The 55,990-nt window shown below is 58.0% G+C and carries 59 protein-coding genes (2 of these 59 only partly in view); 33 read left to right on the top strand and 26 right to left on the bottom strand.

Annotated elements, in window-relative coordinates; genetic code table 11:
• The 7 genes from ampG to NKJ21_RS19920 all read left to right on the top strand — a co-directional run.
• A protein-coding gene (gene ampG / locus NKJ21_RS19950; RefSeq protein WP_012542689.1) for a muropeptide MFS transporter AmpG crosses the window boundary here: on the top strand, positions 1-1,060 show its 3' portion. 416 nt of this gene lie to the left of the window's left edge; 1,060 of the gene's 1,476 nt are visible here — the last part of the coding sequence; its start codon lies off the left edge, out of view; the stop codon is at positions 1,058-1,060.
• Positions 1,061-1,539: 479 nt separating this feature from the next.
• On the top strand, positions 1,540-2,484 hold the full coding sequence (cyoA, locus tag NKJ21_RS19945) for a cytochrome o ubiquinol oxidase subunit II (RefSeq protein WP_008805398.1): 945 nt from the start codon (positions 1,540-1,542) through the stop codon (positions 2,482-2,484).
• Between the two features lie 19 nt (positions 2,485-2,503).
• On the top strand, positions 2,504-4,495 hold the full coding sequence (gene cyoB, locus NKJ21_RS19940) for a cytochrome o ubiquinol oxidase subunit I (protein ID WP_012542690.1): 1,992 nt from the start codon (positions 2,504-2,506) through the stop codon (positions 4,493-4,495).
• The gene (locus NKJ21_RS19935; RefSeq protein WP_002891635.1) at positions 4,485-5,096 is read left to right on the top strand and encodes a cytochrome o ubiquinol oxidase subunit III; all 612 of its coding nucleotides are present in this window, start codon (positions 4,485-4,487) and stop codon (positions 5,094-5,096) included. Before cyoB ends, NKJ21_RS19935 begins: the two co-directional genes overlap by 11 nt.
• A complete protein-coding gene (locus NKJ21_RS19930; protein WP_002891634.1) occupies positions 5,096-5,425 on the top strand; it encodes a cytochrome o ubiquinol oxidase subunit IV in 330 nt (109 codons plus the stop codon). Before NKJ21_RS19935 ends, NKJ21_RS19930 begins: the two co-directional genes overlap by 1 nt.
• Positions 5,426-5,436: 11 nt before the next feature.
• Positions 5,437-6,324, top strand: coding sequence for a heme o synthase (cyoE, locus tag NKJ21_RS19925; protein WP_002891629.1), 888 nt, complete (start codon positions 5,437-5,439; stop codon positions 6,322-6,324).
• Positions 6,325-6,574: 250 nt separating this feature from the next.
• Entirely contained in the window at positions 6,575-6,907 is a 333-nt protein-coding gene (locus NKJ21_RS19920) for a hypothetical protein (RefSeq protein WP_023322144.1), read from the top strand.
• Positions 6,908-6,943: 36 nt separating this feature from the next.
• On the opposite strand, the gene NKJ21_RS19915 is transcribed toward NKJ21_RS19920, so the two are convergent.
• Complete coding sequence (locus NKJ21_RS19915) at positions 6,944-7,702, bottom strand: IclR family transcriptional regulator C-terminal domain-containing protein (protein WP_004177256.1); 759 nt, start codon at positions 7,700-7,702, stop codon at positions 6,944-6,946.
• A 152-nt stretch (positions 7,703-7,854) separates the two neighbouring features.
• Here NKJ21_RS19915 and NKJ21_RS19910 point away from each other — a divergent pair, with 152 nt between their 5' ends.
• The 8 genes from NKJ21_RS19910 (at position 7,855) to NKJ21_RS19875 (ending at position 17,670) form a co-directional block, all read left to right on the top strand.
• Positions 7,855-8,676 carry a shikimate dehydrogenase gene (locus tag NKJ21_RS19910; protein WP_080928724.1) on the top strand — a complete coding sequence of 274 codons (822 nt, stop codon included), beginning with the start codon at positions 7,855-7,857 and terminating at the stop codon, positions 8,674-8,676.
• Positions 8,673-10,349 (top strand): FAD-dependent oxidoreductase, encoded by a 1,677-nt coding sequence (locus NKJ21_RS19905; protein WP_023322143.1) that lies wholly within the window; start codon positions 8,673-8,675, stop codon positions 10,347-10,349. The genes NKJ21_RS19910 and NKJ21_RS19905 overlap by 4 nt, the downstream gene beginning before the upstream one ends.
• Positions 10,350-10,362: 13 nt before the next feature.
• A complete protein-coding gene (locus tag NKJ21_RS19900) occupies positions 10,363-10,683 on the top strand; it encodes an NIPSNAP family protein (RefSeq protein WP_004204812.1) in 321 nt (106 codons plus the stop codon).
• 10 nt (positions 10,684-10,693) lie between these two features.
• Entirely contained in the window at positions 10,694-12,385 is a 1,692-nt protein-coding gene (locus NKJ21_RS19895) for an FAD-dependent oxidoreductase (RefSeq protein ID WP_239270551.1), read from the top strand.
• Between the two features lie 59 nt (positions 12,386-12,444).
• Positions 12,445-13,263 carry a sugar phosphate isomerase/epimerase gene (locus NKJ21_RS19890; RefSeq protein ID WP_254733168.1) on the top strand — a complete coding sequence of 273 codons (819 nt, stop codon included), beginning with the start codon at positions 12,445-12,447 and terminating at the stop codon, positions 13,261-13,263.
• A 10-nt stretch (positions 13,264-13,273) separates the two neighbouring features.
• Complete coding sequence (locus NKJ21_RS19885) at positions 13,274-14,638, top strand: aromatic acid/H+ symport family MFS transporter (protein WP_012968830.1); 1,365 nt, start codon at positions 13,274-13,276, stop codon at positions 14,636-14,638.
• A 329-nt stretch (positions 14,639-14,967) separates the two neighbouring features.
• Positions 14,968-16,146, top strand: a complete 1,179-nt coding sequence (locus NKJ21_RS19880; protein ID WP_008805388.1) for a Gfo/Idh/MocA family protein — start codon at positions 14,968-14,970, stop codon at positions 16,144-16,146.
• A 159-nt stretch (positions 16,147-16,305) separates the two neighbouring features.
• Positions 16,306-17,670, top strand: coding sequence for an MFS transporter (locus NKJ21_RS19875; RefSeq protein WP_012542696.1), 1,365 nt, complete (start codon positions 16,306-16,308; stop codon positions 17,668-17,670).
• A 42-nt stretch (positions 17,671-17,712) separates the two neighbouring features.
• On the opposite strand, the gene NKJ21_RS19870 is transcribed toward NKJ21_RS19875, so the two are convergent.
• A complete protein-coding gene (locus NKJ21_RS19870) occupies positions 17,713-18,204 on the bottom strand; it encodes a YajQ family cyclic di-GMP-binding protein (protein WP_002891465.1) in 492 nt (163 codons plus the stop codon).
• 217 nt (positions 18,205-18,421) lie between these two features.
• On the opposite strand from NKJ21_RS19870, the gene panE reads away from it, so the two are divergent.
• From panE to NKJ21_RS19855, 3 genes are read left to right on the top strand one after another with little or no spacing between them, the layout of a single operon-like run.
• On the top strand, positions 18,422-19,333 hold the full coding sequence (gene panE / locus NKJ21_RS19865) for a 2-dehydropantoate 2-reductase (RefSeq protein WP_008805385.1): 912 nt from the start codon (positions 18,422-18,424) through the stop codon (positions 19,331-19,333).
• On the top strand, positions 19,296-19,889 hold the full coding sequence (yajL, locus tag NKJ21_RS19860) for a protein deglycase YajL (protein WP_008805384.1): 594 nt from the start codon (positions 19,296-19,298) through the stop codon (positions 19,887-19,889). The genes panE and yajL overlap by 38 nt, the downstream gene beginning before the upstream one ends.
• Before the next feature lie 50 nt (positions 19,890-19,939).
• Entirely contained in the window at positions 19,940-20,416 is a 477-nt protein-coding gene (locus NKJ21_RS19855) for an SRPBCC family protein (protein WP_008805383.1), read from the top strand.
• Positions 20,417-20,485: 69 nt separating this feature from the next.
• On the opposite strand, the gene thiI is transcribed toward NKJ21_RS19855, so the two are convergent.
• Complete coding sequence (gene thiI, locus NKJ21_RS19850) at positions 20,486-21,934, bottom strand: tRNA uracil 4-sulfurtransferase ThiI (RefSeq protein ID WP_008805382.1); 1,449 nt, start codon at positions 21,932-21,934, stop codon at positions 20,486-20,488.
• Positions 21,935-22,115: 181 nt separating this feature from the next.
• Here thiI and xseB point away from each other — a divergent pair, with 181 nt between their 5' ends.
• The 4 genes from xseB to NKJ21_RS19830 are packed head-to-tail and all read left to right on the top strand — an operon-like array spanning position 22,116 to position 26,175.
• On the top strand, positions 22,116-22,358 hold the full coding sequence (gene xseB / locus NKJ21_RS19845) for an exodeoxyribonuclease VII small subunit (RefSeq protein ID WP_002891398.1): 243 nt from the start codon (positions 22,116-22,118) through the stop codon (positions 22,356-22,358).
• A 1-nt stretch (position 22,359) separates the two neighbouring features.
• Positions 22,360-23,259, top strand: coding sequence for a (2E,6E)-farnesyl diphosphate synthase (gene ispA / locus NKJ21_RS19840; protein ID WP_008805381.1), 900 nt, complete (start codon positions 22,360-22,362; stop codon positions 23,257-23,259).
• An 18-nt stretch (positions 23,260-23,277) separates the two neighbouring features.
• Positions 23,278-25,140, top strand: a complete 1,863-nt coding sequence (dxs, locus tag NKJ21_RS19835) for a 1-deoxy-D-xylulose-5-phosphate synthase (protein ID WP_016160374.1) — start codon at positions 23,278-23,280, stop codon at positions 25,138-25,140.
• A 60-nt stretch (positions 25,141-25,200) separates the two neighbouring features.
• A complete protein-coding gene (locus NKJ21_RS19830; protein ID WP_008805379.1) occupies positions 25,201-26,175 on the top strand; it encodes an aldo/keto reductase in 975 nt (324 codons plus the stop codon).
• Between the two features lie 45 nt (positions 26,176-26,220).
• Here the strand turns inward: NKJ21_RS19830 and pgpA are convergent, their stop codons facing one another.
• From pgpA to nrdR, 6 genes are all read right to left on the bottom strand, one after another.
• On the bottom strand, positions 26,221-26,724 hold the full coding sequence (pgpA, locus tag NKJ21_RS19825) for a phosphatidylglycerophosphatase A (RefSeq protein WP_008805378.1): 504 nt from the start codon (positions 26,722-26,724) through the stop codon (positions 26,221-26,223).
• Positions 26,717-27,688, bottom strand: a complete 972-nt coding sequence (thiL, locus tag NKJ21_RS19820; protein ID WP_012542699.1) for a thiamine-phosphate kinase — start codon at positions 27,686-27,688, stop codon at positions 26,717-26,719. Before thiL ends, pgpA begins: the two co-directional genes overlap by 8 nt.
• Positions 27,689-27,761: 73 nt before the next feature.
• Positions 27,762-28,181, bottom strand: a complete 420-nt coding sequence (nusB, locus tag NKJ21_RS19815) for a transcription antitermination factor NusB (RefSeq protein WP_008805376.1) — start codon at positions 28,179-28,181, stop codon at positions 27,762-27,764.
• Positions 28,182-28,200: 19 nt separating this feature from the next.
• Complete coding sequence (ribE, locus tag NKJ21_RS19810) at positions 28,201-28,671, bottom strand: 6,7-dimethyl-8-ribityllumazine synthase (protein WP_001021161.1); 471 nt, start codon at positions 28,669-28,671, stop codon at positions 28,201-28,203.
• 87 nt (positions 28,672-28,758) lie between these two features.
• On the bottom strand, positions 28,759-29,862 hold the full coding sequence (gene ribD, locus NKJ21_RS19805) for a bifunctional diaminohydroxyphosphoribosylaminopyrimidine deaminase/5-amino-6-(5-phosphoribosylamino)uracil reductase RibD (RefSeq protein ID WP_016160372.1): 1,104 nt from the start codon (positions 29,860-29,862) through the stop codon (positions 28,759-28,761).
• 3 nt (positions 29,863-29,865) lie between these two features.
• Complete coding sequence (gene nrdR / locus NKJ21_RS19800; RefSeq protein WP_002890417.1) at positions 29,866-30,315, bottom strand: transcriptional regulator NrdR; 450 nt, start codon at positions 30,313-30,315, stop codon at positions 29,866-29,868.
• Between the two features lie 147 nt (positions 30,316-30,462).
• On the opposite strand from nrdR, the gene NKJ21_RS19795 reads away from it, so the two are divergent.
• Entirely contained in the window at positions 30,463-31,002 is a 540-nt protein-coding gene (locus NKJ21_RS19795) for a DUF3251 domain-containing protein (RefSeq protein ID WP_008805374.1), read from the top strand.
• A gap of 300 nt (positions 31,003-31,302) precedes the next feature.
• The gene (locus tag NKJ21_RS19790) at positions 31,303-32,187 is read left to right on the top strand and encodes a nucleoside-specific channel-forming protein Tsx (RefSeq protein WP_004204836.1); all 885 of its coding nucleotides are present in this window, start codon (positions 31,303-31,305) and stop codon (positions 32,185-32,187) included.
• 42 nt (positions 32,188-32,229) lie between these two features.
• Here the strand turns inward: NKJ21_RS19790 and NKJ21_RS19785 are convergent, their stop codons facing one another.
• The 8 genes from NKJ21_RS19785 to NKJ21_RS19750 form a co-directional block, all read right to left on the bottom strand.
• Positions 32,230-32,925, bottom strand: coding sequence for a YafY family protein (locus tag NKJ21_RS19785; protein ID WP_008805373.1), 696 nt, complete (start codon positions 32,923-32,925; stop codon positions 32,230-32,232).
• A gap of 24 nt (positions 32,926-32,949) precedes the next feature.
• The gene (locus NKJ21_RS19780; RefSeq protein ID WP_008805372.1) at positions 32,950-33,315 is read right to left on the bottom strand and encodes a VOC family protein; all 366 of its coding nucleotides are present in this window, start codon (positions 33,313-33,315) and stop codon (positions 32,950-32,952) included.
• Between the two features lie 137 nt (positions 33,316-33,452).
• Complete coding sequence (secF, locus tag NKJ21_RS19775) at positions 33,453-34,424, bottom strand: protein translocase subunit SecF (protein ID WP_008805371.1); 972 nt, start codon at positions 34,422-34,424, stop codon at positions 33,453-33,455.
• A 10-nt stretch (positions 34,425-34,434) separates the two neighbouring features.
• Positions 34,435-36,282, bottom strand: a complete 1,848-nt coding sequence (gene secD, locus NKJ21_RS19770; RefSeq protein WP_008805370.1) for a protein translocase subunit SecD — start codon at positions 36,280-36,282, stop codon at positions 34,435-34,437.
• Between the two features lie 26 nt (positions 36,283-36,308).
• Positions 36,309-36,641: a preprotein translocase subunit YajC gene (gene yajC, locus NKJ21_RS19765; RefSeq protein ID WP_002890398.1), complete on the bottom strand. Its 333-nt coding sequence runs from the start codon at positions 36,639-36,641 to the stop codon at positions 36,309-36,311.
• 22 nt (positions 36,642-36,663) lie between these two features.
• Positions 36,664-37,791, bottom strand: coding sequence for a tRNA guanosine(34) transglycosylase Tgt (gene tgt, locus NKJ21_RS19760; protein WP_002890395.1), 1,128 nt, complete (start codon positions 37,789-37,791; stop codon positions 36,664-36,666).
• A gap of 109 nt (positions 37,792-37,900) precedes the next feature.
• The gene (gene queA, locus NKJ21_RS19755; protein ID WP_002890390.1) at positions 37,901-38,965 is read right to left on the bottom strand and encodes a tRNA preQ1(34) S-adenosylmethionine ribosyltransferase-isomerase QueA; all 1,065 of its coding nucleotides are present in this window, start codon (positions 38,963-38,965) and stop codon (positions 37,901-37,903) included.
• 64 nt (positions 38,966-39,029) lie between these two features.
• Entirely contained in the window at positions 39,030-39,146 is a 117-nt protein-coding gene (locus NKJ21_RS19750; protein ID WP_004218831.1) for a hypothetical protein, read from the bottom strand.
• Positions 39,147-39,220: 74 nt separating this feature from the next.
• Between NKJ21_RS19750 and acpH the strand changes: the two genes are divergently transcribed.
• Complete coding sequence (gene acpH, locus NKJ21_RS19745; RefSeq protein WP_008805369.1) at positions 39,221-39,802, top strand: ACP phosphodiesterase; 582 nt, start codon at positions 39,221-39,223, stop codon at positions 39,800-39,802.
• Between the two features lie 127 nt (positions 39,803-39,929).
• A complete protein-coding gene (locus NKJ21_RS19740) occupies positions 39,930-40,532 on the top strand; it encodes a peroxiredoxin (protein WP_004178733.1) in 603 nt (200 codons plus the stop codon).
• A 144-nt stretch (positions 40,533-40,676) separates the two neighbouring features.
• Here NKJ21_RS19740 and NKJ21_RS19735 read toward each other — a convergent pair whose 3' ends face one another.
• Positions 40,677-40,823: a hypothetical protein gene (locus NKJ21_RS19735; RefSeq protein ID WP_012542702.1), complete on the bottom strand. Its 147-nt coding sequence runs from the start codon at positions 40,821-40,823 to the stop codon at positions 40,677-40,679.
• 55 nt (positions 40,824-40,878) lie between these two features.
• Here NKJ21_RS19735 and NKJ21_RS19730 point away from each other — a divergent pair, with 55 nt between their 5' ends.
• From NKJ21_RS19730 to fba, 5 genes are all read left to right on the top strand, one after another.
• Positions 40,879-41,322: a PTS sugar transporter subunit IIA gene (locus tag NKJ21_RS19730; RefSeq protein ID WP_012542703.1), complete on the top strand. Its 444-nt coding sequence runs from the start codon at positions 40,879-40,881 to the stop codon at positions 41,320-41,322.
• Positions 41,323-41,327: 5 nt separating this feature from the next.
• Positions 41,328-41,615, top strand: coding sequence for a PTS sugar transporter subunit IIB (locus tag NKJ21_RS19725; RefSeq protein ID WP_012968839.1), 288 nt, complete (start codon positions 41,328-41,330; stop codon positions 41,613-41,615).
• A 20-nt stretch (positions 41,616-41,635) separates the two neighbouring features.
• A complete protein-coding gene (locus NKJ21_RS19720) occupies positions 41,636-43,027 on the top strand; it encodes a PTS ascorbate transporter subunit IIC (RefSeq protein ID WP_012542705.1) in 1,392 nt (463 codons plus the stop codon).
• 65 nt (positions 43,028-43,092) lie between these two features.
• Positions 43,093-44,055, top strand: coding sequence for a carbohydrate kinase family protein (locus NKJ21_RS19715; protein WP_008805365.1), 963 nt, complete (start codon positions 43,093-43,095; stop codon positions 44,053-44,055).
• Between the two features lie 35 nt (positions 44,056-44,090).
• Positions 44,091-44,945: a class II fructose-1,6-bisphosphate aldolase gene (fba, locus tag NKJ21_RS19710; protein ID WP_162493339.1), complete on the top strand. Its 855-nt coding sequence runs from the start codon at positions 44,091-44,093 to the stop codon at positions 44,943-44,945.
• 59 nt (positions 44,946-45,004) lie between these two features.
• Here the strand turns inward: fba and NKJ21_RS19705 are convergent, their stop codons facing one another.
• From NKJ21_RS19705 to NKJ21_RS19695, 3 genes are all read right to left on the bottom strand, one after another.
• A complete protein-coding gene (locus NKJ21_RS19705) occupies positions 45,005-46,873 on the bottom strand; it encodes an amidohydrolase (protein WP_012968842.1) in 1,869 nt (622 codons plus the stop codon).
• Positions 46,874-46,897: 24 nt separating this feature from the next.
• Positions 46,898-47,443: an antibiotic biosynthesis monooxygenase gene (locus tag NKJ21_RS19700; RefSeq protein WP_008805362.1), complete on the bottom strand. Its 546-nt coding sequence runs from the start codon at positions 47,441-47,443 to the stop codon at positions 46,898-46,900.
• Between the two features lie 185 nt (positions 47,444-47,628).
• Positions 47,629-48,270, bottom strand: coding sequence for a hydrolase (locus NKJ21_RS19695; RefSeq protein WP_002890357.1), 642 nt, complete (start codon positions 48,268-48,270; stop codon positions 47,629-47,631).
• A gap of 268 nt (positions 48,271-48,538) precedes the next feature.
• Here NKJ21_RS19695 and NKJ21_RS19690 point away from each other — a divergent pair, with 268 nt between their 5' ends.
• A complete protein-coding gene (locus tag NKJ21_RS19690) occupies positions 48,539-49,441 on the top strand; it encodes a LysR substrate-binding domain-containing protein (protein WP_012968843.1) in 903 nt (300 codons plus the stop codon).
• On the opposite strand, the gene malZ is transcribed toward NKJ21_RS19690, so the two are convergent.
• The 3 genes from malZ to brnQ form a co-directional block, all read right to left on the bottom strand.
• Positions 49,438-51,255: a maltodextrin glucosidase gene (gene malZ / locus NKJ21_RS19685; protein ID WP_046620440.1), complete on the bottom strand. Its 1,818-nt coding sequence runs from the start codon at positions 51,253-51,255 to the stop codon at positions 49,438-49,440. The genes NKJ21_RS19690 and malZ overlap by 4 nt on opposite strands.
• A 150-nt stretch (positions 51,256-51,405) precedes the next feature.
• Positions 51,406-52,779, bottom strand: a complete 1,374-nt coding sequence (gene proY, locus NKJ21_RS19680; protein ID WP_008805358.1) for a proline-specific permease ProY — start codon at positions 52,777-52,779, stop codon at positions 51,406-51,408.
• Positions 52,780-52,865: 86 nt separating this feature from the next.
• Positions 52,866-54,185, bottom strand: a complete 1,320-nt coding sequence (gene brnQ, locus NKJ21_RS19675) for a branched-chain amino acid transporter carrier protein BrnQ (RefSeq protein WP_008805357.1) — start codon at positions 54,183-54,185, stop codon at positions 52,866-52,868.
• On the opposite strand from brnQ, the gene NKJ21_RS19670 reads away from it, so the two are divergent.
• A complete protein-coding gene (locus NKJ21_RS19670) occupies positions 54,177-54,518 on the top strand; it encodes a hypothetical protein (protein WP_239270549.1) in 342 nt (113 codons plus the stop codon). The two genes, brnQ and NKJ21_RS19670, sit on opposite strands and share 9 nt — an antisense overlap.
• 80 nt (positions 54,519-54,598) lie before the next feature.
• Here the strand turns inward: NKJ21_RS19670 and phoR are convergent, their stop codons facing one another.
• The gene (gene phoR, locus NKJ21_RS19665; RefSeq protein ID WP_012968845.1) at positions 54,599-55,894 is read right to left on the bottom strand and encodes a phosphate regulon sensor histidine kinase PhoR; all 1,296 of its coding nucleotides are present in this window, start codon (positions 55,892-55,894) and stop codon (positions 54,599-54,601) included.
• Positions 55,895-55,915: 21 nt separating this feature from the next.
• Positions 55,916-55,990, bottom strand: partial view of a phosphate response regulator transcription factor PhoB gene (phoB, locus tag NKJ21_RS19660; RefSeq protein WP_002890343.1) — the 3' portion only. 615 nt of this gene lie beyond the right edge of the window; 75 of the gene's 690 nt are visible here — the last part of the coding sequence; its start codon lies beyond the right edge, outside the window — the gene reads right to left on this strand; it ends in the stop codon at positions 55,916-55,918.

The raw sequence follows: 55,990 nt of genomic DNA, 5'->3' as shown, positions 1-55,990 counted from the left end.
AGAGCGCGGCGCTGGCGCCGCGATCAGCGTGCTGGGTTATCGCCTCGGGATGCTGGTATCCGGGGGGCTGGCACTGTGGCTTGCCGACCGCTATCTCGGCTGGCAGGGGATGTACTGGCTGATGGCGGCGCTGCTGGTGCCCTGCATCATCGCCACACTGCTGGCGCCCGAGCCGAGCGACGTTATCCCGGTTCCCAGATCGCTGGAGCAGGCGGTCGCCGAACCGCTGCGCGATTTTTTCGGTCGCAATAACGCCTGGCTGATTCTGCTGCTCATCGTCCTTTATAAGCTGGGCGATGCGTTTGCCATGAGCCTGACCACCACCTTCCTCATCCGCGGCGTCGGTTTTGACGCCGGCGAAGTGGGGATGGTGAACAAAACCTTAGGCCTGTTTGCCACCATTCTCGGCGCCCTGTACGGCGGGGTCCTGATGCAGCGGCTGACGCTGTTTCGGGCGCTGCTGATCTTCGGTGTGCTGCAGGGGGTCTCCAACGCTGGCTACTGGCTGCTGTCGATTACCGATAAGCACCTCTATTCCATGGCAACCGCCGTGTTCTTTGAAAACCTGTGCGGGGGAATGGGGACGGCGGCGTTTGTCGCGCTGCTGATGACGCTGTGCAATAAATCCTTTTCCGCTACCCAATTCGCGCTGCTCTCTGCGCTGTCCGCGGTCGGCCGCGTGTACGTTGGGCCGATCGCCGGCTGGTTTGTCGAGGCCCACGGCTGGTCGACGTTCTATCTCTTCTCGGTCGTTGCGGCGGTGCCGGGGATCGCGCTGCTGCTATTGTGCCGGCAAACGCTTGAGCATACCCAACGCACAGCAAGCTTTATGCCGCGAAGCGAATACCCGCAAGCCTATGCGCTGGCGTTAAGGATCCTGGCGCTGGGCTGCCTGCTGCTGGCGGTATGGCTGGTACTGCTGATCATGAACGCCCTGGATTACACCGCCTTCTCTTTCCTGTCCGGTCTGCTGGAGGTTGCGGCGCTGACTGCGGTGGGCGGTATTTTGTTCGGCGGTCTGCTCGACTACCTGGCGCTGCGTAAAACTCGCCTGATTTAAGGAAGCTGCATCATTATTAGCCGTTGTAATTACGAAACGTAATTATAACGGCTTATTAACGCTTTTATATTGCCCGCCGCGCTATTTGTTGTTTTGTGCGTTTTTGATTTCTGGAAATTATTGACAGTTTTCATTCGATTCTTTAAATAATTTAACCGATTCAGCTACGGCGTTTTTATTTTAGGTTTTCACAATGTCTTTTATTTGATAATTAAATGTTAAACAATTGTTCTAATTTTTGGGTGGTTATGCCCATTCGCCGCTAAGCACTCCTTTTCTTATCCCTTTCGTTATCAATCCCACGAAAATCAGGCTTTGCAAGCGATTACGTAACACTACGTAACATATGTGACAAACCAAGCAGAAGCCGCTAACACAGAACTGACAGAGATCCAATCATGTTTACAGTAATGCAACCTTACCGTAAAATGCCCGTACACTTTAAACGCCACCAGATCCCGTGGAATTGAGGTCGTTCAATGAGACTCAGGAAATACAATAAAAGTTTGGGATGGATGTCATTAATCGCAAGTACTGTATTACTCAGTGGTTGTGATTCTGCACTCCTTGACCCAAAAGGACAGATTGGACTGGAGCAACGCTCTTTGATTCTGACGGCCTTCGGCCTGATGATGATTGTCGTTATTCCCGCCGTCTTGATGGCAGTAGGATTTGCCTGGAAGTATCGCGCGAGCAATAAAGATGCGAAGTATAGCCCGAACTGGTCACACTCCAACAAAGTGGAAGCTGTGGTCTGGACGGTACCTATTCTGATCATCCTGTTCCTGGCCGTTCTGACCTGGAAAACCACTCACGCACTGGAGCCAAGCAAACCGCTTGCCCACGACGAGAAACCAATCACCATCGAAGTCGTTTCGATGGACTGGAAATGGTTCTTTATCTATCCGGAACAGGGTATTGCTACCGTTAACGAAATCGCCTTCCCGGCGAACGTACCGGTACACTTCAAAGTGACCTCTAACTCGGTGATGAACTCGTTCTTCATTCCGCGCTTAGGTAGCCAGATTTACGCAATGGCCGGGATGCAGACTCAACTGCACCTCATTGCTGACGAAGCTGGTACTTATGACGGTATCTCCGCTAGCTACAGTGGCCCGGGCTTCTCAGGTATGAAGTTCAAAGCGATTGCTACTCCGGATCGTGCAACCTTCGATCAGTGGGTTGAAAAAGCCAAACAGTCGCCGAACTCCATGGACTCCATGGCCGCGTTCGATAAAGTGGCTGTGCCTAGCGAATACAACAAAGTGGAATACTTCTCTAACGTGAAGCCGGATCTGTTCAAAGATGTTGTGAACAAATTCATGTCTCACGAGAGCATGAACATGTCCAAACCTGAAGGCGAGCACGCTGCTCACGACGGGATGGAAGGCATGGACATGAGCCACGCGGAAACCGCTCACTAAGGGGCCGAGGAAGAAAACGATGTTCGGAAAACTTACACTGGATGCAGTGCCCTACCACGAACCCATTATCGTGGTTACGGTGGCTGCGATTATCATTGGGGGACTGGCGCTTCTGGCTGCCATCACTTACTTCGGTAAGTGGTCCTACCTGTGGAACGAGTGGCTGACTTCTGTCGACCACAAACGTCTCGGTATCATGTACGTTATCGTGGCAATCGTCATGCTGCTGCGTGGCTTTGCTGATGCCGTTATGATGCGTAGCCAGCAGGTGCTGGCCTCGGCCGGGGAAGCAGGCTTCCTGCCGCCTCATCACTACGATCAGATCTTTACCGCCCACGGCGTTATCATGATCTTCTTCGTGGCGATGCCGTTCGTTATCGGTCTGATGAACCTGGTGGTTCCGCTTCAGCTCGGCGCGCGCGACGTGGCCTTCCCGTTCCTCAACAACCTGAGCTTCTGGTTCACCGTTGTGGGCGTGATTCTGGTTAACCTGTCTCTGGGCGTCGGTGAGTTCGCGCAGACCGGTTGGCTGGCCTATCCGCCGCTGTCGGGAATTGAATACAGTCCTGGCGTAGGGGTCGATTACTGGATTTGGGCGCTGCAGCTCTCCGGTATCGGTACTACCCTGACCGGTATTAACTTCTTCGTGACCATTATCAAGATGCGCGCCCCGGGCATGACCATGTTCAAGATGCCGGTATTCTCCTGGGCATCTCTGTGCGCTAACATCCTGATTATCGCCTCTTTCCCAATTCTGACCGTCACCATCGCGCTGCTGACCCTGGATCGTTACCTGGGCACCCATTTCTTTACCAACGATATGGGTGGCAACATGATGATGTACATCAACCTGATTTGGGCCTGGGGTCACCCGGAAGTGTACATCCTGGTTCTGCCGGTGTTCGGGGTCTTCTCCGAAATCGCCGCGACCTTCTCGCGTAAGCGTCTGTTCGGTTACACCTCTCTGGTGTGGGCAACCGTCTGTATTACCGTTCTGTCGTTCATCGTTTGGCTGCACCACTTCTTCACCATGGGTGCTGGCGCGAACGTAAACGCCTTCTTCGGTATTACTACCATGATTATCGCGATCCCGACCGGGGTTAAGATCTTCAACTGGCTGTTCACCATGTATCAGGGTCGCATCGTCTTCAACTCAGCGATGATGTGGACTATCGGCTTTATCGTGACCTTCTCCGTCGGTGGGATGACTGGCGTGCTGCTGGCGGTACCGGGCGCGGACTTCGTTCTGCATAACAGCCTGTTCCTGATCGCGCACTTCCATAACGTTATCATCGGCGGCGTAGTATTCGGTTGCTTCGCAGGTCTGACCTACTGGTGGCCGAAAGCCTTTGGCTTCACCCTGAACGAAACCTGGGGCAAACGCGCTTTCTGGTTCTGGATCATCGGCTTCTTCGTGGCGTTTATGCCGCTGTACGTGCTGGGCTTCATGGGTATGACCCGTCGTCTGAGCCAGCAGATCGATCCGCAGTTCCACCCGATGCTGGTTGTTGCAGCTTGCGGTGCAGCGCTGATCGCCTGCGGTATCCTGTGCCAGCTGATTCAGTTCTACGTGTCTATTCGCGACCGCGATCAGAACCGTGACCTGACCGGTGACCCATGGGGTGGTCGTACGCTGGAGTGGGCAACCTCTTCTCCACCGCCGTTCTATAACTTCGCTATCGTTCCTCAGGTTCACGAGCGTGATGCCTTCTGGGAAATGAAAGAGAAAGGTGAAGCGTACAAACAGCCTGCTCACTATGAAGAAATTCATATGCCGAAAAACAGCGGCGCCGGCATCGTCATTGCCGCCTTCGCTACGGTATTTGGTTTCGCCATGATCTGGCATATCTGGTGGATGGCGATTGCCAGCTTCATCGGCATTGTAGCGACCTGGATTATTAAGAGCTTTGACGAGGACGTGGATTACTACGTACCGGTTGCAGAAGTCGAAAAACTGGAAAAACAGCATTTCGATGAGATTAACAAAGCAGGGCTGAAAAATGGCAACTGATACTCTTGCGCATACTGCCCACGCGCATGAACACGGGCACCATGATACAGGACCGATGAAGGTATTCGGTTTCTGGATCTACCTGATGAGCGACTGCATCATCTTCGCTACGCTGTTTGCTACCTATGCCGTTCTGGTGAACGGCACAGCCGGCGGACCGACGGGCAAAGATATTTTCGAACTGCCGTTCGTTCTGGTTGAAACCGCACTGCTGCTGTTCAGCTCCATCACCTACGGCATGGCGGCTATCGCCATGTACAAAAACAACAAGAGCCAGGTGGTTTCCTGGCTGGCGTTGACCTGGTTGTTTGGCGCTGGCTTTATCGGGATGGAAATCTATGAATTCCATCACCTGATCATGGAAGGCTTCGGTCCGGATCGTAGCGGTTTCCTGTCGGCGTTCTTCGCGCTGGTCGGCACCCACGGTCTGCACGTGACCTCTGGCCTTATCTGGATGGCGGTGCTGATGTTCCAGGTTTCACGTCGTGGCCTGACCAGCACTAACCGCACGCGTATCCTGTGCCTGAGCCTGTTCTGGCACTTCCTGGACGTCGTGTGGATCTGCGTGTTCTCGGTTGTCTATCTGATGGGGGCGATGTAATGAGTCATTCTACCGATCATAGCGGCGCTTCTCACGGCAGCGTGAAGAGCTACATGACAGGATTTATCCTGTCCATCATCCTGACGGTCATTCCGTTCGCCATGGTGATGAGTGGCTCCGCCTCGCATGCGGTTATCCTTGGCACCATTCTGGTGACCGCTGTGGTGCAGATCGTGGTACACCTCGTGTACTTCCTGCATATGAACAGCAAGTCCGATGAAGGCTGGAACCTGACCGCATTTATCTTCACCGTAATCATCATTGCGATCGTGGTTGTCGGCTCCATCTGGATTATGTGGAACCTGAACTACAACATGATGATGCACTAAGAGCGGCGAGTATGTTTAAGCAATACCTGCAAGTAACGAAACCAGGCATTATTTTTGGCAACCTGATCTCCGTGATCGGCGGTTTCCTGTTGGCCTCCAAAGGCCACATCGACTATCCGCTGTTCGTCTGGACGCTCCTTGGAGTATCCCTGGTGGTCGCCTCGGGTTGTGTATTCAACAACTACATCGACCGGGACATCGATCGTAAGATGGAACGGACGAAAAACCGGGTGCTGGTCAAAGGGCTGATCTCGCCAGAAGCTTCGCTGGTGTACGCCACCTTGCTGGGTATTGCTGGCTTCATGCTGCTGTGGTTCGGCGCAAATCCGCTGGCCTGCTGGCTGGGGGTGATGGGGTTCGTGGTTTATGTCGGCGTCTACAGCCTGTACATGAAACGCCACTCCGTCTATGGCACGCTGATTGGCTCACTCTCCGGCGCCGCGCCGCCGGTGATTGGCTACTGCGCGGTCACCGGTGATTTCGACAGCGGTGCGGCGATCCTGCTGGCTATCTTTAGCCTGTGGCAGATGCCTCACTCCTACGCCATCGCGATTTTCCGCTTTAAGGATTATCAGGCGGCGAACATTCCGGTGCTGCCGGTGGTGAAAGGCATTTCGGTCGCCAAAAACCATATTACGCTGTACATCGTTGCCTTTGCCGTGGCGACCCTGATGCTCTCGCTGGGCGGCTACGCCGGGTATAAATACCTGGTCGTGGCGGCAGCGGTCAGCGTCTGGTGGCTGGGCATGGCGCTGCGTGGCTATAAAGTGGCCGATGACAAAGTCTGGGCGCGTAAGCTGTTCGTCTTTTCCATCGTCGCCATCACCGCGCTGTCCGTGATGATGTCCGTTGACTTTATGGTGCCGGATTCACATAGTCTGCTGGCTTACGTGAGATAATCTCCCACTCCAGTGCGATATAAAGCTCCGTTTTTACGGGGCTTTTTCTTTTCTGCTTCCTCACCGCTTTCTTTCTCATTTCATACTCCCCTCCCCTCTTCCGGCCGTTTACGCTGCTCCCCCGCCAAAAAATGAGGAAAAAATGAGCTAATACACAGCGGACCAGACTCGCGCTGTGCACGACAGCAGTGCTACCTTTCGCACCGGGTTTACCCACCCATTTGGAAAATCATTACTACAAGGAATTGCAATGAAAGAGTTAACACTGAACGAAATGGAGTACATCTCCGGTGGCTTTAATCTGTTCGGCGCAGCCAGCGGCTTCGCCAGCTTTGTTGCCAACTCGGGCGTCGGCTTCACCTCTTTTGTTCTCACCTCCGGCAGCGCGTTTGCCTCCTTCGTCGGCGACAGCGCGATGGCGTTTGGTTCCTTCCTGACCGGGCAGTCAAACTGGGAAACCTTTGTGACCGCCGGCAAAGAAAACTGGGGAAGCTTTGTTAACACTGCCGGCAACAGCTGGAACACCTTCGTGGATAACGCTGCCAGCGACTGGAACAGCTTCCTGAACAACGCGTCGGCGTAAGCAACATCTTTGAGGGCAGCGCATCGGCTGCCCTGTTTAGCTCACCAGCATCGCCTGCGCGCTGTAGAGCAGATCGAGATGGTCGTGACATAACGCTTCCAGCGATGTGCGCGATTGATGGCTGGTCAGACTCAGCGCGCCCCACCAGGTTCCTTCCCTGTCAGTTAACGGCACCGCCAGCACCAGCATGCCAATCTCAAACTCCTGTTCAATGGTGGCATAACCCTGGCGCCGCACCTGGGCGATTTTCTCCATCAGCAACGCGACGTCGGTCACCGTATAGGGCGTGCGTTGTTCCCGGGTAATACGCTGCAGAACCGCCTCGCACTCAGCTTCCGGCAGCGAAGCCAGCCATAACCGTCCCCCGGCGGTACAGAAGATGGGCACCCGCTCCCCAAGCCGAACCGACGTGGAGTTAAACGGGGTATGCCGGCTGCGGGCGATATAGACCAGCTCATCTTCATCCACCACCCCTACCGAGGCGTGCTCCTCGGTCCGGCTGGCGATGTATTCGACAATTGGCCGCACCATGCGGGGAAACTGCGCCGAATCGACGTAGGCCTGACCAAGCCGCAGCGTCTTCGGGGTAAGCCAGTAATAACGCCCATCGGTTTGCAGATAGCGCTCATGCAGCAACGTCAGCAGAAAACGCCGCGCGGCGCTTTGCGTCAGGCCGCTCATTTTCGCCGCCTGGGCGACGGTGAGTTTTGGGCAGGTTTTGGAAAAAAGCTGGATTAACGCCAGCCCTTTTTGTAAACCGACGATCAGATCGCGTGGATGAATGGTGTTTTGCATATTCGCTCACATTTTTGCAACATCATTATCGATTTCCTGCGATTATCGCAGCGATCGTGCGATTAACAACCGACATGTCCGAATTCTGCGTTGTCGCTCCCAGCTTCCACTGAAATACTTTCACAACATTCATTTAACAAATGAGGTTTGAAATGGTCAGTGGAACTACCCAGGTTGTCGCCGTGATTGGTCATCCGATCGCCCAGGTCAAATCACCGGATAACTTCAACCGCTACTTTGCTGAACAGCACATGGACAGCGTCATGATCCCGGTGGATATCGCCCCGGACGCGGTAGTCGACTACCTCAACGCTCTGCGTGGCTGGCAGAACATGACCGGCGTGCTAGTGACGGTGCCGCATAAGCAGCGCGCCGCCGCGCTGGTCGACGAGCTCACCCCCCGCGCCCGCCGACTCAACGCCATCAATGTGATCCGCAAATTGGCGGATGGCCGTTTGCAGGGCGATATGCTGGACGGCGTCGGCTTTCAGCTCGCCGCCGAGGCGCAGGGTTTTCAGCCGGCAGGTAAGCAGGCGCTGCTCTCCGGCTGCGGCGGCGTCGGCAGCGCCATCGCCTGGGGACTGTGCGAGGCGGGGATCCGTCAGATGGCCCTGCACGATCAAAACCCGACCACCCGGCAACGCCTGCATGACCTTCTGGCTGAGGCCTTCCCGGCGGTACAACTGAGCGCGCTGCCGGACACCCTTCACGGCGTCGATCTATTGGTTAATGGCTCGCCGGCCGGCATGGCCGGATTTGATGAGCTGCCCCTGCCGCAGGCGCTGCTGGATACGCTCGACAGCGCCACCCACGTGGCTGATGTTGTCACCGCCCCGGTGATGACGCCGTTGCTCACTTTCGCCGCCGCCCGCGGCTGCCGGGTGCAGACCGGGCCGGAAATGGCGCTGGCGCAGATGACGCTGATGGGCCAGTTTATCGGCGCCATCCCGCCGGCGCAGGGAGCGGCAGCATGAAGAGCTGGGATGTGATCGTCATCGGCAGCGGCGCCGCTGGCTTTGCCGCCGCGGTCACCGCCAGCTGCAAAGGGCTGTCGGTGCTGATGCTGGAGAAAGCCGGCCAGTTCGGCGGCACCTCGGCTATCTCCGGTGGCGCCGTGTGGCTGCACGATACCGATCAGGCGCGTGCGGCGGGTAAAAGCGGCAGCGCTGAGGCGATGAAAACCTACCTGCGGACCATTATCGGCGAGAGCCAGTACCGTGAAGATCTCGCCGAAGCGTTTGTTAGCGCCGGGCGTGAGGCGCTGGCCTTTCTCGAGCGCGAGGGGGCGGTGAAATATAGCCTGCGCCCGCTCTCCCCTGATTACTATCCGGATGAACCCGGCGCGGTCGACGTCGGTCGTGCGCTGGAGGTGGTGGAGTATGACGGTCGTGAACTGGGGGACGCGTTTCGCGACCTGCGTTCACCGCCGCCGGGGATGTTGCTGTTTGGTGGGATGATGGTCAACCGCGTCGACATTCAACATTTTCTCGACATGCGGCGCTCGCTACGCTCCCTGGCCCATTGCACCCGGCTGCTGCTGCGCTACGCCCGCGACCGGGTGAAGTACCCTCGCGGCACCCGCCTGGCGATGGGCAATGCGCTGATTGCCCGCATGGCGACAACGGCGCTGCGTAAAGGCATGAACCTGCGGCTGAATGTCAATGTTCTGGCGCTGTGCGAAGCGCAAGGCGCGGTCCACGGGGTGGAGATTGAGTATCAGGGGCAAAGAGAGACGCTGCACGCCCGCCGCGGGGTGGTGCTGGCCGCAGGCGGCTTTGCCGCGGGCGCGCTGGCGGCGCGCTATCGGCCACACACCCGCGAACACTTCACCATGTCGCCGCCGGCCAACGATGGCGCCGCGCTGCATCTCGCGGCGGCGCTTAACGCTCGCGAGGGAGCCGATCAGGCCTCCAACTTTTTCTGGGCGCCAGTATCGGTGCTGACCCGGGCCGACGGCAGCGAGGAGCGCTTCCCCCATCTGGTAACCGACCGGGCCAAACCGGGCGTGATTGCCGTCAATCAGCGGGCGGTACGCTTCGTCAACGAGTCTAACTCCTATCACCATTTCGCCAGCGCGATGCAGCGCGCTACGGAAAATGCCCCCTGCTTTTTACTCTGCGACGCCCAGGCGATGAAGCGTTACGGCCTCGGGCTGGCACGCCCGGCGCCGGTCAATAATGACGCCCTGATCGCCGCCGGCTATCTGTACAAAGCCGACACCCTGGAGACGCTGGCGCAACAGCTTGGTCTGGATGCCCAAACGCTGAGCGAGACGGTTGCCCGCTACAACCGCGACGCCGCGCAGGGCGTGGATCGGGAATTTGCTAAAGGCGGCAACAGCTATAACCGGGCGATGGGCGATCCGGGTCATCAGCCTGACGCCTGTAACGCCCCCCTGCTCAGCGCGCCGTTCTATGCCATCAAACTCTATACCGGCGATCTGGGAACGTCGCGGGGCCTGGTCACCACCGCCGATGCACAGGTCGTCAACGTGGAAGGAAAACCCATCGCGGGGCTGTACGCGGTGGGAAATGACATGGATTCGCTGATGGCCGGCACCTACCCGGGTCCCGGCATCACCCTCGGCCCGGGGCTGACGTTTGGCTACCTCGCCGCCTGCCATCTGGCACAACACTCCCCCCACTAATCAGGAAAACATCATGATCTACGAAAAACGCACGTACACCATCAATCCGTTGAAAATGGCCGACTGGCTGGCGCTGTACCAAAGCGATGCCCTGGCGGTGCAGACCGACCATCTCGGCAAACTGATCGGTTTCTTTTTTACCGAGATCGGCGTGGTCAATCAGGTGGTGCACATCTGGGCTTATGAAAGCCTGGACGATCGCCTGGTGCGCCGCGCGCGAATGGCGCAGGACGAACGCTGGCAGACCTTTTCGCGGAAAAATCGCGAACTGGCCGCCGTTGAACGCCTGGAGTCGGTGCTGATGCGCCCCACCGCTTTTTCACCATTGCAGTAAGGAGTCCATCATGAGCAGGCCTGTGAAGGTGGATGTGCTGGTGGTCGGCTCCGGCGCGGCGGGACTCTCTGCCGCGGTCACCGCGGCCATGCACGGCGCCAGCGTCATGGTGGCGGAGAAAGCGTCGGTGCTCGGCGGGACCAGCGCCTGGTCCGGCGGCTGGCTGTGGATCCCCCGCAACCCGCTGGCGCGGGCGGAGGGCATCGACGAAGCGGCTGACGCCCCGCTGACCTATCTGCAGCATGAGATGGGGGGCGAAGCCGCCGACGTTCGCCTGCAGACCTTCCTGCGCCACGGGCCGGAGATGGTGGATTTTTTTCATCACAGGACGGCAGTGCAGTTTCTCTCAGGCAGTGCCATGCCGGACTTTCACGCGTCGCCGGGTGCGGCGAGCGGTGGGCGGTCGGTCACCGCTCAGCCCTACGATGGCCGTCAGCTCGGCGACTGGCTCCACCGACTGCGTCCGCCGCTGGAGACCATCAGCCTTGCCGGGATGGGCATCGCCGGCGGCGCGGATATGGCGCATTTTTTCAATGCCACCCGCTCGCCGCGCTCCGCGCTGTATGCCGTCCGCCGCCTGCTGCGCCACGGCTGGCAGCGGCTGCGCGCCGGACGAGGGCAGCATCTGGTCAATGGCAATGCGCTGGTCGCCCGTCTGCTGCGATCCGCCCTCGACGCCGGAGTGCACTTTCAGCTCAATGCCCCGGTGGTCCGGCTGCTGCAGGGTCCGCAGGGTGTGTCCGGCGCGGTGCTGCGCAGCGACAGCGGGGAAATTCACGTCGAAGCAGGGGCCGTGGTGCTGGCCTGCGGCGGTTTTCCCCACGATCGGCAGCGGCTGGCGCAGGTGGTGCCCCACGCGGCGGAGGGTTACGGCCATTTTTCCGCCGCACCGCCGGACAATCAGGGCGAGGGGATCAGGCTTGGCGAATCCGTCGGCGGCCAGTTCGACACCCGCCTGCGCCACCCGCTGGCCTGGGCGCCGGTGTCCCGCGTCACCCTGGCCAGCGGTCAGCAGCTGATGTTTCCCCACCTGGTGGAACGCGCCAAGCCCGGGGTGATCGCTGTCCTGCCCAACGGCAAACGCTTTGTTAACGAGGCAGACTCTTATCATGACTTTATCGCCGCCCTGCTGGCGGCCACACCCGCGGGCGACACGCCGCAGGCCTGGCTGCTGGCCGATCGTCGCGCGCTGCGTCGCTACGGTCTGGGTCATGCCAGACCGTTCCCGTTCACCCCCACCGCCTGGCTGCGTACCGGTTACCTGCTGCGGGGAAACACGCTGGGAGAGCTGGCGAAGCAGTGCGCCATCGACGCCAATGCGCTGGCGGAAACCGTTGAACGCTTTAACCACTTCGCCAGCACTGGCGAAGACGTCGATTTTCACCGCGGGGCATCAGCCTATAACCGCGCCCAGGGTGACCATCAGGTGACGCTCGGACCGCTGCGCGAAGGGCCGTTCTACGCGGTGCGCATTCTGCCCGGCTCGCTGGGCACCTTCAGCGGACTGCAAACCGACGAACACGCCCAGGTGCTGGATGGACAGCAGCAGCCGATACCGGGCCTGTTCGCCATCGGCAACGACATGTCGAGCGTGATGCGCGGCTATTACCCCAGCGGAGGGATAACCCTCGGACCCGCCATGACCTTCGGCTATCTGGTGGGTAAAAATCTGGCAGAAAACACAATAAAAACAAAGCAATAAACGACCAGGGACGGCAATACCCATAACTATCCTCACCTGCAACTGTACCGGAGCCCTTTATGAACATGCGTACCCTATCGCTCGCCGCGCTGACCCTGCTCGATGTCCCTCCTCCCGAACAGGTGCGGATAGCGGCCAGAACCGGTTTTACCCACGTTGGTCTGCGGCTGCTCCCCGCCACACCGGCCGACCCGGACTACGACATGCTGGGCGATACCCCCGCCGTCCGCGCGACGCTGTCTGCGCTGATGGAAACCGGCATCCGCGTCTCAGACGTGGAGATCGTCCGCCTGACCCCCGGGTTTACCCTCGACGATCGGCTGCAGCGGTTTATGGAGACTGCGGCGCGTCTTGGCGCCGGACAGGTGTTAGTCGCCGGCAATGATGACAACCTTCAGCGCAGCGCCGACAACCTGGCTATCCTCGCCACGGCCGGTCGCCCCTATGGGCTGACCATGAACCTTGAGCCGATGCCCTGGACCCAACTGCGCACTATCGCCGATGCGCAGGCGATGATCGCCGCCAGCGGGCTGGAGGATATCGGCATCCTGGTGGACGCCCTTCATTTCTGGCGCGCGGGAGAATCGCTCGCCGCCCTCTCCAGCCTGCCCGCGCATCATCTCAACTATATGCAGCTCTGCGATGGCGCGGCGCAGAGGCCGGAGAGCGAACAGGAACTCATCCGCCAGGCCCGCTCGGCGCGCAACGTGCCAGGGGAAGGCGGTCTGGATCTGCACGGTCTAATGTCGGCCCTGCCGGCAACGCTGCCGGTCTCCCTCGAAGTGCCGCTCGACGGCGAGCAGGGCGCCTTGCCGCCGCTCCAGCGGGCGCAATTACTGTTCAATGCCGCGCAGCCCTACCTGCGCTCCTGCGCATAAGGAATACGCTATGACACAGACTCAACGCCTGGATGTCAGAGAGTTAATAAACCGTAACCCGCTGAGCCGCTTTCAAAAGCAGATCATTTTTCTCGGTTTTTGCGTTATCGCTCTCGATGGTTTTGATATCGCGATCATGGGGTTTATCGCCCCGACGCTAAAGCTGGAATGGGGGGTAAGCAACCACCAGCTAGGCCTGGTGATCAGCGCCGCGCTGATCGGCCTCGCGCTGGGCGCGATTTTCTCTGGCCCGCTCGCCGACTGGCTGGGGCGCAAGAAAATCATTATCAATAGCGTCTTTTTCTTCGGCTTCTGGACCATCGCCACCGCCTTCTCGCACAACATTGAACAGATGATGTTTTTCCGCTTTATGACCGGCCTGGGGTTGGGCGCCGCGATGCCGAACATCGGGACGCTGGTGTCGGAGTACGCCCCGGAACGCCAGCGTTCATTTATTATTACCGTCATCTTTTGCGGCTTCACCTTCGGCGCGGCGGCAGGAGGATTCTCAGCATCGTGGCTGATCCCGCAGTTTGGCTGGCACTCGCTGATGGCGCTCGGCGGCATTCTGCCGCTGCTGTTTGCCCCGCTGCTTATCTGGCTGCTGCCGGAGTCGGTTCGTTTTCTGGTGATCAAACAAGCGCCCGCCGCACGCATTCGCGCCATTCTTAACCGTCTCTATCCCGGACAAATCAGCGACAACGTGACGTTTACCCTGCCGGCGCAGCCGGCGGCCGGCAACGCGATGCGCATTGTGCTCTCCCGCCAGTACGGCTTCGGCTCACTGATGCTATGGCTGGTCTACTTTATGGGGCTGTTCCTGGTCTATATCCTCGGTAGCTGGCTGCCAACGCTGGTTAAAGCGGTGGGAATGACCGTTAGCCAGGCGGCCATCATGACAGCGATCTACCAGGCGGGCGGCACCCTCGGCTCGCTGTTTGCCGGCTGGCTGATGGACAGGATCAACCCTCATCGCGCGCTGGGGATGATCTACGCCGTTGGCGGCCTGTTCACCATGGCGATGGGCTACGCCGCGGGCAGCTTTGCCTTGCTCTGTATGCTGGCGTTTATCAGCGGCGCCTGTCTGAACGGTGCTAATACCGGTATGAACGCCCTCTCCGCCCGCTACTATCCTACGCAGGCGCGGGCGACGGGATCCAGCTGGATGCATGGCGTCGGGCGCATCGGCGCCATTCTCAGCGCCTTTGCCGGTGCCGAGATGATGGCGCTCAACCTGCCCTTTGAAAGCGTCTTTTTGATCCTCGGTATCCCGGCAGCCCTCACCGTCGCAGGTCTGGCGGCGAAAGGCATCTTTGCGGCCGGTAATCCTCCCGCCGCTTCACCTTCCCCCGCGTCTGTGCGCGGAGCGTCATAGCGGCATCGGCTCCCCGGTGCAATCTGCGGATTGCACCGGCTCAGCGGCTAAAAAGAAAATTTATTTCATATTTGGTCGGAACGAAAAACACCCGCAAGAATCTGCTCTGCTCCGGGAGGCGATAAGCCCTCGCTCATCTTTTCAACGCAGCCCAAAAGAAACTTTCGCTAATTCGATCCCCCTCGCATATATGGAAAATAAATTCCACAACACAATTGAAACAGAACAAACATTTCCTTAAGTTAAGGTCAGTCTATCCGGATGCGCGTTGCCGCAGGCGTCGGCATTGAGCGCCTCAGAGTGCGAATGATTTCAAAAAGGAGAGCACCATGTTAAACGGCCTGAAACCCTTATCCCGCTCCCTGCGTTGGGGCATGGTCGGCGGCGGGGGAACCAGTCAGATCGGCTACAGCCACCGCTGTGCGGCGCTGCGTGACAATGTTTATACCCTGCTGGCCGGCGCGCTTGACGTCGATGCCGAGCGCGGGCGCGCGTTCGGCGAGCAACTGGGCATCGCGCCGGAGCGCTGCTACGCCGACTACCAGACCCTGTTTCGTGAAGAGGCGCAGCGCCCTGACGGCATCGAGGTCGTCTCGGTCACCACCCCGAACAATACCCATTTCGCCATCACCAAAGCGGCGCTGGAAGCGGGCCTCCACGTCATCTGTGAAAAGCCCCTCTGCTTTAGCGCCGAAGAAGCACGCGAGCTGGTGGACCTGAGCAAAAAACAGAACAAAATCGTCGGCGTCACCTACGGCTATGCCGGCTATCAGATGATCCAGCAGGCGCGGCAGATGATTGCCGATGGACTGCTCGGCGAGATCCGCATCGTCAATATGCAGTTCGCCCACGGCTTTCATAACCAGGCCGTCGAGCTGCAGGCTGAATCCACCCGCTGGCGCGTGACGCCGAAGTTTGCCGGGCCCAGCTATGTGTTGGGCGATCTGGCCACCCATCCGCTGTTTGTCGCCGAAACCATGGCGCCGCAGCTCAATATCAAACGGCTGATGTGCTCCCGCCAGAGCTTTGTCCCCTCCCGCGCGCCGCTGGAAGATAACGCCTTTGTCCTGATGGAATATGACAACGGCGCGGTTGGCTCGATGTGGACCAGCGCGGTCAACAGCGGCGCCATGCACTCGCAAAAAGTGCGTATCGTCGGTGAAAAAGCGAGTATCGAATGGTGGGATGAGCATCCTAACCAGCTCAGCTATGAGGTGCAGGGCGAGCCGGCGCGGATTCTTGAGCGCGGGATGCCCTACCTGTCGCCGAACGCGCTGGCGGATGACCGCATCGGCGGCGGCCATCCGGAAGGGCTATTCGAAGCCTGGGCCAACCTCTATCGCCGCTATGCGCAGGCGATTGACGCCACGGACCGTGACGATCGCGCTTTCCTGCAAGACTTCTGGTATCCGGACGTTGAAGCCGGGCTGCACGGCGTCTATTGGGTCGAACAGTGCGTCAAATCGGCTGACGCTGGCAGCCAGTGGGTTGACTTTACTTTACCTTAATTTTTCCCCTCGCCAGTGGAGTCCCCCTCCACTGGTTTATTGATTTTTACCAACTTGTCTCATCGCGCAACAGCCCCGTAATATCTGTTAAACAAACATTTATTTACGCTTCTTACCCCCCGCCGCTACACTAGGCGCAGTTTTTATATTGAGGTGGTAATGAACGATAACAAAATGACGCCAGGGGAACTGCGCGCGACCTGGGGTTTGGGGACGGTATTCTCCCTGCGCATGCTTGGCATGTTTATGGTCCTGCCGGTTCTGACCACGTATGGCATGGCGTTGCAGGGCGCCAGTGAAGCGCTGATTGGCCTGGCGATCGGTATCTACGGCCTGGCGCAGGCGATTTTCCAAATCCCCTTCGGACTGTTATCTGACCGTATTGGCCGTAAGCCGCTGATCGTCGGCGGCCTGCTCATCTTTGTACTCGGCAGCGTCATCGCCGCGCTCACCGACTCTATCTGGGGCATCATTCTTGGCCGCGCCCTGCAGGGCTCCGGCGCTATCGCCGCCGCGGTCATGGCTTTGCTATCCGATCTCACTCGCGAACAGAACCGCACCAAAGCGATGGCCTTTATCGGCGTCAGCTTTGGCGTCACCTTCGCCATCGCCATGGTGCTGGGGCCGATTGTCACCCACCAGCTGGGTCTGCACGCGCTGTTCTGGATGATCGCCATTCTGGCGACCATCGGCATCCTGCTCACCCTGTGGGTGGTGCCCAACAGCCATAACCACGTGCTCAACCGCGAATCCGGGATGGTGAAGGGCTGCTTTAGCAAAGTACTGGTGGAACCACGCCTGCTGAAGCTCAACTTTGGCATCATGTGCCTGCACATCATGCTGATGTCGACCTTTGTCGCGCTGCCCGGCCAACTGGAGGCTGCTGGCTTTCCGGCCGCCGAGCACTGGAAGATTTACCTGGTCACCATGGTTATCTCGTTCATCTCGGTGGTGCCGTTTATCATCTATGCCGAAGTGAAGCGCAAAATGAAGCGCGTCTTCCTGCTCTGCGTCGCCATCCTGCTGATTGCGGAAATTGTCCTCTGGGGCGCTGGAGGCTACTTCTGGGAACTGGTGGCGGGCGTCCAGCTCTTCTTCCTGGCGTTTAACCTGCTGGAAGCGCTGCTGCCATCGTTAATTAGCAAGGAGTCGCCGGCGGGCTATAAAGGCACCGCAATGGGCGTCTACTCCACCAGCCAGTTCCTCGGCGTGGCGATTGGCGGCGCGCTTGGCGGCTGGGTCGATGGTTTCTTTGATTCGCAAACCGTGTTCTTGCTGGGCGCCCTGCTGGCAATGCTGTGGCTGCTGGTGGCCAGTACCATGAGCGAGCCGCCGTACGTCAGCAGCCTGCGGGTGGAGGTGCCGGATGGCGTGGTGGTCGACAGCGCGCTACAGACGCGTCTGCTGAACGCCAACGGGGTTCATCAGGCGCTGGTGGTGCCTGAGGAGCGCTCGGTGTATATCAAAATCGACAGCAAGGTCACCAACCGCTTCGAGATCGAGCAGCTCATCAAAGGGGTATAAAAAAAGCGGGGAATTCCCCGCTTTTTGCTGTCTGTCGCCGCGTTAGTCGCGGAAGTTTTTGAACTGGAACGGCTGCCCCAGATCGCCGCCGCGCACCAGCGCCATCACCGACTGCAGATCGTCGCGGGACTTACCGGTCACGCGGATCTCTTCGCCCTGAATCTGCGCCTGCACTTTCAGCTTGCTGTCTTTGATCAGTTTGACGATCTTCTTCTGCACCGCGCTTTCAATGCCCTGCTTCAGCTTCGCTTCAACAAACCAGGTTTTACCGCTGTGCACGATATCTTCCGGCACGTCGAGGGAGGTACCTTCAATGCCGCGCTTAAGCAGCTTAGCGCGCAGGATATCCAGCAGCTGGTTCACCTGGAAGTCAGACTCACTCAGCACCTTAATGGTTTTGTTGGCGTCGTTTAATTCAAAAGTGGCTTCAACGCCACGAAAATCAAAACGCGACTCGACTTCGCGGCTCGCGTTGTCCACCGCGTTACGGGCTTCCTGAAGATCAACTTCAGAGACAATATCGAAAGATGGCATCTTTTCCTCTCCTTCCGTTTCTTTTGCGTTGCATAATACCTGCAACGCGGCATAACTCAACTTGTTATCCCGGAAGCTTAGCTGATTACGCAACGCTCGCGCTATTTCCCCGTGCTGCCCGACGACGCCGAATCCCCCTTTCCGTCCGACAATGCGAAAAGCGACGAGATAGACTTTAGCCATCAGCGCCTGGGGTAGCGGCAGATGAGGAGGAACAATGAAAGTAACCGTACTGGGATGCGGTGCACTGGGACAACTATGGCTGACCGCGTTGTGCAAACAGGGACATGAAGTCCAGGGCTGGCTACGCGTACCGCAGCCATTCTGTAGCGTCAATGTCATTGAAACCGACGGCTCGGTGTTCAACGAGTCACTGACGGCCAACGACCCCGATTTTCTCGCCAGCAGCGAGCTGCTGATCGTCACCTTAAAGGCCTGGCAGGTGTCGAATGCGGTGAAGCACCTGGCCGGGATCCTGCCGGTCACTACGCCAATTGTGCTGGTGCATAACGGCATGGGCACCGTCGAGGAGCTGCGCGGCGTGAAACAGCCTTTGCTGCTGGCCTCCACCACCCAGGCAGCGCGTCGCGACGGGAATGTGATCATCCACGTCGCCCAGGGCACCACCCATATCGGTCCGGCGAAAAGCTACGAGGAGGACTACAGCTATCTCGCGGAAGTCCTGCAAAGCGTACTGCCGGATGTCGCCTGGCACAACCATATCTACTCGGCCACCTGGCGCAAGCTGGCGGTAAACTGCGTCATTAATCCTCTGACCGCCCTCAAAGGATGTAAAAACGGCGATCTGCGCCACTATCCGCAGGAGGTTGCCGCCATTTGCCAGGAAGTGGCGGCGGTGATGGAACGCGAAGGTATTCATACCTCGGCGGAAAACCTGCTATTTTATGTCGAACAGGTGATTGAAAGTACGGCAGAAAATATCTCATCCATGCTGCAGGACATCCGCGCCCAGCGGCACACGGAGATCGACTATATCACCGGTTTTCTGCTCAACCGCGCCCGCGCCCACGGCGTTGCCGTACCGGAAAACGCCCGCTTATTTGAATTGATCAAGCGTAAGGAGAATGAATATGAGCGCGTCGGCACTGATTTGCCTCGCCCCTGGTAGCGAAGAGACCGAAGCGGTCACCACTATCGATCTGCTGGTCCGCGGCGGAGTGAAGGTAACCACCGCCAGCGTCGCCAGCGACGGCGGCCTGACCATCGTCTGCTCGCGCGGCGTCAAACTGCTGGCGGATGCGCCGCTGGTCGAGGTGGCCGATGGCGATTTCGATATCATCGTCCTCCCGGGCGGCATCAAGGGCGCAGAGTGCTTCCGCGACAGCCCGCTGTTGGTGGAAACCGTCCGACAGTTCCACCTCTCAGGCCGCATTGTGGCCGCCATCTGCGCCGCCCCGGCGACCGTGCTGGTGCCCCATCAGCTGTTCCCAATCGGTAACATGACCGGTTTTCCGGCGCTGAAGGAACATATCCCCGCCGATCAGTGGCAGGATAAACGGGTGGTCTGGGATCCACGGGTGAATCTGTTAACCAGCCAGGGACCGGGGACATCGATTGATTTCGCCCTGAAAATGATTGACCTGTTGGTGGGTCGCGAGAAAGCGTATGAGGTCGCCTCGCAGCTGGTAATGGCCGCCGGCATCTATAATTACTACGAAGCCTGATAGCCGGTCCGCGCCGCGGACTGGCTCCCCTTCTCCTGAGGAGTCGTAGCATGTCCCGTAGCGCAACCGATTCTCGCGATCTTGTCATCAGCCGCCTGCTTAGCGCGCCAGCCTCTGCCCTGTGGCGCGCGTGGGCCGACCCGGCATTACTCAAAACCTGGTGGTGCCCGAAGCCCTGGTCTACTGAGGTTTTGGCCTTTGATTTTCGCTCTGGCGGGGCTTTTCACACCGTGATGCACGGCCCTGACGGTGAACGCAGCGATAACCCTGGCTGTTTTCTTGCGGTCATCCCGCAACAAAAAATCGTCATGACCTCGATGCTGACGGCGGATTATCGTCCTGCCGTGTCCCCTTTTGCCATGACGGCCATCATCACCTTTGCCGACGAAAAAGACGGATGTCGCTATACGGCCACGGTGCTGCATGCGGATGATGAAACTCGCGAGCAGCATGAGCAGATGGGATTTTTTGAGGGCTGGAATATCGTCATCGATCAGCTGAATGACCTGGCGATGACCCTGCGCTAATGCGCTGGCCCGGAGATGACAAAAGGCCTTCCATCGGGGAAGGCCTTTTTCAATATGGATGGCAACCCGTTACGGGCGATAAACTTTCACGTTGCTGAAGCCCTGCTCGCGCAGATAGAGCGCCTGCAGACGGCTCATCACCCCGCGCTCGCACCACAGCAGCCAGGTTTTGCTCTGATCAAGATCGCCAAATTTGGTGCTCAGCTTGTAGAACGGCAGCGAAACGACCTCAACGCCCTCGACCTTCAGCGGCTTGTCTTCCTGCTCGTCAATGGAGCGGATGTCGAGGATCGCGTCGTTAGCGCCAAAGCCGGTCACGGTTTCCACTTCAACCACGGCGGCTTCCGTCTGCTGGGCAATATCGCGAATGTCGATATTGCTCGCCTCTTCCACCACTTTATCGAGGATGCTGAAATCGAAGTGTTCTTCCTCCGCTTCAATCTTCGCCTTCACCGCCTTCACGGTCGGGCTCTTCGAGATCACGCCGCAGTATTCCGGCATGGTGCGGGCGAAATCTTCCGTGCCGATCTCACGCGCCAGGTCGATGATGTGCTCTTTATCGTGCGAAATCAGCGGACGCAGGATCAGAGTATCGGAAACGTTGTCGATCAGGCGCAGGTTAGTGAGGGTCTGACTGGAAACCTGGCCCAGCGCTTCGCCGGTGACCAGCGCCTGCACGCCGTAGCGTTCCGCGACTTTTGACGCGGCGCGGACCATCATGCGCTTGAGCACGACACCCATCTGACCATCGTCCACTTTTTCAAGGATTTCACCGACCACGGGCTCAAAGTTAATCGCCACAAAGCGAACGCGGTGCGAGCTGCCGAAGCGGTTCCACAGGTAATGCGCGACCTGGCGAACGCCAATCTCATGGGCGGCGCCGCCAAGGTTAAAGAAGCAGTAGTGCACGCGGCAGCCGCGGCGCATCAGCATATAGCTGGAAACGCCGGAGTCAAAGCCGCCGGAGATCAGCGACAGCACATCTTCCTGGGTGCCGATCGGGAAGCCGCCGATGCCTTCATAGCGGCCTTTCACCAGCAGCAGGCGATCGTTTTCAATCTCGAGATTGACGGTGACGTCCGGGTCGGTCAGCTTCACGCGCGCCGTTTCAATATGCTGATTCAGACCGCCGCCGACGTAGCGTTCCACCTCAATTGAGGTGAATTCATGTTTGCCGCGACGCTTCACACGCACGCAGAAGGTCTTGCCTTCCAGCGCCTCGCGCCACAGCGGCAGCGTCTTTTCAAAAATATCGTGCAGCGAGGTGAACGGTACGTCTTCGACTTCCAGAATATGGTGGATGCCGGGGATACGGGTCAGCGCATCGCGAATAGCCGGGCGCTGATTTTCATCTTTCGCGCGAACTTCGATATGATCCCAATGACGGACGACGGCCAGCGTCTCGTCATAGTTTTTGAGAACGTTACGAATGTTCCCGGTTAAGATTTTAATGAAGCGCAACCGCACAGATTGGCTTTTGATGGTGATTTCCGGGAACAATTTAATGATAAACTTCATGGCGACAATAGTTCGTTGGCAAGCCCGACGGGGCTATAAGCAAAAGTTGTAAAGCAGCGCACACCGGTGCCTGCATCCTGGGCGCGGAGTATATCACCATTGCGCGTTATTTGCTTACACGCGTGACTTCGTTACCATACCCGGTATTGCCGTCGCGACATAACAAGAGTCTACATTCACTATGCCAAAGAAAAATGAGGCCCCGGCCAGCTTTGAAACTGCTCTGGGCGAACTGGAGCAGATCGTTAACCGTCTGGAAAGCGGCGATTTGCCGTTAGAGGAAGCGCTAAGCGAATTTGAGCGCGGCGTACAGCTGGCGCGCCAGGGGCAAAGTCAGCTGCAGAAGGCCGAACAGCGCGTGCAGATCCTGCTGGCGGATAGTGAAGATTCCCCGACCACGCCTTTTACGCCGGACGCTGAATAAAATGGATTTCCCGCAACAATTGCAGGCCTGTGTGGAACAGGCTAATGGGGCATTGCGCCGTTTTATCGCGCCGCAGCCCTTTCAGAACACTCCGCTGGTGGAAGCGATGCATTATGGCGCACTCTTAGGCGGTAAACGCCTGCGCCCCTTCCTTGTCTATGCCACCGGCGCGATGTTCGGCGTCAGCCGCACCACGCTCGATGCCCCCGCCGCGGCGGTCGAATGTATTCATGCTTATTCCCTGATGCATGATGATTTGCCGGCGATGGATGATGACGATCTGCGTCGCGGACTGCCGACCTGTCATATTAAATTTGGCGAAGCCAACGCAATTCTTGCGGGAGATGCCCTGCAAACGCTGGCGTTCTCTATACTGAGTGATGCGCCGATGGCCGACGTCTCTGATCGGGACCGGCTGGCGATGGTCTCCGAACTGGCGCAGGCCAGCGGCGTGGCGGGTATGTGCGGCGGCCAGGCGCTGGATCTGGAGGCGGAAGGACAGCAGGTGGATCTGCAGGCGCTGGAGCGTATCCATCGCCACAAAACGGGGGCGTTGATCCGCGCCGCCGTCCGGATGGGGGCGCTGAGCGCCGGCGAACGCGGCCGCGCTGCCCTGCCCGCGCTGGATCGCTATGCGGAAAATATCGGTCTTGCCTTCCAGGTCCAGGATGACATTCTCGACGTGGTAGGGGATACTGCGACCCTTGGCAAACGTCAGGGTGCCGACCAGCAATTGGGTAAAAGCACCTATCCCGCCCTCCTGGGTCTTGAGCAAGCCCGGAAGAAAGCGCACGACCTGATCGCTGATGCCCGCCGGTCGTTAGATGAGCTGGCCGCACAATCTCTGGATACTTCGGCACTGGAAGCGCTCGCGAATTACATTATTCAGCGCGATAAATAAACAATAAATGAGTCTCTGATGAGTTTTGATATTGCCAAATACCCGACCCTGGCGCTGGTAGATTCCACCCAGGAGTTGCGCCTGTTGCCAAAAGAGAGCCTGCCGAAGCTGTGTGATGAGCTGCGGCGCTATCTGCTGGACAGCGTCAGCCGCTCCAGCGGTCATTTTGCCTCTGGCCTCGGCACGGTGGAACTGACCGTGGCGCTGCACTACGTGTATAACACGCCGTTCGATCGCCTGATCTGGGACGTCGGCCATCAGGCCTACCCGCATAAAATTCTGACCGGCCGCCGGGACAAAATCGGCACCATTCGCCAGAAAGGCGGCCTGCACCCCTTCCCGTGGCGCGGTGAAAGCGAGTATGACGTGCTGAGCGTCGGCCACTCCTCGACCTCCATTTCAGCCGGTATCGGGGTGGCTATCGCCGCCGCGAAAGAGGATAAGCAGCGGCGCGCAGTGTGCGTGATTGGCGACGGGGCGATCACCGCCGGCATGGCGTTTGAAGCGATGAACCACGCCGGGGATATCAAACCCGACCTGCTGGTGGTGCTGAATGACAATGAAATGTCGATTTCCGAGAACGTTGGCGCGCTGAACAATCATCTGGCGCAGCTGCTCTCCGGTAAGCTCTACTCCACCCTGCGCGAAGGGGGTAAAAAGGTCTTCTCCGGGGTGCCGCCGATTAAAGAGCTGCTTAAACGAACCGAAGAACATATCAAAGGGATGGTGGTGCCGGGCACGCTGTTTGAAGAGCTGGGCTTTAACTACATCGGGCCGGTCGATGGCCACGATGTGCTCGGTCTGGTCAGCACGCTGAAGAACATGCGCGACCTGAAAGGCCCGCAGTTCCTGCATATTATGACCAAAAAGGGCCGCGGCTATGAGCCTGCCGAGAAAGACCCGATCACCTTCCATGCGGTGCCAAAATTCGACCATACCAGCGGCGTACTGCCCAAAAGCAGCGGCGGTCTCCCTTCCTACTCGAAAATCTTCGGCGACTGGCTGTGCGAAACGGCGGCCAAAGACAGCAAGCTGATGGCGATCACGCCGGCGATGCGCGAAGGTTCAGGGATGGTGGAGTTTTCGAAGAAATTCCCCGATCAGTACTTTGACGTCGCCATTGCCGAGCAGCATGCGGTCACCTTCGCCGCCGGGCTGGCGATTGGCGACTACAAGCCGGTGGTGGCGATCTACTCCACCTTCCTGCAGCGAGCCTACGATCAGGTGATCCACGATGTGGCTATCCAGAAGCTGCCGGTGCTGTTTGCTATCGACCGCGCCGGGATTGTCGGCGCAGACGGTCAGACGCATCAGGGAGCGTTCGATCTCTCCTTCCTGCGCTGTATTCCGGATATGGTGGTGATGACCCCGAGCGATGAAAATGAATGTCGCCAGATGCTGCATACCGGCTACCATTACAGCGACGGCCCCTGCGCCGTGCGCTATCCGCGCGGTAGCGGCACCGGCGCGACGCTCGAGCCGCTGGCATCGCTGCCGATCGGCAAAGGGGTGGTGAAACGTCAGGGCGAGAAAATAGCGATCCTCAACTTTGGCACCCTGCTGCCGGAAGCCGCGGCGGTAGCGGATAAACTCAACGCGACCCTCGTGGATATGCGCTTTGTGAAGCCGCTGGATACGGCGCTGATCCTGCAGCTGGCCGGCGAACACGACGCGCTGGTGACGCTGGAAGAGAACGCCATCATGGGCGGCGCCGGCAGCGGCGTGAACGAAGTGCTGATGGCCCATCGCCGGGCGGTACCGGTGCTCAATATTGGCCTGCCGGATTATTTTATTCCTCAGGGCACTCAGGAAGAGATCCGCGCCGACCTCGGCCTTGATGCCGCCGGTATTGAAGCCAAAATCCGCGACTGGCTGGCATAATTGCCCCTTCCGCTCCTGCTATGCTTAAGAGATACCCTTGATGAATAGCAGGAGCGCACTATGCACTATATCCCCCTCGGTGATACTGCCTTACGGGTTTCCCGACTCTGCCTCGGCTGCATGACCTTCGGCGAGCCGGACCGCGGCAGACACGCCTGGACGCTTCCGGAAGAGAGCAGCCGCCCGCTTATCCAGCACGCCATTGAAGGCGGCATCAACTTCTTCGATACCGCAAACAGCTACTCCGACGGCAGCAGTGAAGAGATCGTTGGCCGCGCCCTGCGCGACTTTGCCCGCCGTGATGAGGTGGTTGTCGCCACCAAAGTGTATCACCAGGTCGGCGATCTGGCGGAAGGGCTTTCCCGGGCGCAGATCCTGCGCTCCATCGACGACAGCCTGCGCCGTCTTGGGATGGACTATGTCGACCTGCTGCAGATCCACCGCTGGGACTATACCACCCCGATTGAAGAGACCCTCGAAGCGCTGGACGAGGTGGTGAAAGCCGGCAAAGCGCGCTATATCGGCGCCTCGTCCATGCATGCCCGACAATTTGCCCAGGCGCTGGCGCTCCAGCAGCAGAACGGCTGGGCGCGCTTTGTCACCATGCAGGATCACTACAATCTGATTTACCGGGAAGAAGAGAATGAGATGCTGCCGCTGTGTCAGCACAACGGCGTGGCGGTGATCCCGTGGAGCCCGCTGGCGCGCGGCAGACTGACCCGCCCCTGGGGAGAGACCACCGCCCGGCTGGTTTCGGATGAGTTCGGCAAAACGCTTTACAGCACCAGTGAAGAAAACGACGCGCAGATCGCTGAGAATCTCGCGGACGTGGCGGAAGAACTCGACGCCAGCCGCGCCCAGGTTGCCCTCGCCTGGCTGTTAAGCAAACCCGGCGTTGCCGCGCCGATTATCGGTCCCTCGCGTCAGGAACAGCTCGACGACCTGCTGCAGGCGGTGGATTTGACGCTTTCTCCGGAACAGATCGACAAGCTGGAGGCGCCGTATCAGCCGCATCCGGTGGTGGGATTTAAGTAACAGGTGTGGTTTCCCCGGCAGCATGATGCTACCGGGGAGAGACGATTAAAGCAGACCGATGGGCCAGTGATGGCCAATGACATACAGCACGCCGGCCGAGATCACGCCGGCGACGATATCGTCGACCATAATCCCCATTCCGCCGTGGATATTGCGGTCAAACCAGCGAATCGGCCACGGCTTCCACATATCGAAGATACGGAAAATCACGAAGCCAGCGGCCACCCACTGCCAGTCCAGGGTCGGCAACGCCATCAGGGTGATCCACATCCCGACAAACTCATCCCAGACTATACTGCCGTGGTCATGGGTGCCCATATCTTTGGCCGTGCGATGGCACAGATAGACGCCAATACAGATGCTCATCATCACCACCAGCGAGTAGAGCTGCCAGGGGAGAAAGGTCATCAGATACCAGAACGGGATCGCCGCCAGCGACCCCATCGTCCCCGGTACCACCGGGCTTAAGCCGCTGCCAAAGCCAGTCGCCAGCAGATGCCACGGGTTACGCATGCTCAGGCGGCGTAACGCCTCGTCTCGACTACGCAAAGTGATCGTATCCCTTTAAATCAAGCGCGACCGGCTTACCATCGCGGATAAATTGCAGCCCTTCGCTCTCCGGCGCAATCTGTCCGATACAGGTAAAACGCGCGCCAAGATGGCCAAGGGCCACGTCCAGCGCCCCGCGGTTCAGCTCCGGTACGGTAAAGCACAGTTCGTAATCTTCCCCGCCGGCGAGCGCCCAGCGCAGCGCCTGCTCGGGCTCCACCTGGCGCAGTATCGCGTCGGAATACGGCATGGCATCGAGATCGATGCGCGCGCCGCAGCCGCTGGCTTTAAGAATATGGCCCAGATCGGAGATCAGGCCGTCGGAAAGATCGATAGCCGATGTCGCCAGGTCACGCAGCGCCTGACCCTGCAGCACGCGCGGCATCGGGCGCAGATGACGAGCCAGCAGGTAGTCGGCGTCAGACGGTTCATCCACCGTCAGCCGGTTCTGCAGCACCGCCAGGCCGGCGGCGCTGTCTCCCGGGGTGCCGGTGACATAGATCCAGTCTCCTGGCTTCGCGCCAGCGCGTTTCATGGCGCGCCCTGGCGGCACAAAGCCGTGAATACCCAGCGTCATGGCGAGCGGGCCACGGGTGGTATCACCGCCAATCAGCTGCATATCGTAATAGTCCAGCTGGACAAACAGGCTGTCGCTAAAGGCTTCCAGCCAGGTTTCATCCACCTCTGGCAAAGTCAGCGCCAGCGTGAGCCACGCCGGTTCCGCGCCCATCGCCGCGAGGTCGCTCAGGTTCACCGCCAGCGCTTTATAAGCGAGGTCGGCAGGGTCGATATCGGGTAAGAAGTGATTGCCCGCCACCAGGGTGTCGGTGCTGATTGCCAGCGTTTTTTTCTCGGGGATATTCAGGAGCGCGCAGTCATCGCCGATGCCGGTTTCAACATCAAGGCGGGCGCTTTTAACGCGATCAAAATAACGGGCAATCAGGGAAAATTCGCCGCATGCCATACGTTATGCCTCAGCAAAGAAAAAAATAAGGCCGGGTTCGCGGGATCAGATCCTGCAAAGCCCGGCCTGGCGTTTACTTTTTGCGGGGACGAATTACCGGAGCCGCTTTGTCCAGCACGCCGTTGACGAACTTATGGCTATCTTCAGCGCCGAAGGTTTTCGCCAGTTCGATAGCTTCATTGATGGCCACTTTATACGGTACGTCGTCACGTTTGGACAGCTCAAACAGCGCGATACGCAGCACCGCTTTTTCCACCTGGCCCAGCTCTTCCAGCTGACGGGACAGGTAGGGCTTCATCAGGCCGTCGAGGTACGCGCTGTTAGTCGCCACTCCGGACAGCAGTTCACGGAAATACAGAACATCTACATCTTTTACGTCCTGTTCCGCCAGGAACTGGTATTCGACATCAGCGATGTCGTTGTGGGACAACTGCCAGGAGTAGAGCGCCTGGACGGCACACTCACGGGCGCGGCGACGAGCAGCAGGTTTCACGGAATTCCCCTTACAAAAATCAGGCCTTGATGGCTTTCAATACGTTAATCATTTCCAGCGCGGTCAGCGCAGCTTCTGCGCCTTTGTTACCGGCTTTGGTGCCAGCGCGCTCGATGGCTTGTTCAATACTTTCAGTGGTCAGAACACCAAAGGCTACCGGGATTTCGCTGTCCTGAGCGACATGCGCCAGGCCATTGCTGGCACCGCCAGCCACATATTCAAAGTGGGCAGTACCGCCGCGGATCACCGTACCCAGCGCGATCACCGCGTCATATTTACCGGTTTTCGCCAGTGCGCCAGCCGCCAGCGGCAGCTCATACGCGCCTGGAACCCAAACAACGGTGATGTTTTCATCTTTTACCTGACCAATGCGTTTCAGGGCGTCAATCGCACCTTCCAGCAGGCTGTCATTGATAAAGTTGTTGAAACGCGCAATGGTGATGGCGACGCGAGCGTCCGGGGTAGCAACGTTAGCTTCAATAATGTTCATACTCTTCCTTCGGGTTCATGTGCCCCGCAAGGGGGGCGGATTTTATCATATTATTCTGAGCGCTGCTTCCTAATAATCAGGAAAGCCTCACGCAGTGGTTAAATGCAGGCAGACATCCGGGCCAACCTGACGTATCTCATTGAATTTGAAATGGGGTGCCTGGCTCAGTTCTTCAAGCCCCGGCAGCGCGCATAATCCACGCGCCGCATTGCCTAACAGTTTAGGCGCAATATAGACGATAAGCTCGTCGACAAGGCCAGCCTGCAGCAGCGCCCCGGCAAGCGTCGCTCCCGCCTCCACCCAGACGCTGTTCACCTGCTGTTTGCCAAGCAGCATCATCAGCAACACCAGATCGAGATGGCCGTTATGTTCCGGCACCAGCAGCGTACGAACGCTTTCCGGCCACTGGCGCTCATCCGCACGCAGGCGGGCAAACAGCGTTTCTCCTGCCTGCTGCACAATACGGTGCTCAGGCGTGACGCGGTTCTGACTGTCGATGACGACGCGCAGCGGTTGGCGCAAATTCTCTTCGGGATACAGCGCCTGAGTATCCGCGCTCAGCTCCTGCCAGCGCACGGTCAGCGCAGGATCGTCCGCCAGCACGGTGGCGCTGCTGGTGAGGATGGCATGACTTTGGGCGCGCAGACGCTGCACGTCGCGTCGCGCCTGCGGGGAGGTGATCCACTGGCTTTCACCGCTGGCCATCGCCGTGCGGCCGTCCAGCGAGGCGCCCAGCTTCAGCTGCACCCAGGGAAAACCGGTGCGCATCCGCTTCAGGAAGCCCTTATTCAGCGCTTCCGCTTCGTTCATCATCAGCCCGTGGCTGACGTCAATACCGGCCTGCTGCAGACGATACAGACCGCGCCCCGCCACCTGCGGGTTTGGGTCTTGCATCGCAGCGACCACGCGGCTAACGCCGGCGGCGATCAGCGCATCGCAGCACGGCGGCGTACGGCCATGGTGGCTGCAGGGCTCAAGGGTGACGTAGGCGGTGGCGCCCTGCGCCTTTTCGCCGGCCATGCGGAGCGCGTGCACTTCGGCGTGCGGCTCGCCGGCGCGATAGTGAAAGCCCTCGCCGACGATCTCGCCGTCTTTCACAATGACGCAGCCGACATTAGGGTTAGGATGGGTGGTAAAGCGTCCGCGCGCGGCAAGCTTCAGCGCTCGCGCCATGTACATTTCGTCCTGCATGGCTTAGTCCTGTAAGCGGGCGATCTCTTCGCCGAATTCTTTGATGTCTTCAAAGCTGCGATAGACCGACGCAAAGCGAATATAGGCGACTTTATCCAGCTTTTTCAGCTGCTCCATCACCAGATTGCCAATCATTTTGCTGGCCACTTCGCGCTCGCCGGTGCCGCGCAGATGGGTTTTGATATGGTTGACCGCCATTTCCACGTCATCGGCGCTAACCGGACGTTTCTCCAGCGCTTTCAGCATCCCGCTGCGCAGCTTGTCTTCGTTGAAGGGTTCACGCACATCGTTACTCTTCACCACCCGGGGCATCACCAGCTCCGCCACTTCGAAGGTGGTAAAGCGTTCATTACAGACCAGGCACTGCCGACGGCGACGCACGGAAGAGCCTTCCCCCACCAGACGAGAGTCGATCACTTTGGTATCCACGGCGAAACAGAAAGGGCAATGCATAGCGCGTCCTGACAGGTAGTTAAACTGAAGGGTAGTTTACCGCGAAGTGACCTGACTACAAAGAAAGAGCTTTTGAGACAAAGGATCTATGAGAGTGGCAGGCGGTTTGGCTACCATTAAGCATCCTCTGCAAACGGAATCCTGACCATGACAAGACGTTACCTGAAACTCGCCATCGCGGGCAGCCTGTTTACCCTGACCGCCTGCGCCCAGCAAAGCGAAATCCGCCAGATGCACCAGAGCGTGAGTACCCTGAGCCAGGAGATGACCCAGCTCAACCAGCAAACGATCAAAATCACCCAACAAAACGCGCTGAACGCCAAATCCACCCGCGGCGTCTATCTGCTGCCGGAGGCCAAAACCCCGGCGCGGCTGGAGAGCCAGATCGGCACCCTGCGCATGTCGGTGGGCAGCATTACGCCGGACGGCGACGGGTCACGCCTGACTTTACGCATTCAGGGTGAATCCAACGATCCGCTGCCGGCCTTTACCGCCACCGTCGCCTCCGGGCAGATCACCGGCACCACCCACAGCTATCAGGAAGTCAATGTTCAGGATCAGCTGATTAGCGCCCCGGCCAGCATCCTCGCCCCCAGCGATGTGGATATCCCGTTGCGTCTGAACGTGACGCCCGACAAAGTCGGGTTTATTCGCGTCCACGATATCCAGCCCGCCGCCGCACAGTAAATCTTCACGCCGGGCCCTGCCCCGCCCGGCTACCTCCAGCCCCGTCTTTCTTATCCACTTACAACTTTTCACAAGAGTTCATTAGAAATCGTTCTGTATGGCGATTTTCAGTAGCATTTTGTCAAGAAATGCATAGAATCGTGAACGCAATCGATTACGCATGTTCTGGTTATGTGAAACAACACGTATTTTTGTGAGCAATGATTCCTATAATAGACCCCCACAGAAAGACGAAATATTTAGAAACGCTTCGGCACTTCTTTTAACGCCTTCAGGCTCAATTTAAACAGTGGCATTACTATGAAAAAAACATTACTGGCAGCGGGTGCGGTTGTGGCGCTCTCCACTTCTTTTACTGCGGGCGCGGCAGAAAACGATAAACCGCAGTACCTGTCTGACTGGTGGCACCAGAGTGTTAACGTGGTGGGCAGCTACCACACCCGTTTTGGACCGCAGATCCGTAACGATACCTACCTGGAATATGAAGCGTTCGCCAAAAAAGACTGGTTTGATTTCTACGGCTATATCGATGCCCCGGTATTCTTCGGCGGCAACAGCACGGCAAAAGGTATCTGGAACAACGGCTCGCCGCTGTTTATGGAGATCGAACCGCGTTTCTCTATCGATAAGCTGACCAATACCGATCTGAGCTTCGGGCCGTTCAAAGAGTGGTACTTCGCGAACAACTATATCTACGATATGGGCCGTAACGACTCTCAGGAGCAGAGCACTTGGTATATGGGTCTGGGTACCGATATCGATACCGGCCTGCCGATGAGCCTGTCGCTGAACGTCTACGCCAAATACCAGTGGCAGAACTACGGCGCGTCCAACGAAAACGAGTGGGACGGCTACCGCTTCAAAGTGAAATACTTCGTGCCGCTGACCGACCTGTGGGGCGGCTCGCTGAGCTACATCGGTTTCACCAACTTCGACTGGGGTTCTGATCTCGGCGATGACAACTTCTACGATCTGAACGGGAAGCACGCGCGCACCAGCAACTCCATCGCCTCCAGCCACATCCTGGCGTTGAACTACGCGCACTGGCACTACTCGGTGGTGGCCCGTTACTTCCATAACGGCGGTCAGTGGGCTGACGATGCCAAGCTGAACTTCGGCGATGGCGATTTCAGCGTCCGCTCGACCGGCTGGGGTGGTTACTTCGTGGTCGGTTACAACTTCTAATTGCGGATACAGCAAGACAGCGCCCGGGCCAGCCGGGCGTTTTTATTTCTCCCACACGTCGCACCGCACTTTGCGCAGAAAATCGCTTAACGAGCGATCGGCACACTCGCTGAATCGACGCTCGGTCGCCCTGACCGCCAGACAACGGTCGAGGCGAAAGTTACGATAATCATTACGCAGCTCGCACCAGGCCACCAGCAGCCAGCGCTCCCCCCAGAAAAACAGCCCCAGCGGCAGCACGTCGCGCTCGGTTACCCGGCCAGACTCATCCTGATAGCGCAACTGCAGCACCTGCTGGCCGGAGACCGCCTGATGAATGACGTCAAAATAGGTTTTGGCATAACGATGGGCGCCGAGATCGGGGGCAAACAGGCGGGTCTGCTCCGCCTGGCGCCGGCGCGCCTCCGGCAGGATCGCCAGCATCTTCTCCTGGGCGGATTCCAGCGATTGCGACAGCGCCTCACCGCCCCAGGTTTTCAGCAACCGAATCGCGGCGATCAGCGCTTCGGATTCTTTGGTGGTCAGCATCAGCGGCGGCAGATCGTAGCCCGCCAGCAGGCGATAACCACTCCCCGCCTCGCCCTCCACCGGCACGCCGGAGAGGGAGAGATCGCGAATATCGCGATACACGGTGCGCTCCGACACGCCCAACCGCTCCGCCAGCAGCGCGGCGGTAGTGAGCCGCCTGCCGCGCAGGATCTGCACAATCTGAAATAAACGGTCGGCGCGTCGGGTCATGTCTCACTTCACAAAACGTTTAGGTTAAGCCGGCTGGTGCAGGCCGACGCGGTTGCCCTCGCTGTCAGTAAACAGCGCGATGGTGCCAATATCATTCGGCAGCGTCAGCGGCCCGAAAACACACGCCCCACCCGCCGAGGCAATGCGGTCCAGGGTGGCGGCAAGATGGTCTGTATGCAGATAAATAATAGCGCCCTGCGCTGAAGGGGCGATACCCTCAAATTTGGCCAGCGCGCCGCCGGGGGCCGGATCCTGATGCGGGAACACCGCCAGCTCGGCGCAGTCCATGGTTTCGCGACGTAGCGTCACCTGCATCACCGGCTCATAAAACGCGACGGCGCGATCCATATCGACGACCGGAATTTCAAACCAGTTAATGACGTTATTCATACTTCCTCCTGCTCGTTAGTGAGTTCAGAAGGAGTGTATGGGAGGGCTCCTGACAGCATACTGTCAGCAGGTTTTATCGCGGACAAAAAAAATCCCGGCCGCCTGGGCCGGGATGGCTTTATCTCAACTGAACCGGATTACGGCAGAATAGACGGCTGGTCCGCCCCTTCTTTTTCGACCTTCTGCTGCAGCAGATGCTCGCGCTTCATACCCAGTTTCAACGCCAGCGCAGAGGCGACGTAGATAGAGGAAGCCGTACCGATGGAGACACCGATCAGCATGGTCAGCGAGAAGCCTTCCAGAATCGGGCCGCCGAACAGGAACAGCATCAGGATCACCATCAGGGTGGTCCCGGAGGTGATCAAGGTACGGTGCAGCGTCTGGGTCAACGACACGTTGAAGATCTCGTACGGCGTACCGCGGCGGATCTTACGGAAGTTTTCACGGATACGGTCCGATACCACAATACTGTCGTTCAGCGAGTAGCCGATAACCGACATCAACGAGGCCACAATGGTCAGGTCGATCTCGATATGGAACAGCGACAGTACGCCCATGGTGATCACCACATCGTGCGCCAGGGCGATAACCACCCCGGCAGCCAGACGCCATTCGAAGCGGAAGCCGACGTAGATCAGGATACAGACCAGCGCGGCAATCAGCGCCAGGGCGCCAGTTTGCGCGAGGTCCGCGCCGACGCTCGGGCCGACAAACTCAATTCGCTTCACCGCCGCATTCTGGCTGGTCGATTCGTTAATCACAGTCACGACCTTGCTGCCCAGTTCCTGGCTGACGTTGGCGTCATGCACCGGCGGCATACGTACCATGATGTCGCGGCTGCTGCCAAAGTTCTGCACCTGCGGCTCTTCAAAGCCCGCTTTCTGCAGGGAGTCGCGCATCTGGTCCAGATCGACCGGCTTCTCAAGGGTAATCTCGATCACCGTACCGCCGGTGAAATCGAGCCCCCAGTTAAAGCCGCGGACGCCGATGATGGCGATCGACACAATCAGCAGAAAACCTGAAATGCCGAAGGCCCAGTAGTCCCAGCGCATAAAGTCCCAGACTTTACGGCCGTGGTTCAATTGTTCAACAGTATATTCCTGTGCCACAACGCACTCCTCAGATAGACAGCTTTTTAACGCGCTTGCCGCCGTACAGCAGGTTCACGATGGCACGGGTGCCGACGATAGCGGTAAACATTGAGGTCGCGATACCGATACCGGTGGTAATCGCAAACCCTTTAATGGCACCGGTACCGACCGCGTACAGGATGATCACTTTGATAAGCGTCGTCACGTTGGCGTCGAAGATCGAGCTGAACGCGCCGCGATAACCTTCGTCAATCGCCTGCTGAACGGTACGCCCGTTGCTCAGCTCTTCTTTGATACGCTCGTTGATCAGAACGTTAGCATCGACCGCCACCGCAAGAGTTAACACGATACCCGCGATGCCCGGCATGGTCAGCGTCGCCCCCGGGATCAGGGACATAATGCCGACAATCAGCACCAGGTTGGCAATCAGCGCCGAGGTCGCAATCAGACCGAACTTCTTATAGAAGAGGATCATGAACAGGATAGAGACCACCAGGCCGGCCAGACAGGCTTCCAGACCCTGCTTGATGTTCTGCATACCAAGGGTTGGGCCGATAGTCCGCTCTTCGACGATCTGAATCGGGGCAATCAGCGCGCCGGCACGCAGCAGCAGCGACAGCTGGCGTGCTTCGTTCGGGTTGCTGATACCGGTGATACGGAAGCTGTTACCCAGACGCGACTGGATGTTGGCGATGTTAATCACCTCTTCCTCTTTCGCCAGGATAGCGCGACCGTTAGCGTCTTTCTTACCGCTGTCTTTATACTCCACGAACAGGGTCGCCATCGGCTTACCGATATTGTCCTTGGTGAAGTTAGACATGATATTACCGCCCGCGCTGTCCAGCGAGATGTTGACCTGCGGCTGGTTGTACTCATCCATGCTGGAGGTCGAGTCGGTGATATGGTCACCGGTCAGGATCACTCGCTTGTACAGCACCACCGGCTGGCCTTCACGCGTCTCTTTCACTTCCGAGTCGCCCGGCACGCGGCCAGAGGCAGCGGCGGACTGGTCCACGTTGGTATTGACCAGACGGAACTCGAGGGTCGCGGTTGCGCCAAGGATCTCTTTCGCCCGCGCGGTATCCTGGATACCCGGCAGCTCAACCACGATGCGGTCAGCACCCTGACGCTGAACCAGCGGTTCGGCGACGCCCAGCTGGTTCACACGGTTACGCAGAATGTTAATGTTCTGCTGAACCGCGTACTCACGGGCTTCTTTCAGGCGCTCATCGGTCATCACCGCTTTCAGGCTGTTGTCACCCTGAGAGGAAATCACCAGATCGCGATGGCGAGGGCTGAGATAAGAGATAGCCTGGTCGCGCGCCGCGCTGTCGCGGAAGACGATGCTCAGACCATAGTTGTCTTCCTTGCGCACGGTCGCGTAAGGAATGCCTTTGTCACGCAGTTCGCTGCGCAGGCTGTCGATGTTCTGTTCCTGCAGTTTGCCTAACGCGGTGTCCATGTCGACTTCCATCAGGAAGTGCACGCCGCCGCGCAGATCAAGACCCAGCTTCATTGGCTCGGCATAGAGTGCCGCCAGCCAGCGTGGGGTTGCCGGAGCAAGGTTTAGCGCCACGACGTATTTGTCACCCAGCACGGTAAGCAGCGCTTCACGCGCACGCAGCTGGGTATCAGTGGTGTCGAAGCGCGCAAGAATAGCGCCCTCTTCCAGTGCCACAGACTTCGCGGTTATTTTTTCTTCTTGTAAAGTTTTCTGGACCTGGATCAGCGTTTGCTCACTGGCGGCGACGCCGCGCGCGCCAGTGATTTGAACAGCCGGATCCTCACCATACAGGTTGGGAAGCGCATAGATCAGGCCGACGACAATGACGACGACCAGCATGACGTACTTCCACAAAGGATAACGGTTTAACACGGCAGTTCCCTTTGGGAAAAGTTAGATTACAGCGCCTTCATGGTGCCTTTCGGCAGAACGGCAGCAACGAAGTCACGTTTGATAACCACTTCAGTGGTATCGTTCAGCGCGATAGCAATGTAGCCAGTTTCCGCTACTTTGGTCACGCGACCGACCAGACCGCCGTTGGTCAGCACTTCATCACCTTTGGCGATGGAGTTCATCAGGTTCTTGTGTTCCTTGGTGCGCTTCTGCTGTGGGCGCAGGATCATGAAGTAAAAAATCAGACCGAACACCACCAGCATCAGAATCAGAGACATCGGGCTGCCCTGCGCCGGTGCACCCGTTGCCGCTACCGCATCAGAAATAAAAAAGCTCATTGAAATTCCCTCATTATTAAAATTAATCAACGTTCAAAGGAGGCACGGTGCGCCCCTGACGTTGGTAAAAATCGGTCACGAAGCTCTCTAATTTACCCTCTTCGATAGCCTTGCGTAAACCAGCCATTAAACGCTGATAGTAGCGCAGGTTATGAATGGTATTGAGACGCGCGCCCAATATTTCGTTGCAACGGTCGAGGTGATGCAAGTAAGCGCGTGAATAATTGCGACATGTATAGCAATCACACTCGGCGTCCAGCGGTGCGGTATCGCTTTTGTGCTTCGCGTTGCGGATTTTCACCACGCCGTCGGTGACGAACAGGTGGCCGTTACGCGCGTTGCGCGTCGGCATGACGCAGTCGAACATATCGATACCGCGACGTACCCCTTCCACCAGATCTTCCGGCTTCCCGACGCCCATCAGGTATCGTGGTTTATCGGCCGGGATCTGCGGGCAGACGTGCTCCAGAATACGGTGCATGTCTTCCTTCGGCTCACCGACCGCCAAACCGCCGACAGCGTAGCCATCAAAGCCAATCTCTACCAGACCTTTCACCGAGATATCACGTAAATCTTCGTAAACGCTGCCCTGAATGATGCCGAACAGCGCATTTTTATTGCCAAGGCTATCGAAACGGTCACGGCTGCGCTTGGCCCAGCGCAGAGACATTTCCATCGAGCGCTTGGCGTAATCCCAGTCTGCCGGGTACGGCGTACATTCGTCGAAGATCATCACGATGTCGGAACCGAGATCGTATTGAATCTCCATCGATTTTTCCGGATCGAGGAAAATCGGATCGCCGTTGATCGGGTTGCGGAAATGGACGCCCTGCTCGGTGATCTTACGGATATCGCCAAGGCTGAACACCTGGAAGCCGCCGGAGTCGGTAAGGATCGGTCCTTTCCACTGCATAAAATCGTGCAGATCGCCATGCAGCTTCATGATCTCCTGACCCGGGCGCAGCCACAGGTGGAAGGTGTTGCCGAGAATAATCTGCGCGCCGGTGGCTTCCACTTCTTCCGGCGTCATCCCTTTGACGGTGCCGTAGGTGCCAACGGGCATAAAGGCCGGTGTTTCCACCACGCCGCGCTCAAACACCAGGCGACCGCGGCGGGCGCGACCGTCGGTGGTATCCAGTTCAAATTTCATGCTTGCTCCTGCGTCAGAAAAACAGTCCGACGTTTTCATACTCGCCACGGAATGATTCCGTGGCTAAAAAATGCGTCATGGCGTCCAAAACGCCGGCGGGCCGGCCTTGTCAGGGACGCTCAGAAATAGCCTGCGGATTGTACGTGATAAACATCGCATCCCCGTAGCTAAAAAAGCGATATTTCTGCTCCACCGCCACCTTATAGGCGTTCATGGTGTGCTGATAACCCGCAAACGCCGACACCAGCATAATCAGTGTGGATTCAGGGAGATGGAAGTTGGTTACCAGCGCATCGATCACCTGGTACTGATAACCCGGGTAGATGAAAATCTGCGTATCGTCGAAGAACGGCGCGATCAGGGCGTCTTTCGCCGCCTGCGCCGCGCTCTCCAGCGAGCGTACCGAGGTGGTGCCTACCGCAATCACGCGGTTGCCGCGCGCTTTCGCCGCCAGCACCGCATCGACCACCTCCTGCGGCACTTCCGCATATTCAGAGTGCATGGTGTGCTCTTCAATGCTGTCGACGCGCACCGGCTGGAAAGTCCCCGCCCCCACGTGCAGGGTGACAAACGCCATCTCAACGCCTTTGGCGCGCAGTTTGTCCAGCAGCGGTTCGTCGAAGTGCAGACCGGCGGTCGGGGCGGCTACCGCGCCCGGCCTGGTGCCGTAGACGGTTTGATAGAGTTCGCGATCAGCGTCTTCGTCCGGGCGGTCAATGTAGGGCGGCAGCGGCATATGGCCGATCCCGTTGAGGATCTCCAGCACCGGACGCTCGTCGTTAAATTCCACTTCAAACAGCGCGCCATGACGCGCCAGCATCGTGGCCTTAATGCTCTCGTCATCGCCCAGCAGCAGCTCGGCGCCCGGCTTCGGCGCTTTTGAGGCGCGAATATGGGCCAGTATGCGCTTATCATCCAGCATCCGCTCCACCAGCACTTCAATCTTGCCGCCGCTGGCCTTACGGCCGAACAGACGCGCCGGGATCACCCGGGTGTTGTTAAACACCAGCAGATCGCCGGGATTGAGCTTATCGAGGATGTCGGTGAAGGTGCCATGCGTCAGCGCGCCCGTCGGCCCGTCCAGGGAGAGCAGGCGGCAGCTGCTGCGCTCAGGCATCGGATAGTGGGCGATCAGAGATTCGGGTAGTTCAAAAGCAAAATCGGTAACGCGCATGACGGTAACTCAGACTGAATAAAGAGGCGGGTAGTCTAGTGCCGGGGCGTTCCGCCTGCAACCTTTACCCCTCCGGATGAATGACATAATCTATATTCCAAATCATTCCGAATGCCGCCATGCGGCAACCGAATGCCTTACCGGTGGCAAAGGTGCCGCGCGCAGCCAGGCAGCATGCCATGCGGACACCGAGGCGCCGTTCAGCGCAACATCGGAGATTCCACCTGCCCGCTCGTATTTAAAGGATGTCGTTTTATGAATTTTCTCGCCCACCTGCACCTCGCCCATCTCGCCGACAGCTCGCTGCCCGGCAACCTGATGGCCGATTTTGTGCGCGGCAACCCGCAGGGCGACTATCCGGCGGAGATCATCGACGGCATCTATATGCATCGCCGGATTGACGTGATGACTGACAACCTGGCGGAAGTCAAAGAGGCGCGGGAGTGGTTTCGCCCGCAAACCCGTCGCGTCGCCCCCATCACCCTCGATGTCATGTGGGATCATTTCCTGTCGCAGCACTGGGCGCAGCTCTCCCCTGACCTGCCGCTGGACGAGTTCGTGCGCTACGCCGAGCAGCAGATCGTCCCCATCCTGCCTGACTCGCCGCCACGCTTCGTCAATCTGAATCAGTACCTGTGGTCGGAGCGCTGGCTGGAGCGCTATCAGGAGATGGATTTTATTCAGCGCGTGCTTAACGGCATGGCCAGCCGCCGTCCGCGTCTCGACGCCCTACGCGATTCCTGGCAGGATCTGGATACCCACTACGACCAGCTGGAGGGGCAGTTCTGGCGCTTTTATCCGCAAATGATGCGCCTGGCAGAAAACAAACAACTGTAATCGTTGCATCATTGATAGGTAAAAGCTGGCTGAACGATTGTTAGCGCCTCTTTGTGTTATTACCGGCCAGGCTCTATACTTGCCCGCGTTGCGTTCCAAATAACCTTAGTAATTACAGGAGAATCAAATGGTTCTGGTCACTCGTCAAGCGCCGGATTTTACTGCAGCCGCTGTGCTGGGTAATGGTGAGATCGTTGAGAAATTCAATTTCAAACAGCACACCAACGGTAAACCTACCGTTCTGTTCTTCTGGCCGATGGACTTCACCTTCGTTTGCCCGTCTGAGCTGATCGCGTTCGACAAACGTTACGAAGAATTCCAGAAACGCGGCGTGGAAGTGGTTGGCGTTTCCTTCGATTCCGAGTTCGTTCACAACGCATGGCGTAACACCCCGGTAGACCAGGGCGGTATCGGCCCGGTTAAATACGCGATGGTTGCTGACATCAAACGTGAAATCCAGAAAGCTTACGGTATCGAGCATCCGGACGAAGGCGTAGCGCTGCGCGGCTCTTTCCTGATCGACGCTAACGGCGTGGTACGCCACCAGGTGGTTAACGACCTGCCGCTGGGCCGTAACATCGACGAAATGCTGCGTATGGTTGACGCGCTGCAGTTCCACGAAGAGCACGGCGAAGTCTGCCCGGCGCAGTGGGAAAAAGGAAAAGAAGGTATGGCTGCTTCTCCGGAAGGCGTAGCAAAATACCTGACCGAAAACGTCTCCAGCCTGTAATCGGCAGGCGTTTTAATAAAAGGCTCGCTCAGGCGGGCCTTTTTTGTTAGCAGTGTCAAAATTTAAGAAAATGACCCGCCGATATTTGTGACCAGAGATACACTTCTGCCGAAAAAATTCGCCCTACCTCTCACTTTTTCTCTGTCAAATTTCAGCGTCAAAATACAAAGCCTTCATAACCCACTGAAAAATACATAAATTATTTATATCGTTTTCTGCCGGTACTTTGCCGTCGATGTGATCCCCATCAATATTTAAAACCCCGGATGTGATCTCATCCATCATTTTCATCAATGTATTTAGTCATGATTTTACTCAGGAACAGGAATACGTTCAGGAGCTGAGGATGGAAATTATTTTTGACCCGTCGTTAATCGCCCTTAAGCAGAATATTTCCCGTGCGGAAGAGGCCATCGAACTGGCGGGTTCATTACTCGCCAGGCGTCAGATTTGCAGCGCCGAATATGTCAACGAGATGCTGACGGTATATGAAGATTTCGGCGCTGCTATCGTCATAGACGACGGGATTGCCATGCCGCACGCCCGGCCGGAAAAAGGGGCATTGCAAACCGGATTTTCGCTTGTCACCACCGCCACGCCAATCTCCTTCGGCCACGATGAGTTCGATCCGGTTACCGTGATCATCGCTATCGCCGGCGCGGACGCTGACAGTCATATCAAAATGATCCAACTGATAGCCTCGCTGATCGAGTCAGATATTGTGACCTTCCTTCAGCAGGAAAATGACGTGAATTCAGTCTTACATTTCATCCAAAAACAAATGGAGTAGTCATTATGTTAGTTATCAGAACAGTTTGTGGTAACGGTATTGGCAGTTCATTGATGGCTGCGAATAATGTCAAAAAGATCTGTGAAGAATTAGGTATCAAAGCAGACGTCGCCTCGGTCGATTTTGCTAACGCCGTCGGCGAAAAAGCCGACCTTTACGTCACGATCAAAGAACTGGCAAATCAATTTCCAGCCCACTGTCATGTCGCCATCATTCGCAGCTACGTCCATAAAGCGAAAATCGCCGAGGATATTACCGACGCGCTGACCAAAATTGCGGCGAATCACTCTTAATTAACATAGAGGGAACGACCATGCAGGCTATTCTTAGTTTCTTAGCGGAAATATTCAGTCAACCTGCTTTTTTAATGGGGCTGATTGCTTTTGTCGGTTTAGTGGCGCTGCGCTCCCCCGGTAACAAACTCCTTACCGGCACATTAAAACCGATTCTAGGCTATTTAATGTTGAGCGCTGGCGCAGGCGTTATCGTTGCCAATCTCAACCCGCTGGGCGGTATTATCGAGGCCGGGTTTAATATCCGCGGCGTTATTCCAAACAATGAAGCCATTGTCTCCGTCGCCCAGAAGATGCTGGGCGTGGAAACCATGAGTATTTTGCTGTTAGGCTTTATTTTCAACCTGATTATCGCCCGCTGTACCAAGTATAAATATATCTTTCTGACCGGCCATCACTCGTTCTTCCTCGCCTGCCTGTTTTCCGCTGTCCTGCAGGCGGCGGAGTTCCATGGCTGGATGTTGATCCTGATCGGCGGATTCCTGCTGGGGTCATGGTCGGCCATCTCCCCCGCGATTGGTCAGCGTTACACCAAGCAGGTCACGGAAGACGGTGGGATCGCCATGGGTCATTTCGGCTCCCTCGGCTACTACCTCTCGGCATGGATCGCCAGCCGGACCGGCAATCCGGCAAATTCCTTCGCGGATACCGAAATTTCAGAAAAGTGGGGCTTTCTGCGCGATACCACCGTCACCACCGGTATCGTGATGTTTGTTATCTACTTTGTCTGCAGCGCTGTCGCCGGATCGGCATACCTGAGCACCATCACCGACCAAAACATGCTGATCTTCTCGGTGCTGACCGGCCTGCAGTTCGCCGTTGGCGTGGCCATTGTGTACAACGGTGTGCGGCTGATCCTCGGCGATCTGGTGCCGGCATTCCAGGGCATCAGCCAGAAGCTGATCCCGGACTCCATCCCGGCCGTTGACTGCGCGGTATTCTTCACCTTTAGCCCCACCGCCGTGGTGGTGGGTTTCATCAGCTCCTTCGTGGGCGGGCTGGTCGGGATGCTCTTGCTCGGCGGGCTGGGCATGGCGCTGATTATTCCCGGCATGGTGCCGCACTTCTTCTGCGGCGGCACGTCCGGCGTCTTCGCCGACAAGCTGGGCGGCAAGCGCGGATGTATCATCGCCTCCTTTATCGGGGGGATCTTCCTCGCCTTCCTGCCGGCGATGCTGCTGCCGGCGCTCGGCAACCTCGGGTTTGAAAACAGCACCTTCGCCGATTTCGACTTCGCGGTATGGGGCATCATTATCGGTAACGCCTTCACCCAGTTTGGCCAGGTCACTATCTACCTGATTTGTCTGGTGCTGCTCGTCGCGCTGCTGGCGCCTTTCTGTTTCCGTCACGTACGGGTGGTTGGCGATACGCTCAGCTATGAGGAGCTCACGGCGAAGCAGAAAAATGAATAAGCGACGTCATTTTTCCCGGCGGGGAGGTCAGGCTTCCCGCCGCTGACCAATAATCAGGAGTGGTTATGGCTATTTTGTCCATTGGATTTGCTTGTTTCGATCAGTTTTTCTTTCTCAATGAATGGCCTCAGGAGAATACCAAAAACTTTTGTCATGATTTTATAGAAAGCGGCGGCGGCCCAGCGGCCAATGCGGCATGGCTGCTGGGATTATGGGGTGAGGAAGTCTATTACATTGGTCATCTGCATCAGGACCTTTACGGTCAGCGCATTATCGATGAGTTTGCCGAAGCGGGCGTGGATACCAGCCAGGTGGTTTTTTCCGATGACATGATCACTCCGCTGGCCTCGGTGCTGGTCAATCGCTTAACGGGTTCGCGGACGATTATTACCCGCAAGATGCAAACGCCACCTTCCCTGACCTACGATCAAAAGCTCAAACTGGACGACCTCGCCGAGCGGCTGATTGCCAGCGAGGAGCCGGTCACCATTTTAATTGACGGCCATGAGGCAGAAATCAGTGAATATTTAATCAAGAAACTGCCCCACGCCAAAGTCGTGATGGACGGGGGTTCACTGCGTGCCAGCAATATTAAACTGGCGGCCTGGACTGACTATTTTGTCGTAAGCGAACATTTTGCCCGCGATTATATGAGCTATCGTTCACTGAGCACCGAAGCAGACATTAAAGCGGCCCTGATTGAACTGAATAAAATTTGCCGCGGCGAGGCGTTTATCACCCTTGGCGAAAAAGGCTGCGCCTTCTTAAAGAGCGGTATGCTGCAGATCGTCCCGTCCTGGCTGTGCAATGCCGTTGATACCACCGGCGCCGGGGATGTTTTTCACGGTGCCTTTACCTATGGCGTCCATTATTCGTGGCATATAGATAATATTATTTTATTTGCCAGCCTGACCGCCGCTATTTCTATTGAGAAAAAAGGGGTACGGGAATCGATGCCGGATCTGGCGGTCGTCCACCACTCGCTAAATAGCTACGAGAGAAATTTAAAGCAATATTTTGAAGAATAACTGCGTTTAATACATATCAAGAGGTGAATATGTTAGTGTCGATGAAGGACATGCTTCAGCATGCCCTAAAGAACGGTTACGCCGTCGGTCAGTTCAACATTAATAATCTGGAATGGGTCGGCGCCGTATTAAGCACCGCCCAGCAGTGCCGCTCACCGGTTATTTTGGGCGTGTCCGGCGGCACGGTTAAGCATATGCTCGGGCTAAAATGTATTCATGATATTGTGGTGAATGCCATAGATTATTTACATATTGATATTCCGGTGGCTCTGCATCTGGATCACGGCACTACCCAGGAGGCCTGCGAAGCCGCGATCGCTGCCGGCTTCAGTTCCATTATGTTTGATGGTTCACATCTGCCGTTCAGGGAAAACCTGACCATCACCCGCCACCTGGTGGCGCTGGCGCACAGCAAGGGCATCTCCGTGGAAGCCGAACTGGGGACCATCGCTGGCAGTGAAGATGGTATCGTTAACTCCGAGGTCATTTACGCCGATCCTGAAGAGTGCTACACCCTGGTGACAGAAACGCAGGTGGATTGCCTCGCCGCCGCGCTGGGTTCCACCCATGGTCTGTATAAAGGTAAAGCCCGGCTGGGATTTACTGAGATGAAAGCCATTGCCGAGCGCGTGAAGGTCCCGCTGGTGCTGCATGGCGGCACCGGTATTGCCGATGAGGATATGCGCCGGGCGATTGCCTGCGGCACCGCCAAGATTAACGTCAATACCGAAAACATGTACGCCTGGTGCCAGCAGGTGAAAGCGATCTTTGCCGCCGATACCGGGCACGATGTGAACGATCCGCGGAAAGTCATCACCCAGGGACTGCAGCCGGTACGTGAGATGATTGCCCGCCGCATGGCGCTTTTTGGCTCACAGCAGCGCTATTGACGCCGGGCCTGCGGCTGAAACCTCCGCCCCGAAGCTGCCGGGGCGGAGGCGTCAGGGTATCAGAAGGCAAAGCAGGAGCAGCCCAGCACGCCCCAGAAAGCTTGCTCATCGGAGACCGGAATCGACGACTTGCGCGCAATATCATGTTGGTGGCCGTGAACGCCGCAGCTGCCGCAGCACTGGTGCATCTGCACCATGGCGCCGATTTTAGCCGCCGCCGGCGGAGCGGAACGGTAATGGCCCGGGACCTTCACCACCGGTGACCACTCCGGTAGCACCGGAATGGGCGGCGGCGCCAGCGGCGAAAAGTGACCGGCAGCGTACACCACTTTGCCATCAACCACCGTTAACACGGACTCAATGCCTTTGATCTCCTCTTCCGCGACGCTGAAGTAGTCTTTCGACAGCACCACCAGATCGGCAAGCTGACCGGCGGCCAGACGGCCTTTCTTGCCCTGCTCGCTGGAGAACCAGGCGCTGCCCGCCGTCCACAGCTCCAGCGCGACATCGCGCGGCAGGCGGTTGTCGTCGTCATACATCGCCATCCCGCCAACGGTGCGCCCGGAGACCAGCCAGTACAGTGCGGTCCACGGGTTATAGCTGGCGACGCGGGTGGCATCGGTGCCCAGCCCCACCGGCACGTCCAGTTCCAGCATTTTCGCTACCGGCGGGGTATGTTTCACCGCCTCTTTACCGTAGCGATCGACAAAATATTCGCCCTGGAAGGCCATCCGGTGCTGCACCGCAATACCGCCCCCCAGCGCCTTCACCCGCTCAATGTTACGCTCGGTAATGGTCTCGGCATGATCGAAGAACCAGTGCAGGCCATTAAACGGGATATCGCGGTTCACCTTCTCAAACACGTCCAGCATTCGGCTGATAGACTCGTCGTAGGTGGCATGCAGGCGGAACGGCCAGCGATGCTCCACCAGATGGCGCACCACCCGCTCCAGCTCATCCTCCATGCCTTGCGGCAGATCCGGCCGCGGCTGCAGGAAATCTTCAAAATCCGCCGCCGAGAACACCAGCATCTCGCCGGCGCCGTTGGCGCGATAGAAGTCGGTCCCCTGCCCCGGCTTCAGCATATCGGTCCAGCGTTCGAAATCCTCCAGCTCCTGCTTCGGCCGCTGGGTAAACAGGTTGTAGGCGATGCGCACAGTCATCTGATCTTTCGCGTGCAGCTGTTCGATAATTTCGTAATCTTCCGGATAGTTCTGGAAGCCGCCCCCGGCGTCGATGGCGCTGGTCAGCCCCAGTCGGTTCAGCTCGCGCATAAACTGGCGGGTAGAGTTCACCTGCAGATCCAGCGGCAGCTTCGGCCCTTTGGCCAGCGTGGCGTAAAGGATCATGGCGTTCGGTTTGGCGATCAGCATCCCGGTCGGGTTGCCGCGGCTATCGCGGACGATCTCTCCGCCCACCGGATCCGGCGTCTCTTTGGTATACCCCACGGCTTTCAGCGCCGCGCGGTTCAGCAGCGCGCGATCGTAGAGATGCAGCACAAACACCGGCGTATCGGGCGCCGCGTCGTTCAGCTCTTCCAGGGTCGGCATCCGCCGCTCAGCGAACTGAAATTCGCTCCAGCCGCCGACCACCCGCACCCACTGCGGAGAGGGTGTGCGATCCGCCTGATCCTTAAGCATTCGCAGGGCATCGGCCAGCGAGGGAACGCCCTCCCAGCGGAGCTCAAGGTTGTAGTTCAACCCGCCGCGGATCAGGTGCAGGTGAGAATCGTTGAGGCCCGGGATCACCGTATGCCCTTTGAGATCGACGATTTGCGTCCCCTCGGCGGCAAAGCTCATGATCCGATCGTGGCTTCCGGTAGCAACAATTTTTCCGTCGGCGATGGCCACGGCTTCCGCCAGGGGATTCGCGCGATCGAGGGTATGAATCTGACCGTGGGTCAGAATCAGTGTGGCAGTTTGCGACATAACGCACTCCTTGAGGAGGCTGACTCAGTTTTTCTTTAACCAGCCAGCAAACAGGCGGGTCACGATGGGCATCCAGAACCAGACCACCAGCGCAACCACGCAGGCATCATTGATCAGGTGCAGCAGCAGGCTCCCTTTGAGCGACGGCAACAGCATACCGGTGACCGCAGGCACCAGGTTGGTGCTGGGAAAAATCACCAGCAGGGTGATCAGAAATTGTTTCCAGCGCCGCGGCTGGCGCACGTTCGCCGTCGGCGGGGTAAACCAGAAGGCCGGCTCGGTCCGCACCTCCGTCCGATCGCCTTCCGTCAGCAACGGCGCAATCTCTGCCACCAGCTGCCGACGGGTTTCCGACTGCGTCCAGGCGTAGAGGTGCTCCAGGGTATCGAAGCGGATTATGACGCTCCACAGATTCTGCCCTGCGGCGGGCCGGATCACATTCGCGCCGAGATGGCCGGGAAACTCGGCCGCAATGGGCATAATTTTACCGAGCCACTCCTCGTAGCGCTGGCCGTGTTGCGGATCGAGCAGATGGCTGATGACCAGGGTCACCGATTTTTGCTGCGCCATAGAGAGTTCCTTGCTTCAGGGGAATGGCGGGATTGTTCCCGCCATTAGCCACAGATGACCATACACAACATCATTCATGCTACGTCGAGGCGGCAAGCCGGCACGTCCCCCTGAGCGGAGATAAGTCAGCGACCGGGGACGGGTAAACGCAGCCGAAGATCAGGCAGCCTGAAGGATGAAGTGATTTACGCTTTACGCTCCGGCGCGCCATGCACCATGGTATAAGCGTAATCCACGCCCATCCCGTAGGCGCCGCTGTGTTCGCGTACGAGGTCCATCACCGCATCGTAGGTCGCTTTGCGCGACCAGTCGCGCTGGTACTCCAGCAGCACCTGTTGCCAGGTCACCGGTACCGCCCCCGCCTGCACCATCCGGTCAATAGACCGCTCATGGGCGTCGACAGAGGTGCCGCCGGAGGTATCCGTCACCACATAGACCTCGTAGCCCGCCTCCAGCGCCATCAACGCCGGGAAGGTCAGGCAGACTTCGGTCCACAGGGCGGAAATCACCAGCTTTTTACGGCCGGTCGCTTTCACCGCCGCCACAAACGCGTCGTCTTCCCAGGAGTTCATCGAGGTACGTTCAATCGGCTTGACGTCAGGATGCACGGCCAATAATTCCGGCCAGATATAACCGCTGAAGCTTTTGGTCTCTACGGAGGTATAAATCACTGGCACATTAAAAATTTTGCCCGCTTTCGCCAGCGCCACGGTGTTATTTTTCAGGGTCTGGCGATCGATATTCGCCACGCCAAATGACATCTGCGGCTGGTGGTCAATAAAGATAAGTGCGGAATTAGTGGGATCGAGCAGTTCACGAATAGACATTAAATACCTTCTTAATCAATTAGTTAAAAAGATGACATGATGGTTAATGCGTCGTGTGGATCCTGACTGATAAAGCATGGTGAGTATAGCCAGTTATTTCTAACAAGTTATTAAAGTTTTTTTGTGGTTTATTTTTTTGCCCGTAGCAAGGATTTGCTCGCATCCGCATTAATCAAATTTTTACGCCAAACTGTTCTGATTTATTCACTGGCATTGATTATTGTGCTTAGGTACAACAAGGGAAAATAAATTAATGGATAGCTCCCCCATGCGTGTGAATTTTGATGTACTCATGATCCTTGATGCCCTGGACAGACACGGGTCCTTCGCCACCGCCGCGGAGTCGCTGTATAAAACCCCCGCCGCCCTGAGCTATATGATCCAGAAGCTGGAGAGCGATCTGGATATTGTGCTGTTGGATCGCTCTGGCCACCGGGCGAAGTTTACCGATACCGGTAGGCTGATGCTGGAGAAGGGACGGCAGCTGTTGAGCGCCGCCAGAGATCTGGAAAAGCAGGCGCAGCAGCTGAGCGCGGGCTGGGAGCGAGAGCTGGCGATCGCTCTCGATGCTTCGTTTCCCTTTTCTGCCCTGCTACCGCTGATCGCCGAGTTTTATGCGCAAAATCCGCAGACGCGCCTGAACTTCAGTCATCACACCCTCGCCGGTTCGTGGGAAGAGCTGACCCACCATGGCGCGGATATTATCCTCGGCGCCATCAATGAACCCCCGACCTCTGCAGAGTGGTCATGGCAAACCCTCGGCGCGCTGGATAACATTTTCGTGGTTGCCCCCGCTCACCCGCTGGCTCAGGCGAAGGAGCCACTGACCAATAAACAGCTCAGCCAACATCGGGCCATCGTGATCCGCGACAGCGCCCGTTATTGCCATCCGCTAAACAGCAATCTCCTCGACGAGCAGCCGCAAATCGGCGTCGATGATTTCGCCAGTAAAGTCGAACTGCTGTGCGCCGGGTTGGGCTGCGGCTTTCTGCCGCGCCATATCGCTCGCCCATGGCTGGAAAAAGGCAGTCTGGTGGAGAAAAGCGTCGCCTGCTGGCGGGAAAAAGATATCACCTACATGGCCTGGCGCAGCGGGAATGACGGGCTGGCTCAGCGCTGGTGGCGGGAGGCGCTCCTCCGCGGCGACCTGCTGAGCCAGCTCTACCGTTAACGGCCGGACCAGACGCTGGCGGAGATGGCCGGAAGGGTCAGCACCCCGTCCTGAAAGGCGCCGGCGCCTTCCAGCAGCGTCCACCCGGCCACGTTCAGCAGCGGCGAATCCTCGATAACCACCTCGCAGGCTTCCCCGCGGTTAATCGCCACCAGCACGCGCTGCTGTTTGTAGACCCGGACAAACACCACCACGTTATCCTCGGCGTAAATCACCTGACAGCCGCCGTAGCGCAGCGCCTGCTGGGCCTTACGCAGTTTCGCCATCCGCTGATACAGCGCCAGCAGTTGGGTATCCTGCAGCGCCGGATCCCACGGGAACGGTTTGCGGCAGAACGGATCGTTGTTGCCATCCACGCCCACCTCGTCGCCGTAGTAGATACACGGTACGCCCGGCCAGCTAAACAGCCACACCACCGCCAGCGGCAGGCGCGCTACGTCTTTACCAAGGAGAGATTTAAAGCGCGCCGTATCATGGCTGTCGAGCTGGTTGAACATCCGCAGCTGCTGCTGATGCGACAGCCCGGCGCGATAATTATCCATCCACGCCATGCAGGTCTGGGCGTCTATCTTCTGCGGATCGTAAGAGATATCGGTATTGGCAAGGAAACCCCAGATCGGGAAGGTAAAGCCGCGATAGTTCATCGCCGCATCTTCGGCATCCGCCTGCAGCCATTGTCGCGCATCGCCAAAATGTTCGCCAAAGACAAAGGCTTCCGGCTGCGTTTGTTTTGCCGCCTGAGTGATGCCGGCGATATGCTGCAGGTTATTCCGCGCCCCGCCGCCTTCGCCCAGCATATGCACCACGTCCAGACGCCAGCCGTCCATGCTCCACGGCGCTTTCAGCCAGTGGCGTACGATACTGTCCTCGCCGGCATAGATCTCGTTGACCAGGCTGGTCGAGCGATAGTCGAGCTTCGGCAGACTGGCATAGCCCAGCCAGTTGTGCGCCTGCCCCTCCTCTGAGAAGGTAAACCAGTCGCGCCACGGGGAGTCCGGATAATGGCCGGCGCCGCCGCAGCCCTGTTGGTGTCGGTCGAACCAGGGATGGGAATCGCCGGTATGGTTGAACACCCCGTCGAGGATCATGCGCATCCCCACCCGCTGGGTGTTGTGCCGCAGCCGGAGCAGCGCCGCGTCGCCGCCAAACTGCGGATCGACGCGCCGATAATCCTCGGTATCGTATTTATGCACGCTGGGGGCGGCGAAAACCGGGTTCAGATAGAGGGCGGTGACGCCGAGTTGCTTCAGGTAGGGAAGTTTTTCGCTGACGCCGTCGAGATCGCCGCCGTAGAACGTCGACCCGCCCGCCTCACCGGTTAGCGGTTCGTCCCATGCCTTGCGCACAATCTCCCGTCCCGCCGCGTGATGGTAATAGACCGCATCCTGGTCGGCGTCACGCGCGGCGCTGCGGGCAAAGCGATCGGGGAAAATCTGATAGAACACCTGATCGGCCACCCACTGCGGGCCGGCGTCCGGCAGGTCAATGGCAAACTGTTCCAGCCTGGCCGGCGGGAAACGGGTGAAACCTTGTGGCGTAAACCAGCGCTGATGGTCGGCCCACAGCAGCTTAAAGCTGTAGCGGCGGCGCGGCTGGCCGCTGGCGAGAGAGATTTCACCGCGCCATGCCACCACGCCTGGCTGCGGCGCCTGACGGAGCCGCTGCATCGGCAGCGACAGCTCTTCGTTATCCTCTTCCGCGCGCAGCGTGATCCGCTGCGGCAGCGACTCACCGCTTAACCACAGGGTAATAAACAGTCGGTCCTGTTGCACCTTGATAAAGGGTGCAACCGGAAGGTGCCATGCCTTCAACATCGTGAATCCTCATTGTGCAGAATGGGCACACCTTGCCATAGCCGTCAGGCGCAGAACTCATCATCACAGGATTTTTTGGGGGAGGATAACGGGGGAGGACGCGGGACTGCAAGCCGCCCCGGTCGCATGATGCTGACCAGGGCGGTGCATTTACTGTGCCTGCGCCAGACGGCGATCGCGACGGGTCTTAAAGACCCAGCCCAGCAGCAGCAGGCCGATCCACGCCATACCGACATACAGCGAGATACGGGTATCCGGATGATAGCCGATCAGGGCGATAATAAAGGCCAGGAACACCAGGCCGACTACCGTGGTCACCACTCCGCCGGGCACTTTGAATTTCAGCGCCTTGACCTCTTCGGGCGACAGACGGCGGCGGAAGGCAATCTGTGACAACAGGATCATAATCCACACCCACACCGTGGCGAAGGTGGCCAGGGAGGCGATCACCAGGAAGACGTTTTCCGGCATGATGTAATTGAGATACACCGCAAACAATAGCGCAATAGTCATCACCATCACCGTCACCCACGGAATACCGCGGCGCGACGTTTTAGCGAACACCTTCGGCGCGCTGCCCTGCTCAGCCATACCGTGCAGCATACGGCCCACGCCGAACACGTCGGAGTTAATCGCCGACAGGGAGGCTGTCAGGACCACGAAGTTAAGAATACTGGCCGCGAAGGTAATGCCCAGATGCTGGAAGGTCAGGACAAAGGGGCTGCCGTCGGTTCCCACCTGATTCCACGGATAGATGGACATAATGACGAACAGTGTGCCGACGTAGAACACCAGAATACGCATCGGCACCGAGTTGATCGCGCGCGGAATGGATTTCTCCGGGTCTTTCGCCTCACCGGCGGTAATACCGATGATTTCGATGCCGCCGTAGGCGAACATCACCATCTGCAGCGACATCACCATCCCCAGCCAGCCGTTGCTGAAGAAGCCGCCGTTGCTCCACAGGTTATGAATGCCGGTCGGCTGGCCGCCGTTGCCGATCCCCCAGATAATAATGCCGAACCCGGCGAGGATCATGATGATAATGGTGGCCACTTTGAAGAACGAGAACCAGAACTCCAGCTCACCAAACACCTTGACGCTCATCAGGTTGACGGCGCAGATGATCAGTACCACGCTGAGCACCCAGATCCAGTGCGGTACCGTCGGGAACCAGACGCCCATGTAGATACCGAAGGCGGTGACGTCGGCGATGGCGACGATCAGGATTTCGAAGCAGTAGGTCCAGCCGGTGATATAGCCCGCCAGTCCGCCGAGGTTTTCCTGGGCATAGCGGGAAAATGAGCTGGCGGCAGGGTTATGCACCGACATCTCACCGAGCGCCCGCATAATGATATATGCCGCGACGCCACCGATAATGTAGGCCAACAGCACGCTGGGTCCGGCCATCTTAATGGCGTCGGCTGAGCCGTAAAAAAGCCCGGTGCCGATGGCGGAACCCAGGGCCATAAAGCGGATATGCCGGGTGCTTAGCCCGCGCTTAAGCTTGTTACTACTTTCCATCGTGGTTTTTCAATGCCGTTTAACACAAAAAATAAAAAACCACGGAACCCGAAGTCCCGTGGTTAAACGCTTTTCCTTAACGCCTGTTAATGGGCGCTGGAAGTCACCTGACGTCCGGCTGCACGATCCCAGATCACCGCGAGGAACACCATCACGGCGGTGGGCATCAGCCAGGCCAGGCCCTGCTCCGCCAGCGGCAGACGCGCGGTCCAGGCCGGCAGAATCGCGGCAAACGCCGATGACTTAATCCCGTCAATGATACCAAACATCAGACTGATAAACATGGCCGGCGCGATAACGCGGGACGAATTATGCCACCAACTGCGGGTAAAGCTTAATACAACCAGTGCGATACACGGCGGATAGATAGCGGTCAGCACCGGAATTGACACCTGAATCAGATGGCTCAGCCCCAGATTGGAGACCGCCATCGAGAACAGGCCAAGGATAAAGACCAGCGTGCGATAGGAGAACGGCAGATACTGGGCAAAGAACTCGGCGCAGGCGCAGGTCAGGCCCACCGCCGTCACCAGACAAGCGATGAAGATCAGCGCCGCCAGCAGGAAGCTGCCCGCCCCGCCGAAGGTGTGCTGCACGTAGGAGTGCAGAATGGCCGCGCCGTTGGCGGACTGGTCCACGAGAGTGGCGCTGTCAGAACCCAGACGGAACAACGCCAGGTACAGCAGCGTCAGGCCAACGCCTGCCATCAGGCCAGCCCAGACGGTGTAGCGGGTCAACAGACGCGCTTCGCTGACGCCGCGGGAGCGTGCCGCATTGACAATCACGATCCCGAACACCATCGCGCCGAGGGTATCCATGGTCAGGTAGCCGTTGACGAAGCCATTGGAGAATGGCGCCGTACGATACGCTTCCAGCGCGTCGCTGATCGGGCCCGCTGGCCAGATGATGGCCGCGACCGCCAGCACAATCAGGGCGATAATTTTCAGCGGCGCAAGGAAGTTGCCCACGGTGTCCAGCAGTTTGCCCGGATAGAGGGAGACCAGAATCACCAGCGCGAAATAGATAACGCTGTAGATCAGCAGCGGCAGCGGGCCGTCGCCGGTCAGCGGCGCAATACCGACCTCAAAGGAGACGGTCGCGGTGCGCGGGGTCGCGAACAGCGGTCCCACCGCGAGATAACACACCACCGCCAGCAGGATACCCGCCACTTTACCAATCGGGGTGCTCAGGCTTTCAACGCCGCCGCCGACTTTCGCCAGCGCCACCACCGTCAGCACCGGCAGACCCACCGCAGTGATCAGGAAGCCGATCGCCGCTGTCCAGACGTGCTCGCCCGCCTGTAAGCCAACCATCGGAGGGAAAATTATGTTGCCTGCGCCAACAAACAACGCGAAGGTCATAAAGCCCAACGCTATGATGTCGCGAGATTTTAACTGATGGGTCATAAATTCATTACTGCCTGTGGATGTGGTGTTGTAAAAAATGGAAAAATACCGCGCTCCCCTCTCAGGGACGATACAGCGGCCATTGCCGGTAAACTCAGCGAGATATGCTCCCGAAGCGGCGTGGGAAAGAATTGTTTTTGGTATTACCACGCAAAAGCAGTCTGTCATCGACTGCGCAGGCGCAATTTAAACGCTTATAACGTTTTAAAGCAAGGCACGATCGCAAAAGCAGATGATTATGCTGGTTATCAGTTTCACACCAGAATCATTTACCATGTTGATGGAAAACCCGTGGCTTATCATGCGAACAAAAAAGCAGCACGCGTTCATTAAATAGGCGAGGAAAAAAGGGATGCCAACGAAAATGACCAGCCGGGGCTGGTCATTGGCAAGATAAGCTGACAGCACGCCGATCAGGCGTCGTTTCTGGCAATTAATCGTTCCGGGAGCAGGAAGCTAAAACGGGTTCCCTTGCCCACCGTGCTGTCGATCTCCAGCCGGCTGTCATGATGGTTGACCGCGTGTTTGACGATCGCCAGTCCCAGGCCGCTGCCCCCCGTTTGCCGGGAGCGAGCTTTATCCACCCGATAAAAACGCTCGGTCAAACGGGGAATATGCTCTGGCGCAATGCCTGGCCCATTATCCTCGACGCTGAACAGCGCCCCCTGCGGGGTCCGCTGCCAGCTGACGCGAATTTCGGTCCCCGGCGGGGTGTGGTTCACCGCGTTATAGACCAGATTGGAAATGGCGCTGCGCAGTTGCTCCTCATTACCCAGCACCTTGAGCTGCTCGTCAACGGTGAAGATCAGCGTCTGTTTCTCCTGGCTGAGAGTTTGCGCCTCGCGCTCCACCACCCGCAGCATCATCGGCACGTCGATGCGGTCATTCATCGCCAGCGCCGGCGCGGCTTCAATGCGCGACAGCGTCAGCAACTGCTTCACCAGCCCTTCCATACGCTGAGTTTGCTCTCGCATGGTGTGCAGGGCTTTTTCCCGCGTCGCCCCCTCCAGTACCTGCTCCTGCATCATCTCCAGATAGCCCTGCAGCACCGTCAGCGGGGTGCGCAGTTCATGGCTGACGTTGGCGAAAAAGTTCCGCCGCGCCCCTTCCAGCTGATGCATCTGCGTCACGTCGCGCGCCACCATCAGCCACTGCTTATCGGTGTAAGGCATCACGCGAATTTCCAGATGGCGAGCGTTATTCAGCACCAGGTTGAGTGGCTTAGAAAAATCACGCTGTTTCAGATAGTTGGCGAACTCGGGATAACGCAGGAGGTTGAGAATATTTTGGCCACTGTCGTCCGGCCAGCGCAGGTTTAAAATCTGCTGCGCCAGGCCATTACACCAGAAAATGGCCCCCTCTTCCGTGGTCAGTACAACCGCATCCGGCAGCGATTCCGCCCCGCTGCGAAAGCGTTTAATCAGGCTTCCCAGCTCGCGTCGACGCTTTTTATTACGCATCTGCATCTGATGCAGACCATACAGCAGCGGCTCCCAGCTGCCGCGTCCAGGCGGAGGAGTCATGCTCCGATCCACCCACAACCACCACGACAGGCGCATCAAATTCCAGAAATGCCAGATCAGCAAACCGGTCACTGCCGCCAGTAAAAACCACGGCAGATGACCCACAAACGCCCCCAGAATCAGGGCCGGAATACACGCTAAAAAGAGCTCCAGCGCCAGCCTTTTCCATGACAGCCGTTCCAGCACGGGTCACACTCCTGTCAAAATTCAGAAACGGGCGGAGAAACGATACCCCGTGCCGCGAACCGTTTGCACCATGCGATCATGGCCACTGTGTTCCAG

The sequence above is a fragment of the Klebsiella sp. SWET4 genome, assembly GCF_024296565.1.
Lineage (GTDB): Bacteria > Pseudomonadota > Gammaproteobacteria > Enterobacterales > Enterobacteriaceae > Klebsiella > Klebsiella variicola.
Note: the sequence above shows the minus strand (reverse complement) of the source record. Positions and strands in the feature narration are given on the sequence as shown.

Bases quoted from the DNA above. Each gene is read 5' to 3' on its own strand.
- NKJ21_RS19890 (WP_254733168.1), top strand. From the start codon at position 12,445: ATGAACATGCGTACCCTATCGCTCGCCGCGCTGACCCTGCTCGATGTC.
- malZ (WP_046620440.1), bottom strand. From the start codon at position 51,255: ATGTTGAAGGCATGGCACCTTCCGGTTGCACCCTTTATCAAGGTGCAA.
- ribD (WP_016160372.1), bottom strand. From the start codon at position 29,862: ATGCAGGACGAAATGTACATGGCGCGAGCGCTGAAGCTTGCCGCGCGC.
- cyoA (WP_008805398.1), top strand. From the start codon at position 1,540: ATGAGACTCAGGAAATACAATAAAAGTTTGGGATGGATGTCATTAATC.
- proY (WP_008805358.1), bottom strand. From the start codon at position 52,779: ATGGAAAGTAGTAACAAGCTTAAGCGCGGGCTAAGCACCCGGCATATC.
- NKJ21_RS19870 (WP_002891465.1), bottom strand. From the start codon at position 18,204: ATGCCATCTTTCGATATTGTCTCTGAAGTTGATCTTCAGGAAGCCCGT.
- NKJ21_RS19705 (WP_012968842.1), bottom strand. From the start codon at position 46,873: ATGTCGCAAACTGCCACACTGATTCTGACCCACGGTCAGATTCATACC.
- NKJ21_RS19895 (WP_239270551.1), top strand. From the start codon at position 10,694: ATGAGCAGGCCTGTGAAGGTGGATGTGCTGGTGGTCGGCTCCGGCGCG.
- NKJ21_RS19735 (WP_012542702.1), bottom strand. From the start codon at position 40,823: ATGAAAATGATGGATGAGATCACATCCGGGGTTTTAAATATTGATGGG.
- ispA (WP_008805381.1), top strand. From the start codon at position 22,360: ATGGATTTCCCGCAACAATTGCAGGCCTGTGTGGAACAGGCTAATGGG.
- thiI (WP_008805382.1), bottom strand. From the start codon at position 21,934: ATGAAGTTTATCATTAAATTGTTCCCGGAAATCACCATCAAAAGCCAA.
- NKJ21_RS19750 (WP_004218831.1), bottom strand. From the start codon at position 39,146: ATGGCATGCTGCCTGGCTGCGCGCGGCACCTTTGCCACCGGTAAGGCA.
- thiL (WP_012542699.1), bottom strand. From the start codon at position 27,688: ATGGCATGCGGCGAATTTTCCCTGATTGCCCGTTATTTTGATCGCGTT.
- NKJ21_RS19930 (WP_002891634.1), top strand. From the start codon at position 5,096: ATGAGTCATTCTACCGATCATAGCGGCGCTTCTCACGGCAGCGTGAAG.
- NKJ21_RS19785 (WP_008805373.1), bottom strand. From the start codon at position 32,925: ATGACCCGACGCGCCGACCGTTTATTTCAGATTGTGCAGATCCTGCGC.
- NKJ21_RS19830 (WP_008805379.1), top strand. From the start codon at position 25,201: ATGCACTATATCCCCCTCGGTGATACTGCCTTACGGGTTTCCCGACTC.
- NKJ21_RS19670 (WP_239270549.1), top strand. From the start codon at position 54,177: ATGGGTCATAAATTCATTACTGCCTGTGGATGTGGTGTTGTAAAAAAT.
- NKJ21_RS19700 (WP_008805362.1), bottom strand. From the start codon at position 47,443: ATGGCGCAGCAAAAATCGGTGACCCTGGTCATCAGCCATCTGCTCGAT.
- NKJ21_RS19915 (WP_004177256.1), bottom strand. From the start codon at position 7,702: ATGCAAAACACCATTCATCCACGCGATCTGATCGTCGGTTTACAAAAA.
- NKJ21_RS19905 (WP_023322143.1), top strand. From the start codon at position 8,673: ATGAAGAGCTGGGATGTGATCGTCATCGGCAGCGGCGCCGCTGGCTTT.
- NKJ21_RS19720 (WP_012542705.1), top strand. From the start codon at position 41,636: ATGCAGGCTATTCTTAGTTTCTTAGCGGAAATATTCAGTCAACCTGCT.
- NKJ21_RS19695 (WP_002890357.1), bottom strand. From the start codon at position 48,270: ATGTCTATTCGTGAACTGCTCGATCCCACTAATTCCGCACTTATCTTT.
- xseB (WP_002891398.1), top strand. From the start codon at position 22,116: ATGCCAAAGAAAAATGAGGCCCCGGCCAGCTTTGAAACTGCTCTGGGC.
- tgt (WP_002890395.1), bottom strand. From the start codon at position 37,791: ATGAAATTTGAACTGGATACCACCGACGGTCGCGCCCGCCGCGGTCGC.
- NKJ21_RS19935 (WP_002891635.1), top strand. From the start codon at position 4,485: ATGGCAACTGATACTCTTGCGCATACTGCCCACGCGCATGAACACGGG.
- nrdR (WP_002890417.1), bottom strand. From the start codon at position 30,315: ATGCATTGCCCTTTCTGTTTCGCCGTGGATACCAAAGTGATCGACTCT.
- queA (WP_002890390.1), bottom strand. From the start codon at position 38,965: ATGCGCGTTACCGATTTTGCTTTTGAACTACCCGAATCTCTGATCGCC.
- panE (WP_008805385.1), top strand. From the start codon at position 18,422: ATGAAAGTAACCGTACTGGGATGCGGTGCACTGGGACAACTATGGCTG.
- acpH (WP_008805369.1), top strand. From the start codon at position 39,221: ATGAATTTTCTCGCCCACCTGCACCTCGCCCATCTCGCCGACAGCTCG.
- NKJ21_RS19880 (WP_008805388.1), top strand. From the start codon at position 14,968: ATGTTAAACGGCCTGAAACCCTTATCCCGCTCCCTGCGTTGGGGCATG.
- brnQ (WP_008805357.1), bottom strand. From the start codon at position 54,185: ATGACCCATCAGTTAAAATCTCGCGACATCATAGCGTTGGGCTTTATG.
- NKJ21_RS19795 (WP_008805374.1), top strand. From the start codon at position 30,463: ATGACAAGACGTTACCTGAAACTCGCCATCGCGGGCAGCCTGTTTACC.
- NKJ21_RS19780 (WP_008805372.1), bottom strand. From the start codon at position 33,315: ATGAATAACGTCATTAACTGGTTTGAAATTCCGGTCGTCGATATGGAT.
- NKJ21_RS19730 (WP_012542703.1), top strand. From the start codon at position 40,879: ATGGAAATTATTTTTGACCCGTCGTTAATCGCCCTTAAGCAGAATATT.
- NKJ21_RS19790 (WP_004204836.1), top strand. From the start codon at position 31,303: ATGAAAAAAACATTACTGGCAGCGGGTGCGGTTGTGGCGCTCTCCACT.
- NKJ21_RS19885 (WP_012968830.1), top strand. From the start codon at position 13,274: ATGACACAGACTCAACGCCTGGATGTCAGAGAGTTAATAAACCGTAAC.
- cyoE (WP_002891629.1), top strand. From the start codon at position 5,437: ATGTTTAAGCAATACCTGCAAGTAACGAAACCAGGCATTATTTTTGGC.
- NKJ21_RS19740 (WP_004178733.1), top strand. From the start codon at position 39,930: ATGGTTCTGGTCACTCGTCAAGCGCCGGATTTTACTGCAGCCGCTGTG.
- NKJ21_RS19900 (WP_004204812.1), top strand. From the start codon at position 10,363: ATGATCTACGAAAAACGCACGTACACCATCAATCCGTTGAAAATGGCC.
- yajC (WP_002890398.1), bottom strand. From the start codon at position 36,641: ATGAGCTTTTTTATTTCTGATGCGGTAGCGGCAACGGGTGCACCGGCG.
- NKJ21_RS19910 (WP_080928724.1), top strand. From the start codon at position 7,855: ATGGTCAGTGGAACTACCCAGGTTGTCGCCGTGATTGGTCATCCGATC.
- NKJ21_RS19715 (WP_008805365.1), top strand. From the start codon at position 43,093: ATGGCTATTTTGTCCATTGGATTTGCTTGTTTCGATCAGTTTTTCTTT.
- dxs (WP_016160374.1), top strand. From the start codon at position 23,278: ATGAGTTTTGATATTGCCAAATACCCGACCCTGGCGCTGGTAGATTCC.
- NKJ21_RS19920 (WP_023322144.1), top strand. From the start codon at position 6,575: ATGAAAGAGTTAACACTGAACGAAATGGAGTACATCTCCGGTGGCTTT.
- NKJ21_RS19725 (WP_012968839.1), top strand. From the start codon at position 41,328: ATGTTAGTTATCAGAACAGTTTGTGGTAACGGTATTGGCAGTTCATTG.
- NKJ21_RS19690 (WP_012968843.1), top strand. From the start codon at position 48,539: ATGCGTGTGAATTTTGATGTACTCATGATCCTTGATGCCCTGGACAGA.
- cyoB (WP_012542690.1), top strand. From the start codon at position 2,504: ATGTTCGGAAAACTTACACTGGATGCAGTGCCCTACCACGAACCCATT.
- ribE (WP_001021161.1), bottom strand. From the start codon at position 28,671: ATGAACATTATTGAAGCTAACGTTGCTACCCCGGACGCTCGCGTCGCC.
- yajL (WP_008805384.1), top strand. From the start codon at position 19,296: ATGAGCGCGTCGGCACTGATTTGCCTCGCCCCTGGTAGCGAAGAGACC.
- NKJ21_RS19855 (WP_008805383.1), top strand. From the start codon at position 19,940: ATGTCCCGTAGCGCAACCGATTCTCGCGATCTTGTCATCAGCCGCCTG.
- NKJ21_RS19875 (WP_012542696.1), top strand. From the start codon at position 16,306: ATGAACGATAACAAAATGACGCCAGGGGAACTGCGCGCGACCTGGGGT.